Origin of the sequence: Cryobacterium sp. Sr8 (genome assembly GCF_004403225.1) — a bacterium.
Lineage (GTDB): Bacteria > Actinomycetota > Actinomycetes > Actinomycetales > Microbacteriaceae > Cryobacterium > Cryobacterium psychrotolerans.
Genome location: NZ_SOHO01000070.1, coordinates 114,311 through 170,332 on the forward strand (window position 1 = coordinate 114,311; position 56,022 = coordinate 170,332).

Sequence of the window (56,022 nt, forward strand, 5' to 3'; positions counted from 1 at the left end):
TCGCGTACGCCGACGCCCTGCGGATGGAACTGGGCACCCACGTGGGCGTCACCTGCGTGTACCCGTCGTCGGTGCGCAGCCCCATCCACAGCTCGACTACGGCGGCCGGGCTCTCGCTCGAGGGCATGAGCCGGTACGAGCCGCTCGACGGCGTCGTCGATGCGGTGATGCGCGCCGCCCTGAGCCGTCGTCCGCGGCGGGACCTGCCCACCTCAGCGCGGGGTGCGCTGGAGTTCTTCCTGGCGCGCCATGTGCCGGCCCTCACGGACCGCATCGTCGCCCGCACCCTCGCCGGCCGTGCCGGTTCGGGGGCCTTCGCCGGCGCCCCGCTGGCCGCCGGCGTCGTCGCCCGCCACGAGGCCGTCGTCTCCGGGGCAGCCCGATGAGCAGGGCCACCGGCAGCGCCGTGCAGACCAGCGACGGAGCCCCCCGGGCATCCGGCGACGGCGCCCCCACGACATCCGGCGACGGCACCCCCACCCAGCGCGCCCGCATGAGTGACCTGCTCGCCTACTCGAGCGGGTCCCTCGGCATGGGTGTGTGGGTCACCGTCCCCGGCCTGCTGCTGCTCTACTTCATGACCCACGTGCTCGGCGTCACCCCGTTGCTGGCCGGACTCACCCTGCTGCTGCCGAAGATCCTGGACGCCGTCGTGCATCCGCTGCTGGGCACCATCAGCGACCGGCACGCCCGCCGTTCGGGGCACCGCCGCGGACTGCTGTGGTGGGGCCTGCTGCTGGCCGTCGCCATGACGGCCATGTTCAGTGTGCCGGCCGGGCTCACCGGTGGCGGCGCCGCGCTGTGGATCGCCGGCTGGTACATCGCCGGAAACATGCTCTTCGCCTGCTTCCAGGTGCCCTACCTGACCACGCCGTCCGACCTGAAGATCGGCTACCACGAACGCACCCGCGTGTTCATGTTCCGGCTGCTGCTGCTCACCATCGGCCTGCTCGGCGCCGGCGTCGCGGCCCCCGCGCTGGTGGCATCCGGGGCTCGCGGCGACTACTCGCAGATGGCGCTCATTCTCTCGGGGGTGATGGTAGTCACCGGGTTCGTCGGCATCGTGGGCGTGCGCCGGCTCACCGAGCACAGCGGTTTCCGTGCCCCGGATGATCGCGAGCACACCTTCCTCGGCGACCTGAAGATCGCGTGGCGCGACCGCAACTTCCGCCTGCTGGTGCTCTCCTACCTGTTCACGGGCACCACCACGCACCTGTTCCTCGCGGCGGTGCCGTTCTACACGCAGTACGTGTTCGGCGCCCCCGGACTCACCTCCCTGTTCATGGGGGCGTTCCTGGCCCCGGCGGTCGTCGCTGGGCCGATGTGGCTCGCCGTTTCGCGCCGGCTCGGCAAGCAGCGCGGGCTGCTGTTGTCGCAGCTGATCTTCATCGTCGGGTCCCTCGCGCTCGCCGCCGGCGGGACCCTCGGGGTCGCGGTCACCGCCGCCGTCATCGTGCTGCTCGGCACGTCGTTCGCCGGCCTGCAACTGTTCGCGTTCTCGATGCTGCCGGATGCGGTGGCGGTCGCCGAGCGCGGCGGTACGTCCCGCGCGGGCGCGTACACGGGCGTGTGGACGGCGACGGAGGCGACCGGCACGGCGATCGGCCCGTACCTGTACTCGGCGGTGCTCGCGATCGGCGGCTTTGTGTCGACGACCGCGGGGCACGATGTGGTGCAGTCGGGGTTCGCTCAGACGGCGCTGGTCGTCGGCATCACCGTGGTGCCCGCGGCGCTCATGGTCGGGGCGATCGCGTTCCAGGCGCGCTGCCGACTGGACCGGGACAGCATCCTGATGCGCCGGGACCCTGTCTCCTGATGGACCTGGTTGTCGCGCTCTCGCTGGGCGGCATTGCGGTGGGCGCGCTTGTTCAGGCGGCCACGGGCATGGGATTCTCGCTCGTGGCCGCGCCGTTGCTCATCCTGGCGCTCGGCCCGCGGGAGGGTGTCGGCGCGGCGGTGGTGCTTGCGGCGTTGTCGCCGGTGGTGCCGCTGATCCGTGACGGGCGCCACGCCCAGCCGGGCGCGGTGGCGCGACTGCTGATCCCCACCCTCCTGTGCACGCCGGTCATCGCGTGGGCGCTGCAGGGCATCGACACCCGCTGGCTGGCTTTGGGCGCGGGGGCAGGGGTGATTCTGGCGGTGGGGATCCTGGCCAGTGGGGTGCGCTGGGGGTGGCTGGGGCATCCGCTGGGGGCGGTGGCGACGGGGGCGACCAGTGCACTGCTGAACGTGGTCGGGGGAGTGGGTGGGCCGCCGATCGGAATCTACGCGGCGAATGCCGGCTGGTCGCCGGTGGCCACGCGGGCCAATATGCACAGCTTCTTCATCATCCAGAACGTTGTGACCGCGCTCATCCTCGGGGTGGTGCTGCCGGGGTTGTGGCAGCTCTCCGCGCTCGCCGCGGGCACCATCTGCGGGCTTCTCCTGTCCGGGCGGATGTCGGCTCGGGTGCTCCGCACCGTCGTGTTGGTGATCTCGCTCGTCGGCGGCGTGAGTCTGGTCGCCGGGGCGGTCTCCTAGGCGCGGTCGCGCACGATCTCACCCCGCAGGTCGACCAGTCTGCCGCTCAGCCCGGCTGCTCCCGGAGCGTGAATCGCCCTGCATCGGTCGACGACGGTATCCACCGCTCAGAGAACATTGCGGGCGCTGAGAACCGTGCTTGCTCAGAGAACATTGATGGCGCTGGCCCGCCATCGACGGTCGAGGCCCTCCAGCCGGAGGGCCACCGCGCGCACCCGCACCCGGCTGTGCACGATCACGACGGCCTCGACGACACCGTCGCGCGGCTCGGAAATGATGACCCGCCCGATCGTGATGGTCGGCCTCTGGGCTCGCTGCCCTTTTACCGCGCGCGCACGCGCTGAGAGCACCACGCGCTTGCAGATAATTAGAATGGGTATATGTTCGTGAATATGTACTCGAAGGTAGCCATTTACGCCCGTCAATCAGAGGACGAAGAGGAAGGTATCGCTCGGCAACTTGCCATTTGTCACCGCGAGGTCGAGCGCCGAGGCTGGACTGTTGCAGCTGAGTACACAGACAATCGGACCTCCGCCACCAAAAGCCGAGGTAAGAACACCCAGTGGGCCAGGATGTTGGCCGACATACAGGCGGGTCGGGTAGATGTCGTTGTAGCCGTTGATCTTGACCGCCTCCTTCGCAGCCTCCGGGACCTACTTGCCCTCCTCGAACTCAAGGTTCCCGTGGTCACTGTCAACGGCGAGATCGACCTAACGACCGCAGATGGCGAACTTCGCGCAACGATGCTCGCAGCTATCGCCCGCTTTGAGGTCAGACGGAAATCCGAGCGCCAGATTCGAGCAAATGCGAGCCGCATCGAGCAGGGCAAGCCAATTGCTGGTGGCCGACGCCGCTTCGGGTTTGAGCCGGGTTTTGTGAAGCTACGCGAGGCGGAGGCCGCGTGGGTGCTGACCATTTACCAGTCGATCGCGGACGGGAAGAGCCTTCGCAGTATTGCGCGCAGTATGAACGAGGCCGGTGTTCAGTGCGTGACGAAGGGGCTGTGGAACGCGCCGCGAGTGTACAAAATCGCTGTCAACCCCGCTTACCGAGGCTATGTCATACACAACGGACAGGCATCGCCGTCAACGTATGTGCCGGTCGTGGTGCCAGCCAAGCTCGCAGCGAGGGTAGACGAAATCATGTCCAATCCCGCCCGCCGCAAGAGTCCCGGCTCCGAGCGTTCCGCCCTGATGGGTGGCCTTGGTCTCTGCGGGACTTGCGGAGCTCCCCTGATCAGTGCCGGGACCAAGTACCGCGGTGAGGCGATAGCAACTTACGCGTGCAGTGCGGTCAAGGGACAGCAGACGCAGACCAAGGGCCACCCCTCAATTCGACGAGCCATTCTCGACAATCGGGTGCGCCGCGAGGTTGCAAAAGCGTTCTTCTTCGGGGCACGCGAGATGCAGAGGACGCCGAGCGTGACCGGCCTCGGCCGGATAGACGGAGAGCTAGGACGGCTGGCGCGAGACAAGGCGGACCTGCTCTCATCGGTTGGAAGCGACACCGGCGTCACAGTCGCTGACATTCGACCACAACTCACGGCAATAAAGCGGAAGTCCGACATTCTCACCAGCGAGCGCGAGAAGTTAGAAGCCGAGTCAGCTCACGCTCGAATGGCTGCTAATGTGCGCAGCGCCCTCATGAAGCCGCGGGTATCATTCGGGGACGTGAACGCAGATCTGGAACGCTACGGGGAGCAGTTCGACGCGCTCGACCTCGACACCAAGCGCGTGCTGATTGAGGACCTTCTTGAAGTCAAGGTTCAACCAGGCCGAGGTCCGTCGCGTGTCCATATCGAACACAAAGTCGCAACCAGCCTAAACGACGACCCCAGCAGCGAATAGATTGCCGCTGGACGGCGGCTGCCAGCGAGAACACCTATCCGGGGCCACCACGACCAGCTCCAGAACATTTTGTTTGACTTGCTGGGGGCTAAGGGGCTGAGTCAAGAAAGACCGCTCCGGAGTCATCCTGGGCACCTGTGGTTTCCCTGTGAATTGCGGACAAACGATGCTCACAGGTTTATGAACTGCCTCTGTCATCGGTAGAGAAGGTGCGGGGAATGTGCACCCGTACGAAGTCCGCGTTCTCGGACCGGTAGAAGGGCACGATCATGCAACCATTTCTTAACGCCACCCGCCATCGTGCGTTGACCGCAGATGTAGACCGGGCACGCATCTAATGGCCAGGACGGGCCGACCTCCTGAGTACCCACTTTGGACTAACGCCGATGGCGTGAGCTTCGCCTTGACCCTTCACCCACAGTTTCAGCTCGTGCGATCGATCCAGCGCAGGCCGTTTGTTCTCGGTGATGACTTGGAAATGAGCCTCAGAGTTCCGATAGCGGAGGACTGGCAGGGGAAGACGGGCGCCTACAACTTCATCTTGTGGCTTGAGACCAACCTGCCGCGACCCGCGGGTAAGCCGCGGCTGATTCTCCTCATGGACGAGGAGGGGTTCATTCCCGGCAACGTTCTGTGGGGAGAGCCGCGCAGTCTCTCGTTCAAGTCGCGGAAGCGGCTCGAGCGCAAGGAGGGGGGTCGCGGACTCCCAGAAAGTCAGCCCCGTATCCCAGAAAGTCCAACCTGGCTTGCTCATCGACTCGCCACTCAGGACGACTGCCTCTGCATGCCGCTCACCTACTGGCCTGAGTGCTCGTGCGAGATAGCAGTGACGGCCCGATACGCTACCTAGCGGTTCGTCAACAGATTCCGTCTCTTTTGCGGAGTTGGCGACGCGAAATGCCGATACCAACAGTGTCTTTCGCGGGGTACTCATGAAGAGAGAGAGGGAGTCTTTGTGAGGCGATCCGCAACCACGCCGTACCCCTCCGCGCCTACCGTAGGCGGCTCCGGCTAGTTCTCGCCGCAGGGTCGAAGCATAACGGACCCTACCGACGCTCCAACGCCTCCTGCCGCAACAGGCTCGCGAGGTTGGCGAGGCGAAGGGCCGATGTCGTGAGTATGACCAAGGAGCCGAGCTGATGCCCCGCGAGTGCGGATGGTGTTCTGCCTCCGAGCGGGCGCAGTGGGAATCCCGCGTCGCTCAAGGCGACCCAGTGTCGGTCGTAGTGGTTGACACGCCATATTCGGCCTCAGCCGCCAGGAGGCACCTCCGCCTCCACCTCCGGCCCTCCCTGATTGCAGAGATGCACGGAGCCCAGTCAGGTCCGCACCTCTCGGACTTTGCCGATCGTCTTCTCGACTTAGTGGCGCAGGCAGCCACAGTGCGGGCCTACGCCCAATCGACCGGCAACGGGCGTCTCCTGCTCCAGGCCATCCAGAACGAGCGCGAGACGCTGGCGCTGCTGATGACGCGCCTCGGAATCGACAGTGATGAAGCCGTCGAGCTGTTCCACGAAGCGAAGACGCTGACCAAGGCTGTTGCTGCCGCCGTGAGATCGGGCGAGCACCCAGCGCTCGCGGCGGCTCTCACGCAGCGTCTCACCGATGACGGACTCGACCATCTTGCCGCGTCGCTCCGCGAGCTGGCATCCGACAGCCTGACCGAACCAATCGCAGCACCCGACAGAGAGGAAATTTGAGATGCAGCGTTACGTGAATATCGAAGGCTCGAAGCAGCCGGAGGCTGTGGAGTACATCGCAGCGCCCCCGCAGAGCGGCACCGTTGGGCTGTCCCACAGCATCGATTCGCAGTCCATTGTCCTGGAGGTGACCGACGAGTTCCGGGAGTCGCTCAAGGAAACGGACGGGTCGAGCGCTTTGGACCTCATCGACAACCCTGGCGAGCAGATCCGCAAGTATGGTCGAGTTGTCCTCCGCCGCTTGTCCAACTCGGAGGCCTGAGGGCATGCCGAATTCAACTGGCCAGGTCGAGCGAATCCACTTCCTCGGGGCCATCACGATTCCCATCGATAGCTACCACAGCTCGGTAATGAGCTGGGGCGCAGAGATCGACGTGACCGACGAGGTGCGGGAACTGTCAGTGGACCGCAACGGCAACTCCTGGCTCGACCTCCTCGGCGATGATGAGGCTCAAGTCAGGCGCTACGGCGAAGTGTTCTTTCGCCCTGGTCCGTGGCCGGCTAACCTCCCGAGACTCCGGCCCGGAAGCGATGCGTGGAAGGACGCCCGAGAAGCAGCTCGGCAGGCAGCACACCGCCTCTCCTACGAGCCAGACCGGAAGGTCGCGCTCGCAGAAGTCGAGCGGGAATTCGGGCCCGCCTTGGCGACGAACCAGACCCTGGCCACGATTAGAGGCGACGGAGAATGAGTAACCGAAGTGCGGCGTACCGTTTCCGGGTCGAGCTTGCCCTCTGGCTTCAGATTCACGGTTTCACGAACGTTCGTGAGCGCTCCATGCTCCGGCAGCTGTCGGAACTGGTTCTCGACCCCGAGCATGGCGACCTGACGGGTTTTCCTGATTGGACCCTCACCGTCCGCAACGACGTAACTATGGATCTATCGGGAGCGGCGGACACTGCGAGAGACGCGGCCCTGAGTGCAGGTACGAGTCTCTGGGCATCGATCCAGTCGCGAAGGGGTCATTCACTCTCCGAGAGCTACGTCACCATGCCGCTCACTGTGTTCGCCCTGGTCCTGGCAGGCGGCGCACCTCCACAGATTCGCGCCTCTTTGCCGACCGGAAGTCTCCAGTCAGAGGTGTGATGAGCTTCGGTCGCGGCTCAGTCTGGCTTGACTCCGCGACCGAAGCTCAACACGATCTGCCCTTGGGTTCCAAAATCCGAGGGCAGATCGCGGCTTAGCGCGCTCCAGGCGTGCCCAGGCCGGTGGTATCCAGGTTCCCCATGAAGCGAACGAAAGATTTCATCATTGGATCTGTGAAAGTCGAAAGGTTCTGGATGACCTCGCCACTTATTACGCGGTCAACTCCTTGGAGGATGCGACCGTAGTCTTCTTCTTTCAAATCTCTGAGTGGTCCGCTCAGCGCTGTCGAAGGCACAGATTCGCCAAGTGCAACAGAGACGGCGTCGCGAATATCTTCCATCGTGGCGTAGTCGCTTTCGAGGGTCGCCATCGCGTGCAGTATCCGTTTGCGGTATCTCTTCTGGCCTTGTGTCTCAATCGCGCTGTAGTAGCGGCTGGACATGCGAGCCTCATGCTGGTCGAGATATCTCGACACAGCCTTGGAGATGTCGCTCTCCAAGACTTCGTCCCTCGACTCCTCAAGGGCGGACTCGGCAGAATCCAGACAGAGCTCCTGAACGATGGTTGGGGCCCCGACAGATGCCCGAACTAAGCGGTCGGCGAGTTCATCCGCAATTCTTAACTTGAGCTTTTCAAAGCCCTGGTCGACGATTGTCCGGGCCTCATCGGCCGTCATGACGCTCACCCTCGTCTCCTGGATGTACCGATTGATTCCTTCGTCAGAGGCTACGAGAAGCTTGGCATCCAGGCTGGTTCCGATGAGCACCAGGTTGAATCCCTCTGCTCCCGCTCGAGTGGCCTTAATGAAGTTCACCAGTTCAGTTCGGAAGGAGTCTGTTGCACGATGCATTTCGTCGATGACGAGCACGAGTTTGGCCTCGCTGAGGACTGAGATGACTGCGGTGTCCGTTGGTGAAGAAATGACCAACCGACGCCGTCGTTCGTCCGTCAGCGTTCCACCGGCCTCCGCCTTGACGAACCCGAAGTTGACGCCCGCGTTGGCATCGACGCTCTGCGCTGAACTGGATTCGACCTCGACGGAATAGTTCAGATGGTCAAGACACACCTCGAAGACCCGGGCCATTGTCAAGGCCTCTGCGCTGGAGATGAATACGAGTCGACCGTCTTCCTTCACGTCCTGGAAATAGCGGAGCACGAGGGTGGTCTTGCCGACACCAAACTCGCCGAAGACGACCGGCACCCAATGCCTTTGAACGCAACGTAAGAGTGCTCCTTCCGCTGCTGGTCGCGGTACGTAAATGTTGTTCTTCGCCAATGGGACTCGACCAGGAGTGAAGACCTCGTGAGCCTCGGGACGCTTGCTGTGCAGGAAGGACATATCCAGAAGATATCGGTGGAATGGTGAAAGGCGAAGTTGTGTCCTTTAGCTTGCTTTTGAGACGCCTTCGAGTGAGACAACCCCCGAGCCCTCCCGCTCCCCTCCGGTGTGTCATTAGGTGTTGCAAAAGGCTTCTCATCAGCCATTTACTTTTGCCGACTTAGTAGACGCTCGGCAATCACTGGTCTAAAATTAGACATGAGCAACCCACAAATACTCGGCTACGCCAGAGTCTCGACCGCGCAGCAAACAATCGACCAGCAGACCGACGCCCTTCGCGCAGACGGGGCAGAGCGCATCTTCTCCGACGTGATGAGCGGTGCGAAGACCGACCGCCCCGGGCTCCAAGCACTCCTCGACCACGCTCGCGAGGGTGACGTGATCACCGTCATCGCGCTCGACAGGCTCGGTCGATCCATGAGCCACGTCATTCAAACCATCGAGGAACTTCAGGCACGAGGGATTGTCCTTCGCAGTCTCCGAGAGGGCGTCGACTTCTCTACATCGATGGGCGCGATGATCGCTGGCATTTTCGCCAGCCTCGCCCAGTACGAGCGCGCCCTTATCGCGGAGAGAGCGACCGCAGCCAGGGAAGCAGCCAAGCTCCGTGGCAAGCAGACCGGGCGCCCACGCGCCCTCACCAACACCCAAATTGCACAAGCCCGCACGCTTCGGGCTTCAGGCCACGGACCAACCGAGATCGCCGCAACGCTCGGGTGCTCCCGGGCCACGGTGTACCGCTACCTCGAATCTGTCACTGCCACCGCGTAACTAGCCCCAGCCCAAAGGAGAAAAAGCAATGCCCGCATCTACGAAGCACATTCAGACCAACCTCAGCCGCATCGAGGCTGCTAAGCATCCCCAACTCGTCCAGATGGTGAAGGACAGTATGCGCGAGGTCAAAGCGCAACTCAAGGAATCGGGCGTCAAAGCCAACGAGATTCACTCCGTCGAGCGCTGGTCGGCAGCAACCTGGGCGCTCGTGGTTGCCAGAGCCGCGGAAGCTGGACTCGCAACCGAGCTACCCGGCACCCGTGGCCAGGAAGCACGCCGCGCTGCGAAGATCGCCAACGGGCAGCCGGTACGCCGCACCAAAGCACAGAAGATGGCCGACGACGCTGCCAGGACTGCCCAGCTCAGCGCGCCAGAGTCCGACGCGGACGAGGTAGCTGGCAACGAGGAAGAGGACGTCCACTAATTCGGCACTCGCGCTGTGGGGTCGCCCGAGCGAGACCATAAGGCGCGGAGTCTGCCGCCCGCTGCGGTCGCGATAGATTGCGCTGCCTATACCTCTTCGGAGGGCTGGGCTGTGCGGTACAACGATGCCTCGCGCCTCACCATATGCTGAGGAAATGACCCCGCTCCCTCTTGTCGCGCACATGCAGTCGTTCGCCCGTCGCACGAACACTCGGACGGAAGCTGACATTCACATGGGGATCGCGGCGTTTCTCACGATTGCCCCACTTGGGCTCAGTGAAAGCCACGTGGTTCGGCTCGAGGAACAGACTCAGGACGGAACACGCAGGCGGATCGACATCGGGTACGGGCGGCTTGTTATCGAGGTGAAACGAAGTCTCACCTCTCCGGCCGTTGTTGTTGCAGCGGAGAAGCAGCTCGGTGATTACATGGCCACTCTCCGCGAAAGGGACGGGCACGACTATGCCGGTGTGTTGACTGACGGAGTCCTCTGGATTCTTTACACGCAGGCACCAGATGGCCCCGTGCAGCTCGACACACATGCCGTTGATGTCGACGGAGACCAAGAAGCGCCTGAGCGATTGCGCCTCTGGCTCGAAACGATTCTCCTGACCGGCGACAAGATCAAGCCGACGCCTCACCTTATTGAGGAACGGCTCGGCACCGCCTCACCTCGTTTCAAACTTGACCGTGCCCGCCTAGGCGAAATCTATTCGGCACAGGCGTCGAGCCCGGACGTCGAACTCAAACGACACCTCTGGGCCCGGCTCTTACGCACTGCACTCGGAACGAACTTCGGGGACGACCCTGATCTCTTCATAGACCACACACTCCTTGTGCTTGAAGCCGAAATCATTGCCCACCTAGTTGTCGGGATTGATCCCTCGTCGTTGACCGCCCGCGAGATTGTCGCCGGGGACACTTTTCGACTCGCAGGCATTTTCAACGTCGTCGAGTCGGACTTCTTTGATTGGCCAGCAGAAACCGACGAGGGTATCGACTTCGTCCATTCATTAGTGAGGGAGCTGGCCCAGTTTGACTGGGACGAGGTTTCGCACGATGTTCTGAAAGTTCTATACGAAGCTGTGATCGACAAGCGTGTCCGCAAGAACCTCGGCGAGTACTACACCCCCGACTGGCTCGCGAAGCGCATGATTGACGAGGTCATCACCGATCCCCTGAACCAGAAAGTAATGGACCCGGCGTGCGGCTCGGGGACGTTCCTCTTCCACGCCATCAGGCGATTTCTCGTCGCGGCTGATGAGTCCGGCGTGGAGAACCGGGAAGCGCTGAACCGGCTTCAGGACCGAGTGTTTGGCATGGACATTCACCCAGTTTCTGCCGTACTGGCAAGGGTGACCTACCTTCTCGCAATAGGCCGGGAAAGGCTGGCAGATCGCGAAACGCTGACTATTCCCGTTTACCTGGGGGACTCCATGCAGTGGGGCCGCGTCGCCGACACGCTCGCGTCGGGAAACATAGCAATAGAAGTCGATTCGCCCGACCTTGCCACCGTCAATTCGGAGTCCCACGCAGCACTCTGGGACTCCGGCGAGAAGCTGACCTTTCCCATTGACTCGATAGACAATCCCGGTCACTTCGACCGCCTTATCAATGACTTGGCCGAGATAGCTCAGAAATACACTGACTCGGCAGCCGAAGTGCCGAGTATCGCAGCGGTACTTGATACGCATGGGATCGCTGACGCAAGGCAGCGCGACACACTCACCGAGACTTTCGCGATTCTCTGCAGCCTGAACGCCCGCGAGCGAGACCATATCTGGGGCTACTTCGTTCGGAATCAGATCCGCCCGCTGTGGTTTTCGTCGCCCGAGCGACGAGTCGACGTGCTGATCGGGAACCCGCCATGGGTTGCGTACCGGTTCATGACGGCATCGATGCAGGCTCAATACAAGGCCCTGGCTATAACTCGCAACCAGTGGCACGGAGGCCAGCTCACGCCCACTCAGGACCTGGTATCCCTTTTCATCGCTCGTACGGTGGAACAGTTCCTGCAACCGGACGGCACATTCGCCTTCGTAAGCCCGCTTGCGGTCCTGTCGCGCATGCAGTTCGAGGGGTTTCGAAAGGGCCGTTGGGCGCAGGAGCTCAGCGATGGAGTCGATAACGTCTCACAGAACGTCAACGTTCAGTTCCACACGTCCTGGGACTTGAAGGGGGTGAGACCGAATATATTCCCTGCTCATGCTGCCGTTCTCTTCGGCCGTCGATCTCATCAAGCAAGCGCTTTGCCCGCCGAGACGATCAACTTGTCGGGCCGGGTGAACGCGTTGATCGAAAGTGAGGGCTCGACTGAAGCGTTGTCGCAGACCACCGGATTCGTGTCGCCTTACGGCAAGCGCGCGCTCCAAGGGCCGACAGTCGTTCCTCACTTCATGTTCTTCGCGAAGGAGCTGCCGCCCACCGCCATCGGACGACCGCATGGCACGACTGAAGTGGTGAGCGCGAGGTCGACGCAGGAAAAGGTCCCCTGGAAGTCCCTTCCCTCACATAGCGGGCCTATTGAAAAGACCTTCGTCAAAAAGGTCCATTCGGGGTCGACAATTGTTGCATTCAGGGCGCTCGACCCGAGCATTGCGATATTTCCGGTGGACGGCAACACACTTCTCACTGAATCGCAGATGGCGAGTTATCCGCTCCTGCGGCAGCGCTGGGACGCTCTTGCTCAGGTCTGGGATGCCAATAAGGGAAAGAGCAAGTTGTCCTTGATGGAGCGCCTGAATTACCAGCAGACATTCCAGAAGCAATTGCCTGTACCCACGCACCGAGTCGTCTACACAACGTCCGGAACACGCCTCGTTGCGGCAGTCCTTGACGACCCGGCCACGCTGATCAACAACCGGCTTTACTGGATCGCGACGGATTCCCGAGCAGAGGCGGGGTATCTCGTGACGATTCTGAACTCGGAGCCTTTCGCGACAAAAGTTGGACGACTTCAAGGATTGGGCTTGTACGGGCCGCGCGACTTCCACACGCTTCCCTGGAGGTTGAACATTCCGATGTTTGACGACGGCGACAATGCTCATCGAGCACTGTCTGCATTGCATGAGGAAGCGCAGGTCGTCGCTTGCGACATCAATCTCGACGGTGCCGAGTCCACCCGCGCAAGAAAGCTCGTTCGCGATGCGCTCGCCTCTTCGGGGCTTCAGGCCCGAATCGATGCGGCAGTTGTCGAGGCCATCCCGTCGTTGAGCTGAGGTCTCGCGGACCTAACCTCATTAGTGCAGGTCGTCATCAGCGACATATACCCGACTTGTGTTTCTGGTTGAGCAGGTGCCGGTAGACGTCGTCGGTGACCCAGCGCGCGAGCTGGTCGAGTTCCCGGGCGCCGGCGAGCACCTCGATGACACAGCGCGTGAGGTTGATCACAAGCGGTTCCGGATCGGGGAGCTGGTTGCGCGGACTGGGCTGGTGCCCGAAGAAGTCTTCCGACTGGAACCCGCTGCGTTCCTCTTCGGCGCTCGAGTCTTCTTCGGGGGTGAGAGGGGTGCTCATGGCTCCTCCGATGTGCGTGATTCCGATGGCGCGTCGACGGGTGCTTGGCGTTCGGGTGGATCACGGGGCCGCCCCTGTTCGGGGGGGGGGGGGGCCCGTGGCAGAGACTCAATCAGGGGACGGGCGGCCCTGTCTAGCGCTTATAGGGCCTGTGGATAACACGAGCGAACCCCGGCTGGGCCGACTAGTTTCGGGGTGTGCGGTGGGACAACCTGTTCGACGACCTCGAGGGGCAGCTCGAGCATGAACTCCAGGCCGAAGAAATCGACCTCCGCGCGGAGGAGGAACGGCTGCGCCTCGGTCGGCTGTCCCTGCGCAGTCGGCTCGTCAGCCTGACCAGGGCGCCGGCCCCGGTGGGGGCGGGAATCCTGAGGGTTGCGCTGGTAACCGGTGAGACGATCACCATCCGACCGACCACCTTCGGCCGGGACTGGCTGGCCGCCGACCTCCTCTCCGCCGACCACTTGTCCGCCGACCGCAGCGCCGCCGACCACCGAAACGGCGGCCGCCGAGCCGACGGCCACAGCGCCGCCGACGACCGGGACGCCGACCGCAGCGCCGCCGACCACCGGAACGGCGGCCGTTTCGGAGCCCAGTGCGTCCTTCCCCTCGCGGCGATAGCGGGCGTGATCCTGCACCACGACCAGGTGGCCGTCTCCCTCGCCGCCGAGTCCGAATCGGCGGCCAGGGTCGTCGACCGTATCGGGCTGCCCTTCGTGCTGCGCGACCTCTGCCGGCGCCGGAAGAGTCTCCTGCTCCACACCCCGGCCGGCCTGATCACCGGCACGATCGACCGGGTCGGCCGCGACCACATCGATGTTGCCGTGCACGAGGCCGGAACCCTACGACGCGCCAATGAGGTTCAGCACTACCGAATCGTCCCGCTCGCCCAGATCCAGCTGGTGCAGCTGGACTGATGGCTGACGGCGGACGGGTCCCGGAGCCTCGTGTTTCCCGCCGCCGCAGGGGCGTCTCACAAGTTGACTTGCGGACAAAGTCCCTTCAATTTCGCAACGAAGGTTGTTTCTCCGCAAGTCAGTTACTCCGCACGTCAATTGGGAGTGCCGTGCGCGTGCGTCAGCTCGGCGGGTGCTGGGCAGGCGGGCGCTGGGCGCGTCTTGTCTCAGGTCTCCGGGCGGATGATCGTGCTTCCGGAGATTTCGGGGATGTTCGCGAAGTCGGACTGCTGCCAGAGCGACATCCGCCGGGCTTCCTCGTAGCGCGCTTCGATATAGGACTCGAGTACGATCCGCTCGATCCGCCAGGCGCCGCGGGCGCCGATTTTGATGGCGGGAAGCTCACCGCCGCGAACGAGTTCGAGCGCCTCGGCGGCCGGGATGTTGAGGATCTCGGCCGTGTCGGCGAGGGTCAGGAATCGGCCTACGGAGTTGGAGGACACGGAATCCGTCATGCGTCGATTATCCGTCCTCGGCCCCGGCGCGGGGGCTGCCGGGCTGCGGCTGTGGATAACTTCCGCGCCCGGGCCGCCGGGGGACGACGATAGTGGGTCAGGGCTTTCACGGGCAGCGAGGTGGGCGGATGGCACGCACGGCGGCGAAAACACAGGACACCCCCACCCGAGGCACCCGGGCGCCTGGTTCCCGGCGCCGATTCAGATTCGATCCGCGGTTCGCGATCGGCGTGGCGCTCGTGGCGGCCTCCGTCGGGGGTGTGTCCGCGATCGTCACGAATGCGGACCGCACCACCGCCGTCTACACGGCCAGGGTCGCGCTGGCGGTCGGCGACCACATCGACGGATCCGACCTGCTGACGACCCAGGTCAGGCTCGGCTCCGCCGGCGACCTGTACGTCACGCCGGGCGGACTGCCGCCCGACGGGATGATTGTCACGCGCACCATCGCCGCAGGCGAACTGGTACCCGCCTCCGCCGTGGGCACGAGGGCCGGGCAGTCGGTGACGAACATCGTCGTCGAGCTCAGCGGCAAGCCGGCCGCTGCGATCGGGCCGGGATCGGTCGTGGATGTCTGGTCATCCCGGCAGACCGACCGCGGCGTCTTCGGCCCCCCGGCCGTGCTCGTCGGGCAGGCGGCGATTGTGCGACTCATCGAACCGGTCGGCTTCATGGCCTCCGACGGCGGGATGTCGGTGGAGATCCTCGTGCCCAAATCGAAGATCGCCGCCGTGCTCGAGTCCGTCGCCAACGGAGACGCGGTCGCCATCGTGCCGGTCAACACGGCGCTGGGGGAGTAGCCGTGGCCACGCTCGCGCTCGCCCTCGACCGGGACACCGAAGACCGGCTCCTGGCCGACATCGTGGAGTACGGGCACTCCATCGTCGCCCGGGTCGGCACCGCACGGGACCTCCTGGTCGCGCTGGACGTGCGCCCGCCGGAGGCCGTGGTGGTCGGTGCCGGCCGGGCGACGCTCACCGCTGAGCTGATCGCGGCGTGCGACGGGCGCGGCATCCGGTTGATCGCGCTCGCGGCATCCGACCTCGACCGGCGCCACGCGGCCTCGCTCGGCCTCTACGAGGTGGTGGATGCGGGAGCGGACTGGAGCGAGGTCGAGACCCTGCTCGTCGCCGGGATCGTCGTGCCGTTGCGGATCGGCGGCCGGGCGGGCGCCGGCGGCGCCCTGAGTGCAGGCTCGGTCATCGCCGTCTGGGGTCCCGCCGGGGCGCCGGGGCGCACGACCCTGGCGATCAATATCGCCGCCGAGATCGCGGCCGCCGGGCACACCGTCGTGCTGGCCGACGTCGACACCTACAGCGGGTCGGTCGCGCCGAGCCTGGGCATGCTCGACGAGGCCCCCGGGTTCGCTGCCGGATGCCGGCTGGCCGGGACGGACAGCCTCACCCAGTCCGAGCTCGAGCGGATCGCGCAACGGTACAACTCGCCGCAGGGCGCGTTCTGGGTGCTCACCGGCATCGGACGGCCCTCCCGCTGGCCCGAACTGTCTTCCGAGCGTGTGTCTCGCACGATCGACGCGCTGCGCCAGTGGGTGGACTACGTCGTGCTCGACACCGGCTTCAACCTGGAGAGCGACGAGGAAATCTCCAGCGACCTGTTCGCTCCCAGGCGCAACGCCGCGACGCTGACGGCGCTCCGGTCAGCCGACCGGGTTGTGGCCTGCGGCCTCGCCGACCCGGTCGGGATGGCCAGGTTCCTGCGCGCCTGGGTCGAACTGGCGGACCTGCTCACGACCGACCGGGTGAGCGTGGTGATGAACCGGGTGCGCGCGAGCGCGGTCGGGCTGGACCCCGCCGGCCAGGTCACCCAGGCGCTTCTGCGCTTCGGCGGCATCGAGTCGCCGATCCTCGTGCCGCACGACCAACAGGGGGTGGATGCGGCCGTGCTGACCGGGCGCACGCTCCGCGATGCCGCGCCGAAGTCACCGGCTCGGGCGAGCATCCGTCGTTTCGTGTGCACGGAGCTGCTGCCCGTCCCGGAACCCCGCGCCGGGTTCCGGTGGCGGAAGCTGATCCCCGGCTGACACACGCCCGGGCGGACGGCTCAGTCGGCCAGGGGAATCACGTCGATGCGGTTGCCCGGTCCGGTGACCACCAGCACGCGCTTGCCGGCCACGCCGGCCAAGGCAGCGGCGAGCTGCGCGGCGTCGGGCGCGGGGACCGGCCCTTCGCCGGTGTCCGCGCGGGGCCACACGGTCACCGAGGCGCCGGTGGCAGCCTCGATGGCCTGAGACTGCGGCTCTGGGTCCGCTCCGGTGACCAGGAAGACGCGGGAGATGCGTCGTTCACGGGCGGCCGGGGCCAGGGCTCCGACGACCGCACGGTCACGCCGCCAGACACTGAAGTGGTAGGCGGAGACCAGAGCGGTCGCAACGAGCAGCCCGAGCGGGGCGCGGATTTTCTCGACCAGGCTCCCGGCCGACGCCGATTCGAGGGCGAACTCGAAGATCCCGTTGCCGACCACCAGCAGGGCGACCAGCGCCACTATCGCGCTGAGGCCGAAGACCGCGATGAGGTACACCCGGCGGCCGGTGGAGGCCATCTCGGCCTCCGCGACCGGGGCGGCGGGCTTCCACACCAGCCACCAGACCGGGCCGCCGACCACCAGGGCGCTGATGCCGCCGAGCAGCAGCGTGCGGGTGTCCGCGCCCGCGAGCGGGCTGCTCAGGGTCGCCAGGAGGGAGTTCACGATGATGCCGATGCCGGTGGCTGCGGCCACCAGGCCGACCCCGGAGGTGACCAGGGTGCCGGCCTGCCGAGTGTCGTGCGGACGGCCCCGGGAGATGAGCGCGTGGTAGTACCAGACCAGTGCGCCGATGGCCGCCGAGGCGATCGCCTCGCCCAGCGGGTCCAGGAGGTCGCCGATCGGGTCGGCGCGGTCGAAGGCCAGTCGCAGAAGAACGAACAGGGTCGCGCCGATCCCGCCGAGGGTCAGGACGCCCGCACCGAGGATTCCGATGACGACGAGCGCCACGTTGGCGAACCCGGTCTTCAACCGGCGGGCATCGTCGTGGATCCAGTGCCACCACCAGATCGCCGCGCCCACAACGGCCCAGAGCAGAGCCTGCAGCGGGGACTCCCACCAGGGTTCGCCCACCGACGCCTGGTCGGATGCGCGGATGGCGGTGTCGAGGAGTGAGCCGAGGGCGTTCACGGCGCCGCCGACTCCGATCACCAGGCCGTAGAGGGCCCCGAGGACGATCGGCAGGGTGGCCAGGCGCACCGGTCGCTTGGCCGCGTGTCGCCACATCCACCGGTGCCAGGCCCAGACGCCGGCCCAGACCAGGCCGGTGGAGAAGTCGGAGGGCTGCCAGGTGCCGTCGATGAGTTGCAGCGCAGCCCCCAGCAGGGCGGAGGCGGAAAGCATGAGGGCCACCGTGTACATGCCGGCCAGATACAGGCCCCACGCGAGGGAAGACCGCTCGGCCGGGTCGGCGAGCCTCCGCCAGACCGCCCACCAGAGGAGCGCCGCGAGCGGTCCGCCGATCAGGGTGAAGGCCAGCGAGCGCGCCAGGCCGGCGACGTCGTCGGACGCCAGCGCCGTTCCCGCCTCGAGGAGTCGCGAGAGCAGGCCGCTCAGGCCGGTGGCGCCGATCGCCACCAGGGCGAACAGCAGCACGTAGACGATCAGGCGACGCACGGTGCGCTGGGCGCCGCCCGCGGTCGGGGCCTGGGGTGTGGCTGCGTCGCTCATCACTTCACCGCCGTGTTCGTGCAGACGGTGAGTGACCACGGGGTCTGGTCGATCAGCCATTTTCCGTCAGACTTCACGAGGTCGAAGACCTCCTCGGTCTCGAACTCCGAGGAGTCGAACGGGCCTCCGCCCTCATAGGAGGTGACGAGGGAGACCTTCACGTCGGCCGAGTCCTCCCGTTCGGTCGTCGAGACCAGGGTGACCCTGACGTTGTCGGTGGATGCGTTCTCGAACCTCTCGCACGCCTCCCGCGCCTCGGGGGTGAGGTACTCGACGGCAGCGGACTCATCGCCGGCGATGACCGCCGCGGAATACCGCTGCACGACACCCGCCGGAGTCGACTCGTCGAGGAGCCTGGGTTCGCCGCGCGAGAACACGACCGCCAGGGCGACAATCACCAGGACGCCGATGACGGACAGGATGATCAGGAGGGTGCGGTCGGGTCGGACCGATTCCGATGCGTTCATAGTGCACATCATGGCGGATTCCGCCCCTGCCGCCTATGATTCCGGCCGAGCGCGTCGTCGGCCGTAGGCTATGACGGTGTCGACGCTCAGTGATCTCGTACTTGCCCAGGGCCGCAGCAGCGCGGAGGATGTGGACTGGCTCCACATGCTCGTCGCTGACGGCCAGCTCCTCGCCGACCTCGCCTTCGCCGACCTGGTCGCCTGGGTGCCCACGACGACCGGCAGCTTCGTGGCGGTCGCCCACCAGCGGCCGTCGAGCGCCGCGACCCTGTTCTACCGCGACTTCGTCGGCCAGGAGATCAAGGGGGAGTGGCGCAAACAGGTGACGGAGGCGTTCGAGACGGCCAGGATCATCGACACCACGGCCCCCGACTGGTACGAGGAGACCCCCACCCGGGTCCGGGCCATCCCGGTCATGCGGCGGCTCAGCTCGACCGGTTCCCAGGTCACCGACACGCCGATCGCCGTGCTCACCCGGCACACCAACCTGAGCGAGGCGCGCAGCCCCAGCCGCCAGGAGCTCACCTTCAACGACTGTGCCAACGACCTCTTCGCCATGATCGCCTCCGGGGACTTCCCCGACCTCGGTGCGCCGACGGGCCCGCGCCGCGGGGCCCCGCGTGCCTCGGACGGGCTGATCAGGCTCGACGTGGACGGGATGACCACCTTCGCCAGCCCCAACGCACTGTCCGCCTTCAACCGGATGGGCTTCGACGACGAGCTGGAAGGCGAGTCCCTCGCCGAAGTGACGGCCCGCCTGCTCACGGGAACGGCCGTCGTCGACGAGTCGCTGCCGCTGGTTGTGACCGGGCGGGCGCCGTGGCGCACCGACGTCGAGGCGCGCGGGGTCACGGTCTCGCTTCGCGCCATACCGATCCGCAACCGCGGAGAGCGGATCGGCGCCATGGTTCTCTGCCGAGACGTGACGGAGCTGCGGCACCAGGAGCGCGAGCTGATCACGAAGGATGCCACCATCCGGGAGATCCACCACCGGGTGAAGAACAACCTGCAGACGGTGGCTTCCCTGCTGCGCATCCAGGCCCGCCGGACCCACTCGGACACGGCCCGCGAGGCGCTCAACCAGGCGATGCGCCGCGTTGCGGCCATCGCCGTCGTGCACGACACCCTGTCGGAAGGGCTGAACCAGATCGTCGACTTCGACGCGGTGTTCGACCGGGTGCTGCTGCTCATCGCGGAGGTCGCCTCCGCGCACAACACGACGGCGCATCCGAAATCATCCGGGAGTTTCGGCACCCTGCCGAGTGCCTACGCGACACCGCTGGCCCTGGCCCTGACCGAACTGGTCACGAACGCGGTCGAGCACGGCCTCGCCGGGCGCGAGGGTGAGGTGTCCATCCAGGCGGAGCGGAGCGAGGAGACCCTCACCGTGACCGTGCGCGACAATGGCGCCGGAATGCCGGAGGGCAAGGTCGGCTCCGGGCTGGGAACGCAGATTGTGCGCACCCTGATCCAGGGGGAACTCAGCGGCACCATCGACTGGCACACCATGATGGGCAGCGGAACCGAAGTGACGATCGAGATTCCGCTGCGCTTCATGAAAGAAAGCCAGGACCGCTCCTGAGGAGCGGTCCCGGCTTTCTGTGCCGAAGCGCGGCGCTTAGGAAGCGCGGCGGGCGCGAGCGGCGCGGCGCTTGAGGGCGCGGCGCTCGTCTTCGCTGAGGCCACCCCAGACTCCGGAGTCCTGACCGGTCTCCAGTGCGTACTGGAGGCACACCTCGGTGACGGTGCAACGGCCGCAGACGGCCTTCGCCTTCTCGATCTGGTCCACGGCGGGGCCAGTGTTGCCAACGGGGAAGAAAAGTTCCGGGTCGGCGGTGAGGCAGGCAGCTTTGTCGCGCCAGTCCATAGGGGTGCTCCTTTATTGCAGATGGGGATGCCTGGCCAGATCGGCCGAAGATGCAGGGCCCGATCGCAGGAAAAGTACGGATCTACGCATAGAGATCGGCTCACCGCCCTGTGAGCGTCAACCGGGCCTCAAATATGGTCGCATAATGGTGGAGTCAAATCAATAGTTTTGTATGGGATAGTCCTGTGAACGAGCACGCAGATCAGAGCCGGGAGGGCGCGAGCGAGCCTTCGGGGACCCGGCGACCGCCCTCCCTGCTGGCCCTCACGGCCCTCCTGGCGGCCGAAGCGCTGCTTCTCTGGGTGGCCGCCGGATGGCTCGTGTTCGAGCTGCTCACGGAGACGCCGGCGTCCGCGGCCAGCGCCGTCGCCATCCTCGTGCTCGTCCTGATCGCTGCGCTCTGGGTGAGCGCGATCGCCCGGGGCGCGCTGCGGGGGCGGCCGTGGATCCGCGGCGCAGCCCTCACCTGGCAGCTGTTGCAGGTCTTCGTCGCCATCGGCTGCTTCCAGGGCCTCTATGCCCGCCCTGACCTCGGCTGGGCGCTGCTGCTGCCCTCGATCGCCGTGATCGTGCTGCTCTTCACCCCGCGCGTGCTGGCGGCGACGAGGCCCGTCTAGCCCGGCCGAGCGGATGCGCCGTCGCGGCGGTCTAGGCGTCCAGGCCGAGCTTCTTCCGCAGGCCGGCGACGTGGCCGGTCGCCTTCACGTTGTAGAGCGCCAGCTGGATCAGGCCCGACTCGTCGATCACGAACGTCGACCGGAGCACGCCCGTGACGGTCTTGCCGTACAGGTTCTTCTCTCCCCAGGCGCCGTAGGCCTTGTGCACGTCGAGGCTCTCATCGCTCAGCAGCGGGAAGTTCACGGCGTCGTGCTCCTGGAAGGTCTTGAGCCTGGCCGGGGCATCCTTCGACAGGCCCAGCACCTGGTAGCCGGCCGCCGCGAGCGAGCCGAGGTTGTCGCGGAAGTCGCAGGCCTGGGTGGTGCAGCCCGGCGTCATGGCGGCCGGGTAGAAGTAGACGACGACCTTGCGCCCGGCGTAGTCGGCGAGCGAGACGGCTTTGCCGTCCTGGTCGGTCAGGGTGAACTGCGGGGCGGTGTCGCCCGCGGAGAGGCGCGTGGAATCGGTCATCCCCTCACGCTAGCGGCTCCCCGCCCCGCCCGACCCCGGTCAGTGGGAGGGGGCGGCGGCGAACGTGGCGAGCAGGCGCTGCAGCGAGTCAAGTCGCGCCTTGCCGGTGTCGCCGAGTTTGCCGGCCTCGACCGTCTCGATGATCGCGCAATCGGGGGAGTCCGGCAGGTGCGTGCAGCCCCTCGGGCATTTCTCCGCCACGGTGGCGAGGTCGGTGAACGCCTTGAGGATGTTGTCGGTGTTGATGTGCCCGAGGCCGAACGAGCGCACGCCGGGGGTGTCGATGACCCAGCCCCGCCCGGCGTCCGTTTCCAGCCGGAGCGAGATCGTCGACGACGACGTGTGCCGGCCTCGGCCGGTCACCAGGTTGACGACGCCGACGGCGCGTTTCGCGTCGGGCACCAGCGCATTGACCAGGGTGGACTTGCCGACGCCGGAGTGCCCCACAAAGACCGTGTCGTGCCCGACCAGGGCCTCGGAGATCGCTTCGAGCGGCATCGCGTCGTCGCGGCTCTGGAAGACGGGCAGGTCGAGGCCGGCGAAGTTGCTGAGGAACACGGCGGGGTCGGCCAGGTCGGTTTTGGTGATGCAGAGGATGGGCGAGACGCCGGCGTCGTAGGCGGCCACGAGGTACCGGTCGACCAGGCGGATCCGGGGTTCCGGGTTGGCCGCCGCCACCACGATGAGCATCTGGTCGGCGTTGGCGACGATCACGCGCTCCACCGCGTCCGTGTCGTCGGCGCTGCGGCGCAGCAGGGTCGTGCGCGGCACGATCCGCACGATCCGGGCCAGGCTGCCCTCGGCGCCGGTCGTGTCGCCGACGATGTCGACCCGGTCGCCGGTGACGACGGCGTGTTTGCGCAGCTCGCTCGCCCGGGCCGCGGTCACCCGGCGCTCGGTGGGCAGGTTCTCATCGAGCATGACGGTGTACCGGCCGCGGTCGACCGAGAGGATGCGCCCCGTCAGGGCATCCTCGTGGCCCGGCCGTGTCTTGGTGCGGGGCTTGTTCCCCTTGCGGTTCGGGCGCACGCGCACGCTGGATTCGTCGAACTCCGGTTCGTCGTCCTCGGGGGTCGACCACCAGGTGGTCATCTAGTGCGCTGCCCCGGCGAGGAGGCCGTGCCACAGCTCGGGGAACTGGGGGAGCGTCTTGGCGGTCGTGCCGATGTTCTCGATTTCGACGCCGGGCACGGCGAGGCCGATGATGGCGCCGGCGGTGGCCATCCGGTGGTCCTCGTAGCTCTTCCACGGGCCCCCGTGCAGCGGCCGCGGGTCGACGCGCAGTCCGTCCTCGAGTTCCGTGGCGGCGCCGCCGAGGCCGTTGATCTCGGCGGCGAGGGCGGCGAGGCGGTCCGTCTCGTGGTGGCGGATGTGGCCGATCCCGATGAACGTGCTCGGCGAATCTGCGAGCGCGGCCAGGGCGACGAGGGCCGGGACGAGCTCACCGCCGGTCGACAGGTCGAGGTCTACGCCGTGGATGCCCTCGCCGGCCGTGACGGTGAGGCGGTCGCCGTCGCGGCTGACGGTCGCCCCGAACAGCGGCAGAAGCTCGGCCAGGTGCGCGCCGACCTGGGTGGTCTGCGCCGGCCAGCCGGTGATGGTCACGCTGCCGCCGGCCACCAGCGCGGCGCAGAGGAACGGGGCGGCGTTGGACAGGTCGGGTTCGATGTCGGCGTCGGCGCCCCCGATCGGCCCGGGGCGGACGACCCATTCGCCCACGGCCGGGCTCTCGACGCGCACGCCGCGACCGGCGAGGGTCGCGATCGTCATCTCGATGTGCGGCAGGCTCGGCAGGCGCTCGCCGGAGTGGCGAAGGTGCAGCCCGTGCTCGAAGCGCGGCGCGGCCAGGAGCAGCCCGGAGACGAACTGGCTCGAGGTCGACGCGTCGATGGTGATCTCCCCGCCGGCGAGGCTGCCCGTGCCGTGCACGGTGAAGGGCAGCGCGAGGCGGCCGTCATCGTTGATGTCGGCGCCGAGGGCACGCAGCGAGGTGATCGTGGTCGCCATCGGCCGGCGCCGGGCGCCGGCGTCGCCGTCGAATGTCGTCGGGCCGAGCGCGAGGGCGGCGACCGGCGGGAGGAACCGCATCACGGTGCCGGCCAGGCCGCAGTCGATCGTGGTCGAGCCGAGCAGCTCGCCCGGGGTCACCCTGAGGTCGGTTCCGTAGTCCCCGCCGCCGTCGACGGACTCGATCGTGGTGCCCAGCTGGCGGAGCGCTGCGACCATCAGGTCGCTGTCGCGGGAGTGCAGCGGAGAGCGCAGGAGAGAGGGCGAATCGGCCAGCGCGGACAACACCAGCTCGCGGTTGGTGAGCGATTTCGAGCCCGGAAGCGACAGCGTGGCGGCGAGCGGACCGGTCGCGGTGGGGGCGGGCCACGCGCCTTCAGCGTCCGCCGGCGCGGTGTCGCCGTACGGATCGAACTCCGGCTTGGAATATCTCGAGATCAGCATCGGTTATCAGAATAGTCGGTACGAAGTCGAGGGAGGTCCGAGTGGCAGGCGCAGCGCTGATGACCCGGCCGGTGACGACCCGACCGGTCAACCCAGAGGTCCACGGCTTAGGATTGCCGGTGATGACAACAGATGCGACAGCCGGTGCTGAGAAGCGGGACCTTTTCGAAGAGCAGGCCCTGCCGTTCATCGACCAGCTTTACGCGGCGGCGATGCGGATGACCCGCAACCCGTCCGACGCACAGGACCTGGTCCAGGAAACGTTCGTGAAGGCGTTCGCGGCCTTCAAGCAATTCGAGCAGGGCACCAACCTCAAGGCCTGGCTGTACCGCATCCTGACCAATACCTTCATCAATACCTACCGCAAGAAGCAGCGCGAGCCCTACCAGGGAACCATCGACGAACTCGAGGACTGGCAGCTCGGCGGCGCGGAATCGACGACCGCAATGTCGAGCAGGTCGGCCGAGGCCGAGGCCATCGACCACCTGCCGGACAGCGCCGTCAAAGACGCGTTGCAGTCCATCCCGGAGGATTTCCGGCTGGCCGTCTACTTCGCCGACGTCGAGGGGTTCTCCTACCAGGAGATCGCCGACATCATGAAAACACCGATTGGCACCGTCATGAGTCGCCTGCACCGTGGCAGGCGACTTCTCCGTGAGCTCCTGACCGGCTATGCGATCGAGCAGGGTCTCGACGCCGGCCAGGCCGCGCAGCAAACCGTGACAGGGAGCCGGAAGGAATCCGGGAGCATCAAATGACCGACTGTGGATGCGAGAAGGCCAAGGCCGAACTCGAGGAATACCTGCACAACGAACTCTGCGGGGAAGACGCGACAGATATTCGCGACCATCTCGCCGCCTGCGATGACTGCAGCTACGAGCACCTGGTGGGCAAGACGCTCACCGAGGCCGTGCAGCGCGCCTGCACGGAAACCGCGCCAGAGGATCTCCGCGACCAGGTGCTCCTCCGGCTCCGCACGATCCAGTCCGGCCACTGACCGTTCCGCAGCGATTCGCAGCGACCGTTTCAACCTTTTGGACGACGAGGAGCGGGCAACGGGGTCGATAATCTCGGTACCGTGACCAAAACTGCTGCGACTGCGCCCCTGAAAGACCCCAGCCGGAAGACGGACTCCGGAGTGCCCACCTGGTTGCGCGTCCTCATCCCGGTTGCGCTCATCCTGGTCTGGTTCGGGCTGTTCGGCGCTGGGGGCGCCTCCTTCGGCAAGATCAGCGAGGTCGCCACAAACGACCAGGCGCAGCAGTTGCCGGCCAGCGCGGATGCCACCCGGGTGCAGGCGCTGCAATCGGAGTTCCGCGGCGGCGACACCCTGCCCGGCGTGCTCGTGTACCAGAGCGACGGCGCCCTCACCGAGGCGGACCTGGCCGACATCGAGGCCCAGGTCGCAGAGCTCGCCACCATCGACGGGGTGGTGCCGGGTTCCGTCTCCCCGGTCATCGTCTCTGACGACGGTCAGGCCGCGGAGGTCTTCCTGCCCCTCGACACCGCGGTGAAGCCGGCCGAATCCGTTGGCGAAATCCGCGACTACCTCGCCGCCCACCCGATCGACGGGGTCGACGTGTACGCCACCGGTCCGGCCGGGCTGATCGCGGACCTGTCCGGCGCCTTCGCCGGCATCGACGGCATCCTGCTGCTCACCGCGCTCGCCGCCGTGCTGCTGATCCTGATCATTGTGTACCGGTCGCCGTTGTTGCCGCTGATCGTGCTCGGCACGAGCCTCGCCGCGCTCTGCGCGTCGGTGCTCGTCGTCGTGGCGCTCGCCGGGGCGGACGTGCTGATCCTGACCGGGCAGACCCAGGGCATCCTGTTCATCCTGGTGATCGGCGCGGCGACCGACTACTCCCTGCTCTACGTGTCGCGGTATCGCGAGGCGCTGCGCGACCACGAGCGCAAGTGGGACGCGACGCTGGTGGCGCTGCGCGGATCGCTCGAGCCCGTGCTCGCCTCCGGCGGGACCGTGATCGCAGGGCTGCTCTGCCTCCTGCTCAGCGACCTGAACTCCAACAAGGCCCTCGGCCCGGTCTCCGCGATCGGGATCGCCTTCGCCGTGCTCGCGGCGCTGACCCTGCTGCCCGCGCTGCTCCTCTGGGCCGGGCGCACCGCGTTCTGGCCCCTCCGTCCGGCCGTCGGCTCGGCCCACCCGAACCTCGCCGGCGCGGGCCGCGGGCTCTGGCCCGCGGTCGCCCGCCTGGTCAGCCGGCGCACCCGCCTCGTCTGGGTCGCCTCCACCCTGCTGCTCGCGGTGGCGTCGATCGGCGTGCTCCAGTTCAAGGCCGACGGCGTGCCGCAAAGCGACTTCGTGCTCGGAGCGTCGGAGGCCCGCGACGGGCAGGCCGTGCTCGCCGAACACTTCCCCGGCGGGTCCGGAACGCCGACGATCGTGATCGGGCCGGAGGGCGAGCTGCAGAACCTGGCCGACGTCATCCTGGGCACGGCGGGGGTCGACTCGGTCGCCGTTGTCTCAGCGGATTCGGTGAGCGGCTCGCTGCCGGTCACGACGGAGGGGCTGGCGCCGGTCGGGCCGCCCGGAACCCCCGTCGGCGAGCCGACCGTCATCGACGGCCGCGTGATGCTCCAGGCGACGCTCGACGACGTCGGGGATTCCGCGGCGGCCGAGTCCACCGTGCGCGAACTGCGCACGGCCCTGGCCGACGTCGACGCCGGCGTGCTCGTCGGCGGGACGACGGCGATCGCGGTGGACACGAACGACACCGCGATCCACGACCGCACGCTGATCATCCCGGTCATCCTCGGAGTGATCCTGCTCATCCTGATGATGCTGCTGCGTTCGATCCTGGCGCCGGTGCTGCTCGTCCTCACGGTCGTGCTCTCATTCGGGGCGGCGCTCGGTGTGTCGGCCTGGGTGTTCAACGACCTGTTGGGTTTCCCCGGGGCCGATCCGTCGGTGCCGCTGTTCGGGTTCGTCTTCCTGGTGGCGCTCGGAATCGACTACAACATCTTCCTGATGACGCGGGTGCGGGAGGAGTCCATCCTGCACGGCACCAGGCCGGGCATCCTGCGCGGGCTCGTGGCCACCGGCGGGGTGATCACCTCGGCCGGGATCGTGCTCGCGGCGACGTTCGCGGCCCTGGGGGTGCTGCCGATCCTCTTCCTCGCCCAGATCTCGTTCATCGTGGCGTTCGGGGTGCTGCTCGACACGTTCCTGGTGCGGTCGCTGCTCGTGCCGGCGCTCGCCTACGACATCGGCCCGGCGATCTGGTGGCCCGGCAAGCTGGCTCGGCGCCCGTAGCGCAGCGCCGCCGCCCGGGCCCACGGATGCGCCGAGTTGGCCTGTTCCGGTCGAGGTTGCCCCGCGCACGGGGCAAACTCGGCCGCAACCGTCAATCTCGGCGCTCACCCACCGCCCGCAGCCGTCGACAATCGCCGAAACTGCCGAGAACCGCCGTTCCAGTGGCGACTCTCGGCAGGAACGGCGACTCTCGGCGAGAAGCGGTTAGAGCGTCAGCGCCTGGCGCAGCAGCTCGGCCTGTTCGGCGGCGTGGCGCTTGGCCGACCCGGCCGCGGGTGACGCGGATGCCGCCCGGGAGAAGAGCCGCATGGCCCGCGGGCCGAGCTTGTTCGTCTCGAGGTAGAAGAACGGCCACGCGCCCTGGTTCTCCGGCTCGTCCTGCACCCACGCCAGCTCGGCATTCGGGTACAACTCGGCCACGTGCTTGAGTTCGACGGAGGGCAGGGGGTAGAACTGCTCCAGCCGCACCAGTGCGATCTCGGGGTTGGGGTTCTTCTCCAGCTCGTTCAACAGGTCGTAGTAGAGCTTGCCCGCCATGAAGAGCACCCGTTTGACCGCGTTGCGGTCGGTGATGCGCGCATCGTCGATGACCGGTTCGAACTTGCCGTTGGTGAAGTCGGCCACGCCGCTGGTGGCGCCGCGCAGTCGCAGCATCGACTTGGGCGTGAACACGATCAGCGGGCGGCGCGGACGCATATACGCCTGGCGGCGCAGCAGGTGGAAGTACGACGCCGGGGTCGACGGCCGGGCCACGGTCATGTTGTTCTCCGCGCACAGCTGCAGGAAACGCTCGATCCGCGCCGAGGAGTGGTCGGGTCCCTGGCCCTCGTAGCCGTGCGGAAGCAGGAGCACGACGGAGGAACGCTGTCCCCACTTCTGCTCGGCCGACGAGATGAACTCGTCGATGATCGTCTGGGCGCCGTTGGCGAAGTCGCCGAACTGGGCCTCCCAGAGCACGAGGGCGTCCGCGCGCTCGACCGAGTAGCCGTATTCGAAGCCCATGGTCGCGTATTCGCTGAGCAGGGAGTCGTAGATCCAGAACTGTCCCTGGTTCTCGCTCAGGTTGGCCAGCGGCAGCCACTCCTGGCCGTTGACCCGGTCGTGCAGCACCGCGTGGCGCTGGACGAACGTGCCTCGGCGGGCATCCTGGCCGGCGAAGCGCACCGGGGTGCCCTCGAGCAGCAGGGAGCCGAGGGCGAGCAGCTCGCCGAAGCTCCAGTCGATGTTGCCGCTGCGGCTCATGTCGAGGCGCTTCTGCAGCAGCTGCTGCAGTTTGTTGTGCACCGTGAAGCCGGCGGGCTTGTTGTTGAACGCGTCACCGATCAGGTGCACGACGCCCTCGGGGACCCCGGTCTTCTCCGGCTCTCCGGCCGAGTCGTCCGGCACGCCGAGCACGCCGGCAGCCGAGCCACCGGGGAGGATGGGCGTCGAGGACGTCTGGGCGGCGTGCGTTTCCATGAACGCGCGCTCGAGCCGGTCCTGGAAGTCGCGGTGCGCGGCCTCGTACTCCTCCTGGGTGATGTCGCCACGGCCGACGAGGCCCTCCGTGTACAGCTTCCGGACCGAGCGCTTGGCCTCGATCAGGTTGTACATCAGCGGCTGGGTCATCGACGGGTCGTCGCCCTCGTTGTGGCCGCGTCGGCGGTAGCAGACCAGGTCGATGATGACGTCGCGCTTGAATTCCTGGCGGTAATCGAAGGCGAGCTCCGCGACCCGGACCACGGCCTCCGGGTCATCCCCGTTGACGTGGAAGATCGGCGCCTGGATGGTCTTGGCGACGTCCGTCGAGTACACCGAGGTGCGTCCCTCGCCGGGAGGCGTGGTGAAGCCGACCTGGTTGTTGACGACGAGGTGGATCGTGCCGCCGGTGCGGTATCCGCGCAGCTGCGACATCTGGAGGGTTTCCAGCACGACACCCTGGCCGGCCATCGCGGCGTCGCCGTGGATGAGGACCGGGAGCGTGGAGAACGTGCCGATGGGCTTGCGGTCCTGCTTGGCCCGCACAATGCCCTCGAGCACGCCGTCGACGGCCTCGAGGTGCGACGGGTTCGCGGCCAGGTAGACCGAGATCTCCTCGCCGTCCGCGCCGCGGAACACACCCTCGGTGCCCAGGTGGTACTTCACGTCGCCGGAGCCCTGGACGGTGCGGGGGTCCTGGGTGCCCTCGAACTCGCGGAAGATCTCGCCGTAGGTCTTGCCGGCGATGTTGGTCAGCACGTTCAGCCGGCCGCGGTGGGCCATGCCGATCGCGACCTCGTCGAGCTTGTGGTCGGCCGCACCCTGCAGGATCGAGTCGAGCAGCGCGATGGTCGATTCACCGCCCTCGAGGCTGAACCGCTTCTGGCCGACGTACTTCGTCTGGAGGAAGGTCTCGAAGGCCTCTGCCTCGTTGAGCTTGCCCAGGATGCGCATCTGCTCGTCGTGGGTGGGCTTGACGTAGGACTTCTCCATCTTCTCCTGGACCCACTTGCGCTGGCCGGGATCCTGGATGTGCATGTACTCGATGCCGGTCGTGCGGCAGTAGGAGTCGCGGAGCACGCCGAGGATGTCGCGGAGGAGCATCAGGCGCTTGTCACCGAAACCGCCGGTGACGAATTCGCGGTCCAGGTCCCAGAAGGTGAGCCCGTGGTTGGCGATGTCCAGGTCGGGGTGGCTGCGCTGCTTGTACTCCAGCGGGTCGATGTCGGCCATCAGGTGGCCGCGGACCCGGTAGGCGTTGATGAGTTCCTGCACCCGGGCGGTCTTGTCGACGGCGCTGGCCAGGTCGACGCTGATGTCCGGGGCCCAATGGATCGGGTCGTACGGGATGCGCAGCGCCGAGAAGATGTCCTCGTAGAAGTTGTGCTGGCCGGTCAGGAGCTCGTGCACGATCTTGAGGAACTCGCCGGAGCCGGCACCCTGGATGACCCGGTGGTCGTAGGTGCTGGTCAGCGTGATGGTCTTGGAGATGGCCAGGCCGGTGAGGGTCTTGACGCTCGCGCCCTGGAACTCCGCCGGGTAGTCGAGGGCGCCGGCCCCGATGATGCAGCCCTGGCCCTTCATCAGGCGGGGCACGGAGTGCACGGTGCCGATACCGCCCGGGTTGGTGAGCGACACGGTGGCGCCGGAGAAGTCGTCGGCGGTCAGCTTGCCCTTGCGGGCCCGGGTGACGAGGTCCTCGTAGGCGGAGAGGTACTCGCCGAAGGTCATCGTGTCCGCACGCTTGACCGCGGGGACCATCAGTGACCGGGTGCCGTCGGGCTTCGGCAGGTCGATGGCGATGCCGAGGCCGACGTGGGCCGGGGCGACGACCGACGGCTTGCCGTCGACCTCGTCGTAAAACACGTTCTGGCTCGGGAACATCTTGAGCGCCCGGATCAGGGCCCAGCCGATGAGGTGGGTGAAGGAGACCTTGCCGCCGCGGGCTCGCTTCATGTGGTTGTTCATGACGATGCGGTTGTCGATCAGAAGCTTGGCGGGAATGGTGCGCACGCTCGTCGCCGTCGGCACGGTGAGGCTGGTGGCCATGTTCGCGGCCAGGCTCTTCGACATGCCGCGGAGGGGCGTGACGACGTCCTTGGCTTCCGCCGCTTCACCGTCGGTGATGATGGCCTGAGGGCTCGTGATCGGCGCGTCGGCGGGGACCGGGAGCGGCTTGGCGGCGAGGGATGTGGTGCGCGCCTGAGGCTGCGAGCCGGGAGCGGCGGCGGGCGGGGCGCTCTCCGCGGCCCGTGCCGGTGCCGCTGCAGCGGGTGTCTCGGCCGCGGGCTCGGCCGTCACGGGCTCGGCCGCGGTCTGCGCACCTGCGCCGGTCGCGGTCTGGTGGTAGCTCTCCAGGACCGGCCACCACGACTCGTCGACGAGGGACTTGTCGACGAGGTACCTTTCGTACAGCTCGTCCACGAGCCACTCATTCGCTCCGAATTCACCCGACGTAGTCTCGTCGGATCCACCACCGGTCAACTGGCTAGACAAGCCGATCGCCCACTCTCTTCGTTGATTCTGAATGCCCCCGCACGATCACAAAATCGCCGGGTCAAGCTGTCTGTCCAGCCTAATCCCCTCGGGAGCGGCTGCGTTCATCGGCGTGGAGGGCTAGCTTTATTTCCATGCAGTTCTATGGAGCGTTTCCGAGCAACGACCTGACCTACTCCGATGTCTTCCTCGTGCCGAGCCAATCGGAGGTCAGGAGTCGCCTCGACGTCTCCCTCGCTCCGGGAGACGGGACGGGCGCCACCCTGCCCATCGTCGCCGCGAACATGAACTCCGTCACCGGACCGCGCCTGGCCGCCACGCTCGCTCGCCGCGGCGGGCTCGGGGTGCTGCCCCAGGACATGCCCCTGCAGGACCTCGATGCCGCCATCCGCTGGGTCAAGGCGCAGTCGGTGCGGTTCGACACACCCTTCGTTTTCGCCCCGGAAGACACCGTGGCGATGGCGCTGCGCCAGGTGCCGCCGGCGGACGGGCAGGGAATCCTGATCCACGACGCGCAGGGCGGCTACGTCGGCTGCATCGTCGCTTCCCGGCTGGCGACCGCGTTGCCGGATGCGCGCCTCGGCGACCTCCTGCACGGTGCGCTGGCCTCCCTCGACGCCGACGACCTCGACGGCCCGCGGGGCGCGTTCGACCTGATGACGGCCGCCGACCTCGACTTCGCGCCCGTGCTGCATCACGGTGAGATCGTCGGCACGCTCAGCCGCAAGAGTGCACTGCGCGCCACCCTCTACGAGCCCGCTGTCGACGCCCAGGGCCGCCTGCGGGTGGCCGCCGCGCTCGGCCTCAACGGCGACATCGCGGCCAAGGCCCGTGCGCTCGCCGCGGCCGGCGTCGACGTGATCGTGATCGACACCGCGCACGGCCACCAGGCCGGGATGGTCACGGCCATCCGGACCGTCGCGGACCTTGATCTCGGCATTCCGATCGTGGCGGGCAATGTCGTCACCGCCGAAGGCGTGGCCGTCCTGGTCAAGGCCGGCGCCAGCATCGTCAAGGTGGGTGTCGGTCCCGGAGCCATGTGCACGACGCGCATGATGACGGCGGTCGGCCGCCCGCAGTTCTCCGCGGTGCTCGAGACCGCCGCCGCCGCGCGGGAGCTCGGCGCCCACGTCTGGGCGGACGGCGGGGTGCGCTATCCCCGCGATGTCGCCCTGGCGCTGGCGGCCGGGGCGGCATCCGTCATGATCGGTTCCTGGTTCGCCGGCACGATCGAGGCGCCCGGCACCCTGTCCGCGGATGCCACGGGAGCCCTGTTCAAGGAAAGCTGGGGCATGGCCTCCACCAAGGCCGTCCGCCAGCGCTTCGACCGCCTCGACGCCTATGAGCTGGCCCGCAAGACTCTGTTCGCCGAGGGGATCTCCAGCTCGAAGATCTACCTCGACCCGCTCCGCCCATCGGTCGAGGACCTGCTCGACATGATCACCTCCGGCGTGCGCAGCTCGTTCACCTACGCGGGGGCGACGACGATCGAGGAGTTCCACGAACGGGCCCGCGTCGGGGTGCAGTCGGCGGCCGGTTACGAGGAGGGCAAGGCTCTGCACGTGTCGTGGTGAGCGCGCCGACCTCCGCTCGTGCCCGGCCGGTATAGTTGAAAGATAATGGACGACCCCCACCCTGCAGCTTCGCCCAGCCCCTGTCCGTTACCCCCTCACCCCGCGCGTTCGCGGACCGGGCTTTCCCACCTGACGTGCGGTGGAAGCCATGTTTGAGTGGCTGATGCTCGGCGTCGGCCTGCTCCTGACCGTCGGCACCGGCCTGTTCGTGGCCAGCGAGTTCGCCCTGGTCAACCTCGACCGCTCCGAGCTCGAGGCGAGGCGCGACCGCGGCGAGACGCGTCTGGGCCTGACCATCTCGGCGCTCAAGATCACGTCGACCCACCTCTCCAGCGCTCAGCTGGGCATCACGCTCACCACGCTGCTGACCGGTTTCACCATGGAACCCGCCCTCAGCTCGCTGCTCACCCCGCCGCTGACCGGCCTGGGCTTCGCCGAGGCCACCGTGCCCGTCATCGCGACGACCATCGCGATCGTCATCGCCACCCTGGTCTCGATGATCATCGGTGAGCTCGTTCCGAAGAACTTCGCCCTGGCCCTGCCGATCCACACCGCGAAGCTGGTGATTCCGTTCCAGACGGTGTTCACGACCGTGTTCAAGCCGGCCGTGGTCCTTCTCAACGGCAGCGCGAACGGCCTGCTGCGGATGGTCGGCATCGAACCCAAGGAGGAGCTCTCCGGGGCGCGCACGGCGGAGGAACTGTCCTCGCTGCTGCGCCGTTCGGCCAGCGCCGGGCTGCTGAAGAAGGACACGGCGACCCTGCTGCACCGCACCCTGCTCTTCTCGAGCCACACGGCCTCCGACGTGATGACCCCGAGGCCGCGGGTCGCCAGCATCCAGCGGACCGCATCGGCCCAGGCCGTCATCGACCTGACGAAGCAGACCGGCTACTCCCGCTTCCCGGTCGTCGACGAGAGCGTCGATGACGTGATCGGCATCGTTCACGTCAAGCAGGCCGTGGCCGTGCCCAGGCGACGCCGGGCGGATGTCCCCGTCTCCGCGCTGCAGTCGGATGCCCTCCGCGTGCCCGAGACGATGAAACTCGACGGGCTCCTCGCCGAGTTGCGGGGCCGCGGCTACCAGATGGCGGTCGTGGTCGACGAATACGGCGGCACCGCCGGCGTCGCCACGCTCGAAGACCTGGTCGAAGAACTCATCGGCGAGGTGGCGGACGAGCACGACCGCACCCGCGCCGGGGTGGTCAGGTCGCCGGATTCGCTCACCTTCCCCGGCATGCTCCGCCCGGACGAACTGGTCGAGCGCACCGCCATCGTCGTGCCCGAGGACGGGCCGTACGAAACCGTCGCCGGCTTCGTGATGAGCGAACTCGGCCGGCTGCCCGTGGTCGGCGACACCGTGCTGATCCCAGGGGGAGAGTTGACCGTGGAACGCCTCGACGGGCGCCGAATAGACCGGCTCCGGTTCACACCGGACGGCCGGGCACCAACCGAGACCGAGCGCGCGGGGGGCAAGGCATGAGCGACTGGGCAGGAATCGTCTGGCTGGTGGTGCTCCTCGCCGCCAACGCCTTCTTCGTCGCGGCCGAGTTCGCCGTGATCTCCGCGCGCCGATCCCAGATCGAACCGCTCGCCGAAGCCGGGAAACGGAGCGCCAAGACCGCGCTCTGGGCGATGGAGAATGCCACCCTGATGCTGGCCACCACGCAGCTGGGAATCACGATCTGCTCGCTGCTGATCCTGAACGTCTCCGAGCCGGCGATCCACCACCTGCTCGAGGGCCCGCTTGCCCTGACCGGGCTGCCGGAGGAGGCCATCGGGGTGATCGCCTTCGCGATCACGCTCCTGGTGGTCTCGTACCTGCACGTCGTGCTGGGCGAGATGGTGCCGAAGAACCTGTCGTTCTCGGTACCGGACCGTGCCGTGCTCATCTTCGCCCCGCCGCTCGTGCTGTTCGGGCGGCTCGTGAAGCCCGTGATCGTCGCGCTCAACTGGGCCGCGAACGGGGTGCTGCGACTGTTCGGCGTGCAGCCCAAGGACGAGGCGACCAGCACCTACACGCTGGACGAGGTCGCCACCATCGTCAGCCAGTCGACCAGGGAAGGCCTCCTGTTCGACGGCAGCGGCGCGCTCAGCGCCGCATTCGAATTCACCAACCGCACGGTGAAGGATGTCGCGGTGCCGCTGGCCAAGCTGGTCAGCCTGCCGGAACCGGTCAGCCCCGCCGACGTGGAGAGGGCGGTCTCCAAGCACGGGTTCTCCCGGTACGTCCTGGTCAACCCGAGCCGGGAGCTCACCGGGTACATCCACCTCAAGGACGTCATCGACCTCGACGGCGACGCCTCCGCCGGCGCCGGCCAGGGAACCTACGCCGAACCGATCCCGGCCAAGCGCGTCCGGCAGCTGGCCTCGATCTTCGAGGGCACCGAACTCGAGGACGCGCTGGCGACCATGCGTCGCACCGGGGCGCACGTGGCCAGGACGTTCACCTCGGCCGGCGAGACGACCGGGGTGCTCTTCCTCGAGGACATCATCGAGGAGCTCGTCGGCGAAGTCCAGGATGCCACCCGCCGAGAGTAACGGGCCCCTCGCGCCGGGCGCGACCCCGGCGTAGCCTGTGCGCTGGGGTTGAAGAAGGAGGCAAATCATGCTGAAAAATTCTGAGCTCATCGCGGTGCTCCCGGCCAAGGACCTGGGACGCGCCAGGGAGTACTACCGCGACAAGCTGGGACTGGAGGTTGCGGAGGAGACTCCCGGCGGCCTCGTCTACCGGATGGCGTCCGGGGCCGCGTTCCTGCTCTACGAAACGAGTAACGCCGGCACGGCCAGGAACACCCAGATGTGCTGGACAACTGCCGATATCGAGGCCGAGATGGCGGAGTTGCGCGGTCGCGGAGTCGTCTTCGAGGAGTACGACCTGCCCGGGCTGAAGACGGAGAACGGGGTCGCGACGATGGACGGCGAGCGCGGCTCCTGGTTCATCGACAGTGAGGGCAACACCCTCTGCCTCACGCAGCAGACGTAGCCCGGTCCTCCGGTTCCGGCCACTGGGCGCGAAGGTACTGCGGCGGCCAGTAGTCGAGGGTGACGCCGAGTTCGTGCGCGGCCCGCAGGGGGAAGTGCGGGTCGCGCATCAGCTCGCGGCCGAGCATCACCGCGTCGGCCTGGCCCGACGCCACGATCAGTTCGGCCTGGGCCGCGGTCGTGATGAGTCCGACCGCGCTGACCCTGGCATCCGCCTCGGCCTTGACGGATGCTGCAAGCGGCACCTGGTAGCCGGGCGAGAGCGGGATGCGCACGCCCGAGACGTTGCCTCCCGAGGAGATGTCGAAGAAGTCCGCCCCGGCCGCGGCCGCCCAGCCGGCCACCGTGGCGGTCTGCCGCTCGTCCCATCCGCCCGGCGCGTAGTCGGTCGCGGAGAACCGCACCAGCAGGGGAACGGTGTCCGCGATCGCGGAGCGCACCGCCTCGACCACGCTGAGGAGCAGCCGGGCGCGGTTCTCCAGCGACCCGCCGAACTCGTCGGTGCGGTGGTTGCTCAGGGGGGAGAGGAACTGGTGCAGCAGGTAGCCGTGCGCGGCATGGATCTCGACGACGTCGAAGCCGGCGCCCACCGCTCGACGGGCGGCGGCAGCGAAATCGCCGATGACGGCGTCGATCCCGGCCGCGTCCAGGGCAACCGGGGCGTCGTATCCGGGGAACGGCACAGCCGAGGCCGACACGGTCTGCCAGCCGCCGTCCTCCTCCGCCATCGTCCCGTGCCGATCCGCGCCCCACGCGGGCCAGACCGATGCCTTACGGCCGGCGTGGGCGAGCTGAATGCCCGCTGCCGCTCCCTGCGAGTGGATGAAGCGCACGATCCGGGTCCAGGCCTCGGCCTGCGCGTCGTTCCAGAGGCCGGTGTCGACGTCGGAGATGCGACCCTCGGGGCTGACCGCGCTCGCCTCCGCAATGACGAGGCCGGCGCCGCCGGCGGCCATCGAGCCGAGGTGCACCAGGTGCCAGTCTCCGGGGACGCCGTCCTTCTTGGCAATCGCGTACTGGCACATCGGGGCGACCCACAGGCGATTTCGGAAGGTGACTCCGCGCACGCTCAGCGGTTCGAACAGGGCGGCAGTGGTCACTGGGATCCTTGGGGGGCGCGGGTGACGGTCGGGCGCAGGGCGCGACTGACCAATCGATCTCGAAACAACCTATCGTGGGGGCATGGTAAAACGGCGGGGATGGCTGGAATGGGAAGCCGAGCAGGCTCGGGACTGGATCGCCGTGCCGGGGCGCACCGACGACAAGTACTCCCGCGGGGTCCTGGGGATTCACACGGGCTCCGATGACTACCCGGGCGCGGCGGTCCTCGGCGTCGAGGCGGCGCTGCGCACCGGCGTCGGCCTCGTGCGCTACCTCGGCCCCGAACGCGCATCGACCCTCGTGCTCCAGCGTCGGCCGGAGGTCGTCACCGTCCCGGGCCGGGTTCAGGCCTGGCTGCTGGGCTCCGGCATGAACCCCAGGGAGCGCGGTGCCGGGGCCACTGCGGCGCTCGAGCGCGCCCTCGCCGAGGGGCTGCCCACCGTCTGCGACGCCGGGGCCCTGGGCCTGGCCGGCCGGGCGACCGGGCCGACGGTGATCACCCCGCACTTCCGCGAACTGGCCGGCCTGCTCACCGCGGGCGGAAGCCCGGTGACCGCCGCCGAGATCGCGGCCGCCCCCGGCGAGTGGGCCATCCGCGCGGCTGAGGCGCTGCGGGTGACGGTGCTGCTCAAGGGCGCCGTGACCCACGTCGCCTCGCCCTCCGGCGCGCTCCTGACCGTCTCGACCGCGCCGGCCTGGCTGGCGACGGCCGGATCCGGCGACGTGCTCGGGGGCATCCTCGGAGCCCTGCTCGCGACCCACTCCGACCGGATCGCGGCTGATGCCGAATCGATCGCCGCGCTGGCCGCGACCGCAGCGCTGATCCAGGCGCTGGCCGCCGACCGGGCCTCGGCCGGCGGGCCGATCGCCGCCCTCGATGTGGCCGAGGCGGTGCCCGGGGCGATCGCGGAGCTGCTGGGCGCGCGCGGGGGAGAGTGAACGTGACCGCCCCGGACGCCCCGGCCGCCGTCGTTCGCGGCCGGCCCTTCGGCGCGAGGCGGACCGCGCTCTGGAGCGCATTCGGGCTCGTGCACGCGCTGCTGATCCTGCTCTGTTTCGTCAGCCCGGGCTGGCCGCTCGGTGACGTGGAGCAGGTGTACCGGTCCTGGGCCGAAGGGGCCGCGTCGGGGCGCTTCCAGGTCGGTATCGACACGCCCTTCGTCTACCCGATCCTGGCGTTCGGGCCGATCATCCTCGCTCTCGCCTTCGGACCGGCGCTGTACGCGGCCACCTGGCTCGGTATCGTCACGCTGCTGGATGCCGCCGCCTTCGCGCTGCTGCTCCGTCGCCCGGGGGAGGCCGCGACCCGTGCGGCCTGGTGGTGGCTCGGCTTCCTGCTCCTGCTCGGGCCCGTCGCCCTGGCCCGGATCGACTCGGTCACCGTGCCGATCGTGATCGTGGCCCTGCTCCTGCTCGAATCGCGCCCGCTCTGGGGGGCGGCGCTGCTCACGATCGCAACCTGGGTGAAGGTGTGGCCGTTCGCGGCGGTCGCCGCCCTGGTCGTCGCGTCGAGGGACCGCGGCCGGGTGCTGGCAACCGCCGCCGGAACGAGCGCCGTGATCGTGCTGATCGCCCTCATCCTCGGCAGCGGCCTCACCGCGTTCAGCTTCGTCACCGAGCAGACCGGTCGCGGCATCCAGATCGAATCATCGGTGGGGCTCGCCTGGATGTGGCAGGCTGCTGCCGGGCTGCCGGGCAGTTTCCTCTACTACGACCACGAGATCCTGACCTACCAGGTGACCGGGCCCGGCATCGATCTCGCCATCGCGCTGATGACGCCCCTCCTGGCGCTCGCCGTCGTCGCCGTGCTGCTGCTCGGCTGGCGCGCCATGCGGGACGGCGCCGGTTTCGACCGCCTGTATCCGCCGCTGCTGCTGGCCCTCGTGCTGACCCTGATCGTCTTCAACAAGGTGGGGTCGCCGCAGTTCATGGGCTGGCTGGTCGCCCCCGTCATTTTCGGGCTGCTGGTGCGCCCCGGCGCCTGGCGGACGCCCGCTGTGCTGGTCGCCGTCCTGGCCGGCCTGACCCAGCTGATCTACCCGCACCTCTACGACTGGCTGCTTCTGGCGCACCCCGCCATGGTCCTGCTGCTCACGCTGCGGAACCTGCTCGAGGTCGTCCTGCTCGGCTGGGCGATCCGGGAGATCTGGCGATCCCCACGTCCCGACTACCGGACCGGCGCACGCCGGCTCACCCCCGATCCGAAGGAGTAACCATGTTGGTCGCATTCTCAGTAGCCCCGTCCGGTGCCAACGACGCGGAGGGATCGGTGCACAACGCCGTCGCCGCGGCGGTGCGCGTGGTGCGCGAATCCGGCCTGCCCAACCACACCGACTCGATGTTCACGACGATCGAGGGGGAGTGGGACGAGGTGTTCGCGGTGGTCAAGGCCGCGACCGAGGCCGTCGCAGCCTGGGGGCCGAGGGTGTCCCTCGTGCTCAAGGCGGACATCCGAACCGGCCGACCCGGCGAGCTGACCGGCAAGGTCGAGCGCCTGGAAGCCGCGCTCAGGGAAGGCCGGGACACCACGCCGTAGGCTGGAGGCATGCCCCCCTCCACCCACGGGCCGACGCAGCTGTCGCCGGCCCGTATTCGTCTTGCCCTCTTCGCCCTGGCCCTGGGCGGCTTCGCGATCGGCTCGACCGAGTTCGTGGCCATGGGCCTGCTGCCCAACCTCGCCGCGGACCTGCTGCCGGGGCTTTACGCGGCGCAGCCGGATGTCGCCAACGCGCAGGCGGGCTGGCTCATCTCCGCTTACGCGCTGGGCGTCGTCGTCGGGGCGCCGACCATCGCCGCGGCCGCGACCCGCTGGCCGCGGAAGAAACTGCTGCTCGCCCTGCTCGTCGCTTTCACGCTCGGGACCATCGCCTCCGCCCTGCTGCCGAGCTTCGGGCTGGTGCTCGCGGCCCGGTTCGTCGCGGCGCTCCCGCACGGCGCCTACTTCGGTATCGCCTCCCTCGTCGCGGCCGACCTGATGGGGCCGGGCAAACGGGCCAGGGGCATCGCCGTGGTGCTCTCCGGCCTGACCATCGCCAACGTGATCGGCGTCCCCGCGATCACCTGGCTGGGCCAGGTCGCCGGATGGCGCGTGGCGTACCTCGCCGTGGCGGGCATCTTCGCGCTCACCTTCCTGGCCGTCGCCCTGGTCGTCCCCTTCCAGCCAGGGAACCCGCACAGCAGCATCCGGAGGGAACTGCGCGCGCTCGGCCGGCGGCAGGTGTGGCTGGCGCTCCTGATCGGCGCCATCGGTTTCGGCGGCCTCTTCGCCGTGTACACCTACGTCTCCCCGCTGGTGATGGACGTCACCGGCCTGGCCGCGTGGGCCGTGCCGATCGTGCTCGTCGTCATCGGCGCCGGCATGACCATCGGCAACCTGGTCGGCGGCGTGCTCGCGGACCGCAGCGTGCGGCGCACGATGTACGGCGCCTTCGGCGTCCTGCTGGTCGCGCTCTCCGCGCTGGCGCTCTCGGCGCAATTCCTGGCCGGGCTGCTGGCGGGCGTGTTCCTGGTCGGCGCGGCGGCTGCGGCCCTGGGGCCGACGATCCAGACCCGGCTGATGGATGTCGCGCACGACAGCCAGTCGATCGCCGCGGCACTGCACCACTCGGCGCTCAACGTCGGAAACGCCCTCGGCGCCTACCTCGGCGGCGTCGCCATTGCGGCCGGCCTGGGTTACGTCGCCCCGGTGTGGATCGGGCTGGGGCTCAGCGGGCTCGGCATCCTGCTCGCGGTCGTGACCTTCGCCATCGACCGTTCGCGCCGGCGGTTGGGCGTGCACGTGCCCTACGGAACCGCGGCGATCATGGTCGTGCCGGCCACCTAGCGATACCCCTGGCCAACGTGGGCCGCGCCGCCGTCCCTGACAGCGGCGAAGTTGTCAGTTGCCCGGCTATTTGGTTCTAAAGAGTATCTGTTAGAATCACGAATAATAACAATATTTTGTAAGTACCGATAAGCCGGGGAGTTCCTATCAAGAACCCATATCGTCCCGGAGCGGCGAACACGCCGCTCTTTCTTGCGGGGCGCGAAAGTCAGGAACGAATCCTGCGGGCGATACTCAGGGGAGCACCCGAGATCCCGGCCAACTATCGCATTACCGGGCTCCGCGGCGTGGGGAAGACCGTGTTGCTCAAGCACTTCGAAGAGGTCACGAAGGGGGAGCTCAACTGGGCCGTCGCCAGGCTGCAATTAGAGCCTCGACACAATCGCGAAGACGCCATCGTCGGAGTGCTTCACGATCTTCTCCTGGACGTACAGGCCCAAGTATCGCGGGCCGAGAGCCTTCGCCAAAAGACGGAGGCCGTCATCACTGGTGCGCGATCGGTGGCAACCATGACATTTGAAGATGTCACCGTATCCCTGGGCGGCTCGGCAAATTCGAAGGAATCCAACCTGGCAGCCGACCTTCTGGAAACGGTTCGGATCGCGGTGAAATCCGGAAGGGCCGGACTTGTCCTGATGCTCGACGAGGCGCAGGTACTCGTGGATGACAAGGACCGCGACGGGCAGCATCCGCTGTCGCTGCTCGTCGCCGCAATCAACACGCTCCAGGAACAGCAGGTGCCGATCGCACTCGTGTTGTGCGGATTGCCTACCCTGATCGCGAACCTCCTCAAGGCTCGAACTTACAGCGAGCGTATGTTCCGGGGAGAAGAGGTAGGCCGCCTGACGCGGGACCAGACACGTGAAGCGTTCCTTCGCCCACTGGATGGCACCGGTAGAGAGGCCAGCGAAGACCTCGTCACTGCGGTAATGGACGACGTGGAAGGCTATCCGTACTTCGTGCAACTGTGGGGTGCCGAACTCTGGGACGAGGCCGTCGACACATCATCGAATGTCTTGACCGCGGACCTGCTGAAGGGTCTCCGCGAGACGATCTTCAAACGGTTGGACCACGATTTCTACTCACCCCGGATCGACTCCCTGACGCCTGCCGAGCAGGACCTTCTCCTGCTCACCGGCGACTGCGATTATCCGCCGCTGCGGACGGCTGACATACACAAGGTCACTTCCCGCAAACAGGGCAACGTCAACGTCCTGATGGGTAGGCTAGCGGACCAGGGCGTGGTTTACCGGCTGCAAAAGGGACTCTACGAATACACGGCGCCCAAGTTTCACGAGTACCTGATTCGGCGCAAATCACGAACTATGTGGACGTAGTCGCGGGCGTTCCCGTCTACAGATCGATCGGTCGTGTATTGCGTTGCCGGCATGTGCACCAAGTGCCGGCTCAAGCAGCGATGCGGCGTCCTGGACCCAGCAGGGGCTAGTGCAGGATGAGTTCTCGAAACCATTCCGAGTCGAAGTTGTCCAGGGCAACGTCCAACACCTCAGGAGTTGGGTCGATCCCGAATGCGGCGTGTCCACGAGCACGAAGCCCGCTGACGGCCGATCCGTGCCCACAGCCGATATCGAGCTCCGTCGAACCCCGGCGAGCGAGCATGTCGACGAATCGGGCGTCGACCTCAAGATCCGTCCCGTCGATGATGTGCTGTCGCATCTTGGCCGCATACGCCACAAGCTGAGGGTCCGATTTCACATTCCGAGCCTTCCACACTGGGCACCCAGCGCCGATGGGGCTGCGAGTCGCTCGTCACACACCGACCGGAGTGGACGCCGGAAGCCGAACACTTTGCGGGTCTGGCTCGCGAGCCTCGCAGCTAAAATCACATCATGACCACCCACGGCGAATTCCCGATTGCTGAGTTCGGATTCCCGGGCCCGCTTCGGGATCGGCTGGTCGCCGCCATCCTGGTGGGTACGAAGACCTCCACAAGCTCGACGCTCGTGGAGTACTCAATAGAGGACGAACCGCTGCCGGTCATCGGGAACAAACAGACGGTCGTGGATTCCAACAATTGAGGCGCTCGGCCGGGCAGTCCTGTAGTCCTCGTCTCGGCAGCCGAACCTTTGCCGGGACAACCATGGGTCGCCAAACGCTGCCGCGTAAAGGGCTCGCGTTCGTAGCGAGAAATAGGCGCCCCCCTCTGGCCCGGATCGCAGTGAGCGCGTCCTCAAGGTGCGTCCCGCTGTTACGTGCCTGATGTGGCGGAGCGTCCGCCGTAACTCACGACTGCGGCCGGGTAACCGCACGCGCCGGAGCGACGGCGGCATTCAGGATCGTGCGGCCGGCAAGTGGCTGCTCGAGGTCGACGGTGAACGGTGTTGGCGGATTCGACACGCAAGTCCCGCCCGTGCTCGGTTGAACTCCGATGACGAGTTCCACGGTGGTCTTAGTCTCGATGAGCTCGATGAGCTCGATCCGATCGATCGCCAGCTGGCCCGAGTTGCACTCCCGCTCAGTGACGAGCAAGGCGATCCGTTCGTCGCCACTCTGAGGCAGTGCATCCGGGTCGAGCGTCACTCCAGCCTCGGTGAACGAACCGAGATCAATCGTCGGCGTGCAAAGCGTTGATCGATGAAGACCCCATGGCGCCTCGAGTGGAATTGCCTGCTCTGCGGCGGCGGCGATCGTGATCAGGGCGTATGAACGGATGTCCCCTGCACCCAGATCGACGGGCTCGTCGAGTTCGTGCATGATGGTCACGAGTTCTGCGCTCTCGTGTGCGATCAGCCATTCGGAGAGTGGCTCTTCGATGCCAAGCGCGGGGTCATCGAGCACGGACAGGACCTCGGCCGGCAGCTCGGTGGCCGGCCTTGGTGTGGTCAGCGCCTGTGTTGGCACGGGGGTGCCTTGGCACATGAGCATCTCGTCGGGTTTGCTGCTGAGTGCCGACTCCTCCATCGGGCTGGGTTCCGCACCCGGTGGCGAAACGGTCGCAGCACACGCAGCGAGCAGGAGGACGCTGAGAGCAGCCGGTATTGCGAACGCGACGACGGCCGAGCGATGCCGTGCCTCTTTAGGAGATGCTCGCCGCTCTGACTGTCGTCCCATATCGTGATCCTACCCAGCGCCACGGGCAGCCGGTAGTAGCTCGTCCCAACCCCTTTGCCAGGGGCGTCTCAGTCGCGCTCTGCGTCGTTGCGCGATGCCACCTGAACAGGCGAGCGACCAGCGGGTCGTCAAGCTGCGCGCCCGAAAGACGTCCGCAAGCGGGAGGCGCAACGGGCACAGAATCCGCCGCCAGGCCTTCGAACCTCCATAGAGCGGTGGGGGTCTCGCTTGGGAACCCCTGACGGGCGGTTAATCGGTCTGGAGCAGGATTCCGTCGCGGATGGCGCGCTTGCGCAGGGCGACCTTCGTGCCGACGTCGTGGCCGGCCAGGCGGTACTTCTCCCGGATGCGCTTGAGGTACGACTTGGCCGTTTCCTCGGAGATGCCCAGCTGGTAGGCCACGGCCTTCACGGGCTCACCGGCGCCGTAGAGAGCCATCACGCGGCGCTCCTGCGCGCTCAGGCGGGGGGAGTCCCCGTCTGAGCCGGCGTTGAGGGCGAGGTCGAGTTCGGCCGAGATGTACGATTCGCCGTTGTAGGCCGCGCGGATCGCCTCGACGATCATGCCGGCCTCTTCGCTCTTGACGAGGTAGCCGAGCGCGCCGGCGGCGAGCGCCTCCCGCACCAGGGCCGGCTCGGAGTAGGTGCTCATGAGCACGGTCTTGACGCCCGTCGTCTTCAGCGTCGAGATCTTCAGCGACACGGGAATGTTGTCTTTGAGGTCGAGGTCGAGCAGCACGACATCGACCGGGAACTCGGGGTGGGTGAGCAGCTCCGGCCAGGTCGTCACGGCGGCCACCATGTCGATGTCGTCGGCGGCGCCGCGGATCCACTCGGTGAGGGCACCCAGGAGCATTCGGTGGTCGTCGACCAGGGCCAAGCGGATGGGACCGTTGCTGTGCGTCACTGCTTCCTCCAACTGCCTCTGGCCCCGGTAGGCCACCTGGGAATCCTAGGCGTCCGCGGGATTGTCGACACTGCATTCGATATCCACGCGAAGACTTCCGTCCCGAATGGTATCGACGTGAGGGCCGACTATTCGGATAGCTTGCCACGTCTCGGGGTCTACTCGGCGGCGTGGCACACCTGTCGTCACCAATTCGATCGGGAATCGGACCTTCTTGCGAGAAACCGCGCCATGGGTGGGCGATATCGGCCCCAGGGTGAGCGAAACCGTCGACGCGGTCCGGGCGGTGTCGCTGATCAACAGCCAGATCGTGAGCAGGAGGGCATCGCGCTGGCTCGGCGCCAGCAGCCCGGCGAGCCCGGATGGGTCCTGCACTGTCACGGACGGGCCGAGGAACTCCGATTCGGTGACGGCGTGGTGCAGCCAGGTCTCGGTGCGGCCGTTGATGAGGTGGAGCCGCAGCTGCGTCGCGAGGGAAGCCGCAGTGGAGGAGGTCTCCGGTGCCAGCGGCAGGGGAGTGCGCCCCTGCGCGACGTCGTCGAGGAGCGTCTCGGCGTCGAGGTCGAGCCGGGCCAGCTCCTCCGAGGCGAGCATGCCGACGGCGTAGCGGGGCTGGGAGACGGTGCTCTGCACCAGGACCAGGTCCAGTTCCAGCTCCACCATCCGACGGAACGACCGCACGATGATCACACCGAGCACCGGCGGGACGATGCCGAGGGCGATGCTGAGGATCTCGGGGGCCAGGGTGAGCAGGCTGGCGCGGTCCTCGATGAGTGCCGCACCGGCCGTCAGCACGCCGAGCACCCACGTTGCCGCCAGCACATCGCGGGGCTCGCGCAGGGTGACCAGGCCGGTGAGCATCGCCCCGACGGCCGGGGCAGCGGTGGGGTAGACGTCGGCGTAGGACTGGCCGGCCGACCCGGCCAGGTCGAGGATGACGACAACCGCGCCGGTGATGAGCGCGAACGCGAACAGCCAGGGCGGCATCCGCGTGGACGATCTCTGCACGACCGCGACCGTGAAGACCGTGGCGATGAGCAGGATCAGCCAGGCGGCCAGGCTTGGCAGCGGGCTCGGCGTGCTGGGCAGTTGAACCACGAAGCGCCAGAACAGGAAGACGGCGATCGATCCGCCGCTGAAGACCAGTCCGACACCCAGGTGCCGGCCGCCGAGGCCGTTCGGGTCGGCGCGGGCGGCCTTGACGATGCGGCCCGTCCGGCGCAGGCTCCGGCGCGCGTCCGGGCGTGTGGTGCCGGGACTCGCGGGGGCCTGGCCTGCGGCGCCGGCGGTCAGGGAGGCACGGCTCACCGCGCCCGGAATGGCCGCGCCCGGTTCCACGGTCGGGCGGCTCACTTGGGCACCTCGAGCACAACCGTCGTGCCCGACCCGGGCGACGAGAACAGGCGGGCGTTGCCGCCGACGTCCCGGAGCCTGGCCACGACCGACTCGGTGAAGCCCAGACGTTCGCTGCCGACTCCGTCGAGGTCGAAGCCGACCCCGGCGTCGGTGACCATCGCGCGGACGGTGGTGTCGTCATCCGTGATCGTCACATCGGCGCGTTTGACGCCGGAGTGGCGACGCACGTTCTCCAGGCACTCGCCGAGGGCGAGCAGGAAGGAATCGAGGACCGTGCTGGGCAGCAGGACCTGCCCGCTGCCGTGCCAGTCCACCTCCAGCCCCATCCGGCCGAAGCGCTGTTTGACCGACTCGAGCGTGTTGCCGAGGGTGGATTCGCTCGCCGGTTCCAGTGTGTACACGCCCGAACGCCGCGGCGTGGGCAGCCCGCCCAGGCGCAGCTGCCGCAGCAGCCGGGCGTCGTCCCCGGCCTGTTCCCGCAGAGCGTCGGGGCTGACCCCGACGCCGGAGTGTGCGAGCAGGGTGAGGGTGGCCAGGACGGTGTCGTGCAGGAGTCGCGCGTCCTGCCGGCGTTGCGCTTCGAGCTCGCTCGCATGGCGTTCGGCGCGGTGGGCGCGCCCGATCGCGGCGATGCGCTGCATCGCACGAGGGATGCTTTGGCCCATCCACCACCCGCCGAGAGTGGTGGCGAACCATCCGGAGATCGTCAGGGCCAAGGGAACGATGGTGCCGTTCGAGGTGACCGTGGCGGCGACGACGCTGGCCACGGTGAAGCCGAGCACGGATCCCAGGGTCACCAGCCGGGACAGGCTCACCACGAGGACGATCGCCACGGAGCTCATCGCCCCGGCAGCGACGGCCGCGATGACGGATTCCTCGACGAGGTTCATCCGGGGTTCGGGCGGCCGTCCGAAGCCGATCAGCAGGATGACGGCCATGCCGGTGAGCACGGTCATCACCACCCAGCGGATCGCGCCGGTGCGGCCGAGCAGGTACTGCCAACCGGCCATTGTCAGCACGAGCAGCACGCAGCCGAGAAGAATATCGGGGGCCAGGCCGCCCGGGACGAGCATGCACAGCAGCGCCGTGATGGAACCGGCCAGGCCGGTCGCGCGGGCCGCTCGACGCAGCAGGCGGTCGCGCTCTTTCAATAAGCGGTCGCGCTCTGTGAAGGTGCGTTGCATGGTCGCCTGTCGTCTGACGCGTGAGATGCGTTACACAGCACCATATCGGGCCGGAGGTGCCGACGTCGCCCGGCGCGAGGCTGCGCGGAGCATCCGGACCAGAACCAGCCCGGTGACGACGGCCATGCTCACGGCCATCAGGGCGCCGGCGCACACTCCGATCACCAGGGTGAGCCACAGCGCCTGGCCCGGCTGCCAGAGCGGGGTCGCCACCGCGAAGAACACCGACAGCCCCACGCACCAGGCCGCAGCCGTGCCGGCCACCCACCAGCCGCTCCCGGCCAGGTGGCGGCGCAGTTCCAGCCACTGGGCGAAGCCGATCGAACAGAGGAGCACCGCCGCGGCGAGGGCGCCCACGGCGATCTGCGCGCCGAGCGGCCAGGCCGGCCAGGCCTCGGGGTCGCTCCACAGCAGCAGCCCGATGAACCAGGCGATCGCGCCGCCGCGACCGCGGTGCCGGCAATCCACCGGGCCGCCGAGAGAGCGGGGAGCCGGCGGGTCAGCACGTGCGCCTGGGACCAGCCGAGCAGCGCCCCTTCGGCGGCGCCCGCCGCCACCAGGGCCGCCGTGACCATCGACGGGTTCAGCAGGGTTGCCGCCACCTGCGCGAGCGCCGGCGCCAGGAACCCCACGGCCTCTCCCGCGCTCACCCAGGCGACCCAGGTCAGGAGGAGGCGGGAGTCCGCACGCGCCGGAAGTGACGCTCCCCTGGGCATCAGGCCGTGCTGGGCGCCACGGCCTCGTTTCGCCTGGCGGCGGCCGGATCAGTGCCGCCCAGGTCGAGGCGGAAGGGCGGATACTCGTCCCGCATGAGGGCGGTGTACACGATCACCCGGTACGACCACCGGTTCAGCCCCAGGATCAGGTCGAACAGCGCCCGCCGGTAGCGCCCGGTGAACAGCAGGATGACGGCGGCGACCAGGACCAGCACCCCGAGCAGCGACAGGCCGGCGTTCGGGACGAAATCGGTCCGGCCCTCGGCGTAGCTGTACGTCATGACGCCGGTCGTGACATCGTCCGAGGGCGCGCGCCAGGCCCAACCGCCGACGGTGAACGCGGCCACGATCAGGAGGTGCGGGATGGCGAGCAGCCACGATTTGACCAGCACCAGCCCCCGGGAAAGCCGCTCCGGGTAGTCGACCTCGAGTTCGGCGGGCTAATCAGCCGGCGAGAGCGTGAACGGCGGATATCGATCGGTTCCGAGGGCCGAATACGAGTAGAAGGCCACCCGCCAGCTCCAGCGGAGCACTCCGACGTTGAACGTGAAAATGGATTCGGGGTACCGGCCGGTGAAGAGGATGGCGAACCAGGCGATGATCGAGCTGAACACGAACGCTATCCAGAGGAACACCAGCACGAAGATGTGCGGGATCACGAGGAACCACTTGACCAGCCACATCCAGTTGGAGAGCTGGGGGTCCAGTTCGCCGTACAACCGCGCGGGGGTAGGCCCACGACTCGGGCTCGCCGGCCGGAACGGCGGCCATCGCGGCGGCGCCACCGCCGGCGGCGCCCGCGCTCGCCGGTCCCGGAGCCGGTCCCGCTCCGACGGCCGGACCCGCTCCGACGGCCTGGCCCGGGCCGGGAGGGGTGCGCGACCGCCCGAGGCCGATCGCGCCGGCCACGACGAGCATGATGCCGATCAGCAGGAGGAGGCCGCCGCCGATCAGCAGCCCGACGGCCAGTGGCCCGAGCAGATCGGACCGCGCTCCCGCCTGTAGGGACACGTCCACGCCGGGGCTCGCGTCCGCGTTCATCACGACGACGGCCCAGTTTCCGGACTGGATGTCCCACTCGAGTTGCTGTTCGCCCGAACCGGAGACCGATTCCGTCCACCAGGTCTGCTCGTCCGGCGGCTCCGGCTCGTTGGGTCCGGCCACGTCGTCGTACTCGGCCCGGAACGGGGCGAAGGTCATCTGCCTGAGCACGGTGTGGTTCACGCCGGCCAGGTACTGGTCGACGTCGGCCTGGGGTGCAATCCCGATGAAGATCTCCCCGTCCTGCCCGACCGACGTGGCCCGGAGCCTGATCGTTCCGACGTCGAAGGGGAGTCCGGTGGACACGCCCATGTCGGCGTCGGAGTGAGGCGAGGTGAGGGCGTAGGTGTCGACCGAGAACGTACGGGCGGGGGTTTCGAGGAAACCGCCCGACCGTTGCTCGGAATTGGCCCAGGCCGCGACGATCCCGCCGCTGACCACACCCATCCCCAGCAGGGCGAGGAGCATTCCGATCACGAGCATGACCACGGATCCTGGCTTCATGGCTGACGTCCTCTCGGCAAGCGCGCCGTCCCCTGATCCCCTTCAGGTTTTACCCGAATCCGGCGGCTGTCAACCCCGGCGGACGGACCTCGTCAGCGGAGGAGCCGGGCCAGCTGGGAGCCGACGGCATCGTGTTCGATCAGGAACCCGTCATGCCCGTAGGGAGACTGGAGCACGACCGGGTCGCTGCCGTCGATGTTGTTCGGAAGATGGGCGGCGATGGTCCGCTGGCCGTCGACAGGGAAGAGCCGGTCGCTGTCGATCCCAAGGACGAGGGTCCTGGCGGTGATCCGGGCGAGCGCGGAAGGCACGCCGCCGCGCCCTCGACCGATGTCGTGGGAGTTCATGGCCAGGGCGAGGACGATGTAGCTGTTGGCATCGAATCGGCGGGTGAACTTGTTGCCGTGGAAGTCGAGGTACGACTCCACCGCGAAACGGCCGCCGGCGCCGAGGGGGCTGATGTCGCTTTGCCAGCCGCGCTCGAAGCGCAGATTGAGCTCGGACGGGCTGCGGTAGTTGAGCAGCGCCATCCGCCGGGCCAGGGAGAGGCCCCTGGTCGGGCCGTCGCCGTCCGCGGCGTCGTAGTAGTCGCCGGCGCGGAAGAGCGGGTCGGTGCGAATGGCCTCGATCTGCACCGAGTTGTGCGCGATCTGGTCGGCGGTCGACACCGGGGGCGCGGCGAGGATGGCGAGGCGTTCGACCCGGGCCGGCTTCTCCACCGCCCACTCCAGCGCGTGCATCCCGCCCATCGAGCCGCCGATGACGGCCGCCCAGCGGTCGATCCCGAGCCGGTCGGCGAACGCGACCTGCGCGGCGACCTGGTCGCGGATGGTCAGGTAGGGGAAACGGGTGCCCCATTCCGCGGCGTCGGGCGCCAGCGAGGACGGGCCGGTGCTGCCCTGGCAGCCGCCGAGCATGTTCGGAGCGACGACGAACCACCGGTCGGTGTCGATAGCCAGGCCCGGACCGACGATCCCGCCCCACCACCCGGCGGTGTGGTGCCCCGGTCCGGATGGTCCGACCACGTGGCTGTCGCCGGTGAGGGCGTGCAGCACGAGCACGGCGTTGTCGCCCGTGGGCGAGAGCGTGCCCCAGGTCTCGTAGGCGATCCGCACGGCGCCCAGGCTGCTCCCGGCCTCGAAGTGCAACGGGCCGACATCCAGGAACCGCCGGTGACCGACCGGGTCGCCGTCACGCCAGGCACCCGTGGCCGGAGGCTTGCCGAGCAGCGAGCGCGCCTGGGCCTCGGTGATGAAGCTCGACGGGACCGTGTCAGCGGCGGATTGCCATTCCATAGGCCTCCATTCTGCCGCGCGATTCAGTTCCCGGCCCGTTTGTGACGCCGGACCGGCGAATTCGACGGAGGTCCCTTCGCCGCGGGACCGAAATCGGCCCGCAACGCCCGGTGAGGGGGGAATCTCCGTCGAATTGCCGGCGGCGCGGCCGGCGGTCGTTCGGCTAGGCGTTGGCGCGGGAGGCGGCCACGACCGCGCGAGCCGCGGCGAAGCCGATCTCGAGGTCCGCCTTGAGGTCGGCGATGTTCTCGATGCCGACCGACAGGCGCACCAGCCCGGGGGTGACGCCGGCGGTGAGCTGCTGCTCGGGGGTGAGCTGCGCGTGCGTCGTCGACGCCGGGTGGATGACCAGCGACCGCACGTCACCGATGTTCGCCAGGTGGCTGAACAGCTCGAGGTTGTCAACCAGCTCGCGGCCGGCATCCACCCCGCCCTTGAGTTCGAACGACAGCACGGCTCCGACGCCCAGGGGGGCGTATTTGTTGGCCGCCGCGTACCAGGGGCTCGACGGCAGGCCCGCGTAGTTGACCGAGGCGATGTCGGCGTGGTTCTCGAGCCACTCGGCGATCTCCTGGGCGTTCTGCGTGTGGCGCTCGACCCGGAGGCTGAGGGTCTCGATGCCCTGGATGAGCTGCCAGGCGCTGGCCGGCGCGATCGCGGCGCCGAGGTCGCGCAGCAGCTGCACGCGCGCCTTGATGATGTACGCGATCCCGTCGCCGACCGCGCCCGTGTAGCTGGCGCCGTGGTACGACGGGTCGGGCTCGGTGAGTCCGGGGAACTTCTCCACGTTCTTCGACCAGGCGAACTTTCCGCCGTCGACGACGATGCCGCCGATGACCGCGCCGTGCCCGCCGAGGAACTTCGTGGCGGAGTGCACGATGATGTCCGCGCCATGCTCGAACGGGCGGATCAGGTACGGGGTGGCGATCGTGTTGTCGACGATCAGCGGCACGCCCGATTCGTGGGCGACATCGGCCACGAGGGAGATGTCGAGCACGTTGATCTTCGGGTTGCCGATGGTCTCCGCGAAGAAGAGCTTGGTGTTGGGGCGAACCGCGCGGCGCCACTCGTCGGCGTCGTCCTGGTTCTCCACGAACGTCGTCTCGATGCCGAGCTTGGCGAGCGTGTACTTGAAGAGGTTGTAGGTGCCGCCGTAGATCGAGCTGGACGACACGATGTGGTCGCCGGCCTGGGCGATGTTGAGCACCGCGAACGTCGTCGCCGACTGGCCGGACGCCAGCAGCAGCGCAGCGGTGCCGCCCTCGAGGGCCGCGACGCGCTCTTCGACGACCGCCTGCGTGGGGTTCTGGATGCGCGTGTAAATGTTGCCGAACTCGGCCAGCGCGAACAGGTTCTGGGCGTGCTGCGCGGAGTTGAACACGTACGAGGTGGTCTGGTAGATCGGCGTGGCCCGCGCGTTGGTGACCGGGTCGGGGCTGGCGCCGGAGTGTACCTGCTTGGTTTCGAACTTCCAGGCTGAAGTGTTATCGCTCATGAGGTGGGTCTCCCTTGGGTCCGGGGCGGGCGTGGACCGTCCATCGCTCTGCAGCGAGCCTAAACACGCAGGTCCACACCGGCAACGGTGCCCGAAACACGACGTCACATCTGCGCCGGACCGACCGATTTGCCGGGGCGGACGCCGCTGTGATCAGCGCGGTTCGCCCGGGGGGAGCACGATTGTCCCGGTGAGGGTGGCCGGTTCCCTGCGGAACAGCCAGCGCGCACGCGGTTCGACGAGCGGCCGGAACACCCTCCGCACGACGCCCTGCGAGAGCAGGACCGAGATCCCCACGCTGAGCAGCATCATGGCGGGGAGCACCCAGGCCGGCTGCGGGCCGTCCAGCACGCCCGACTCGCGGAACGGGAACAAGACGAAGCTGTGCAGCAGGTAAATGTACATGGTGGCGGCGCCCAGCTTGCTGAACCAGGTGAGGCGTCGGGGCACGAGCACCAGGAACGCCACGATCAGGCCGAAGGCGAGCAGCATGAGGCAGAGACGGATGACGCCGGCCCAGACCTGGTCGTACCCGATCGTGCCGTACGACTCGTCATAGAGCAGGAAGCGGCGAACCTTCAGCTCGCGCAGCCGGTCGATGCTGAGCACGATGACGACCGCCAGGGCGGTGAACAGGGCCAGGGCGCCCGCGCGCCAGCGCCACACCACCCCCGGGCCGAGGGCCAGCCAGCGGCCGGTGAGCTGGCGCTGGCGCAGGTGCCAGCCGAAGACGAAGAAGGGCAGCAGGCCCAGGGTTCGGGTGAGGGCGAAGGTCGCGTCGAGCGACTCGATGTAGCCCGCGCCGACGGAGATGAGGATGCTGATCAGCAGCGGATAGCGGAGCAACACCAGGTAGGGCAGCGAGATCCGCCAGATCGCGATCGCGATCAGGAACCACAGCGTCCAGGAGGCAGAGGCGTAATCGAGCCAGAAGTTGCCGCCGAGCAGCCAGCGCACGAGCGTCCAGATCGTTTCGAAGATCAGGTACGGGAAGGCGATGTCGGTCAGCAGCCGGTGCAACTGCCGGGTACCGGGCGGCCCCGACTTGGCGAAATACCCGCTGACGGCCACGAACAGGGGCACGTGGAACGCGTAGATGAACAGGTACACCTCGTAGGCGACATCCGACTCGGAAATGAGTTTGAGGATGGCGTGACCCATCACCATGAGGGTGATCGCGATCCAGCGGGCGTTGTCCCAGATCGGGACCCGCCTTTTCTGGGCTGTCGTTGCGGCTGCGCCTGTGGTGCTCATTAGCCCCATTCTCCCTGCAGAATAGAGGAATGGGTACACGCAGAGTGGTCGTAACCGGTGCGAGTTCGGGAATCGGGGCTGCCAGCGTGCGCCTGTTCCGGCTTCGAGGGTGGGACGTCGTCGGGGTCGCGCGGCGTGCCGACCGTCTCGCGGCGCTCGCCGAGGAGACCGGCGCACAGGTCTTCACGGCCGACCTGACCCGGCAGGCCGACGTCGACGCGCTGCGCGACTTCCTGGCCGCGACCGGCCCGGTGCACGCCCTGGTCAACAACGCCGGCGGCGCCCTGGGCCTGGACACCGTCGAGAACTCGAAGATCGAGGACTGGGCCTGGATGTTCGAGATCAACGTGCTCGCCGTGAAACGGGTGACCAGCGCCCTGCTGCCCCTCCTGCGTGCTGGAATCTCGTCGGGCGGCGGCTCGGCCGACGTCGTGACCATCACCTCGATCGCCGGCCACGTCAATTACCTCGGCGGCGGCGGCTACAACGCGGCAAAGTCCGCCGCGCACGCGATGACGGAGGTGCTTCGCCTGGAACTCAACGGCGAACCCATCCGGGTGATCGAGATCGCCCCCGGCATGGTCAAGACCGACGAATTCGGCCTCGTGCGCTTCGGCGGCGATGTGGAGAAGGCGGTCGCGGCGTACGAGAACATTCCGAACCCGCTCACCGCGGAGGACATCGCCGAGACGATCGTCTCGAGCGTGGAGCGCCCGGCACACGTCAACCTCGACCTGATCACGATCAAGCCGGTCGCCCAGGCTGCGCCGACGAGGATCGCCCGGGGCGAACTGCGGATGCGGGACTGACCGACCCCGGATCCGGGCTCAGTCAGCAATGTTCCAGACCCGGAGCGTTCCGTCGGAGGAGCCGGAGACGGCGAAGCGGCCGTCAGGGGTGACTGCAACGGCCTGGACAGCGGTGAGGTGGCCCTCCAGTGTGTGGAGTAGGCGCCCGGAGGGCAGATCCCACACCCGCACGGTCTTGTCGGAGGACCCGGACACAACCCTTTGCCCGTCGGGAGTCACAGCGAGCGCCCAGATCGGACCTGCGTGACCCTTCAGGGTTTGCACCGTCGCCCCGGAGGCCAGCTCAAGAACCCGCACTGTCCTGTCGGTGCAGCCGGAGAGAACCAGGCACCCGTCGGGGCTCACGGCGACGCCCCCAACAAAGCGGTTGCCCGGCAAGGTGCTCACCGCCGCCCCCGATGCCAGATCCCAGACTCGAAGCGTCCAATCCTCGGAGCCGGAAACAGCCCAGCGCCCGTCGGGAGTCACAACCACCGTGCGCACTGGCTTCTTGTGGCCCGCCAGGGTGTGAAGCAGGCGCCCGGACGTCAGATCCGACACCCGCACCGTCGTGTCGCGGGATCCTGACACAAGGGATTGTCCATCGGGTGTCACCGCGACCGCCATGGTGTTCCCGTCAAGCGTCTGAAGCGGGCGCCCCGTGGCCAGGTCCCAGACCGTGGTTGGCCCGTTGACTTCGCCGCCAAGGGCGCACGCCCCGTCGGGCGTCACAGCCACCGAGTACGAGCCACCGGGAGCAAGAGTGCGTAGCAGCCTCGTCGATGCCTCAACCGGGGGCGGTTGACCGGTCCGTGTCCCCGAGGCCACCATATTCAAGCCAAAGGCGGTGGGTCCCACGCCGAGCACAAACAGTGCCAACAACAAGGACGTCGTGGTGTTCGCGAAGTCGGTTCCCTCGGGATTCCAGCCGCTCGTGAAGTGCCTGACGAGGTAGAGGGAGCAGTACCCGATCACGGCGAGACCGAGGAAGGTCAGCACGATCCCGGCGAGACTCCACGCCACGGCACTGGTGGCCTTCCTGGCGCGCCGACCGCTCATCATCGCCACCTCCCGCCCCGTTGGCCCGGAGTCCTCGCCCCTGCGTGACCGGCATGTGCCTCTCAACAGGTTCAACCTAGTCCTCGCACCGACACAGGACCATGTCGTGGGACCCAGCTCACCCTCGCGGAGGGTGGACGAAGGCCGGGGGCGAACTGCGGATGCGGGACTGACCGACCCAGGACTGCTGTCAGCTGCCTTCGCCGGCGCCGTGGACGGCCCGTTGCAGGTCGTCGAGCACGGTCGGATCCTCGATGGTCGGCGGAACCGTGTACGGCTCGCCGTCCACGATCTGCCGGATCGTCTTGCGCAGGATCTTGCCTGAGCGGGTCTTCGGCAGCCGTTCCAGGATGGTCACGTCGCGGAAGGCCGCGACCGGGCCGACGTGCTCCCTGACCAGCCCGATGAG

56 protein-coding genes (2 of these 56 only partly in view) are annotated in these 56,022 nt (G+C 67.7%); 31 read left to right on the plus strand and 25 right to left on the minus strand.

Features of this window, described 5'->3' with window-relative positions; genetic code table 11:
• The 3 genes in view from E3T54_RS14985 to E3T54_RS14995 are tightly spaced (each overlapping or abutting the next) and all read left to right on the plus strand, a layout consistent with a single transcriptional unit that may run on beyond the window.
• Positions 1-386, plus strand: partial view of an SDR family NAD(P)-dependent oxidoreductase gene (locus E3T54_RS14985; RefSeq protein WP_134476384.1) — the final stretch only. The gene continues 1,831 nt to the left of window position 1, outside the view; the window shows 386 of its 2,217 coding nt (coding positions 1,832-2,217); its start codon lies off the left edge, out of view; it ends in the stop codon at positions 384-386.
• Positions 383-1,816, plus strand: a complete 1,434-nt coding sequence (locus tag E3T54_RS14990) for an MFS transporter (protein WP_241977252.1) — start codon at positions 383-385, stop codon at positions 1,814-1,816. Before E3T54_RS14985 ends, E3T54_RS14990 begins: the two co-directional genes overlap by 4 nt.
• Complete coding sequence (locus tag E3T54_RS14995; RefSeq protein ID WP_092323063.1) at positions 1,816-2,520, plus strand: TSUP family transporter; 705 nt, start codon at positions 1,816-1,818, stop codon at positions 2,518-2,520. The genes E3T54_RS14990 and E3T54_RS14995 overlap by 1 nt, the downstream gene beginning before the upstream one ends.
• Before the next feature lie 143 nt (positions 2,521-2,663).
• On the opposite strand, the gene E3T54_RS15000 is transcribed toward E3T54_RS14995, so the two are convergent.
• On the minus strand, positions 2,664-2,873 hold the full coding sequence (locus tag E3T54_RS15000; RefSeq protein ID WP_134476385.1) for an Rv3235 family protein: 210 nt from the start codon (positions 2,871-2,873) through the stop codon (positions 2,664-2,666).
• Between the two features lie 27 nt (positions 2,874-2,900).
• Between E3T54_RS15000 and E3T54_RS15005 the strand changes: the two genes are divergently transcribed.
• The 4 genes from E3T54_RS15005 to E3T54_RS15020 all read left to right on the plus strand — a co-directional run bounded on the left by E3T54_RS15005 (position 2,901) and on the right by E3T54_RS15020 (position 6,756).
• Positions 2,901-4,367, plus strand: coding sequence for a recombinase family protein (locus E3T54_RS15005; protein WP_134476386.1), 1,467 nt, complete (start codon positions 2,901-2,903; stop codon positions 4,365-4,367).
• Between the two features lie 1,304 nt (positions 4,368-5,671).
• Positions 5,672-6,067 (plus strand): hypothetical protein, encoded by a 396-nt coding sequence (locus tag E3T54_RS15010; RefSeq protein ID WP_134476387.1) that lies wholly within the window; start codon positions 5,672-5,674, stop codon positions 6,065-6,067.
• A gap of 1 nt (position 6,068) precedes the next feature.
• On the plus strand, positions 6,069-6,329 hold the full coding sequence (locus E3T54_RS15015; RefSeq protein ID WP_134476388.1) for a hypothetical protein: 261 nt from the start codon (positions 6,069-6,071) through the stop codon (positions 6,327-6,329).
• A 4-nt stretch (positions 6,330-6,333) separates the two neighbouring features.
• Positions 6,334-6,756 carry a hypothetical protein gene (locus E3T54_RS15020; protein ID WP_134476389.1) on the plus strand — a complete coding sequence of 141 codons (423 nt, stop codon included), beginning with the start codon at positions 6,334-6,336 and terminating at the stop codon, positions 6,754-6,756.
• 489 nt (positions 6,757-7,245) lie between these two features.
• Here the strand turns inward: E3T54_RS15020 and E3T54_RS15025 are convergent, their stop codons facing one another.
• Entirely contained in the window at positions 7,246-8,352 is a 1,107-nt protein-coding gene (locus E3T54_RS15025; RefSeq protein ID WP_166804938.1) for an ATP-binding protein, read from the minus strand.
• Between the two features lie 336 nt (positions 8,353-8,688).
• Between E3T54_RS15025 and E3T54_RS15030 the strand changes: the two genes are divergently transcribed.
• The 3 genes from E3T54_RS15030 to E3T54_RS15040 all read left to right on the plus strand — a co-directional run bounded on the left by E3T54_RS15030 (position 8,689) and on the right by E3T54_RS15040 (position 12,905).
• A complete protein-coding gene (locus tag E3T54_RS15030) occupies positions 8,689-9,261 on the plus strand; it encodes a recombinase family protein (protein WP_134476391.1) in 573 nt (190 codons plus the stop codon).
• A gap of 28 nt (positions 9,262-9,289) precedes the next feature.
• On the plus strand, positions 9,290-9,688 hold the full coding sequence (locus E3T54_RS15035) for a hypothetical protein (protein ID WP_134476392.1): 399 nt from the start codon (positions 9,290-9,292) through the stop codon (positions 9,686-9,688).
• Between the two features lie 154 nt (positions 9,689-9,842).
• Complete coding sequence (locus tag E3T54_RS15040) at positions 9,843-12,905, plus strand: N-6 DNA methylase (protein WP_166804939.1); 3,063 nt, start codon at positions 9,843-9,845, stop codon at positions 12,903-12,905.
• Between the two features lie 37 nt (positions 12,906-12,942).
• Here E3T54_RS15040 and E3T54_RS17130 read toward each other — a convergent pair whose 3' ends face one another.
• Positions 12,943-13,203, minus strand: a complete 261-nt coding sequence (locus tag E3T54_RS17130) for an Rv3235 family protein (protein ID WP_198414502.1) — start codon at positions 13,201-13,203, stop codon at positions 12,943-12,945.
• Between the two features lie 197 nt (positions 13,204-13,400).
• Here E3T54_RS17130 and E3T54_RS16910 point away from each other — a divergent pair, with 197 nt between their 5' ends.
• The gene (locus E3T54_RS16910) at positions 13,401-14,120 is read left to right on the plus strand and encodes a hypothetical protein (RefSeq protein ID WP_166804940.1); all 720 of its coding nucleotides are present in this window, start codon (positions 13,401-13,403) and stop codon (positions 14,118-14,120) included.
• A gap of 206 nt (positions 14,121-14,326) precedes the next feature.
• Here the strand turns inward: E3T54_RS16910 and E3T54_RS15060 are convergent, their stop codons facing one another.
• Entirely contained in the window at positions 14,327-14,614 is a 288-nt protein-coding gene (locus tag E3T54_RS15060) for a helix-turn-helix domain-containing protein (RefSeq protein ID WP_092323060.1), read from the minus strand.
• Between the two features lie 128 nt (positions 14,615-14,742).
• Between E3T54_RS15060 and E3T54_RS15065 the strand changes: the two genes are divergently transcribed.
• Both E3T54_RS15065 and E3T54_RS15070 read left to right on the plus strand, forming a co-directional pair.
• Complete coding sequence (locus E3T54_RS15065) at positions 14,743-15,414, plus strand: hypothetical protein (RefSeq protein ID WP_092323058.1); 672 nt, start codon at positions 14,743-14,745, stop codon at positions 15,412-15,414.
• Between the two features lie 2 nt (positions 15,415-15,416).
• Positions 15,417-16,655, plus strand: coding sequence for a regulator (locus E3T54_RS15070; protein WP_134476395.1), 1,239 nt, complete (start codon positions 15,417-15,419; stop codon positions 16,653-16,655).
• 20 nt (positions 16,656-16,675) lie between these two features.
• On the opposite strand, the gene E3T54_RS15075 is transcribed toward E3T54_RS15070, so the two are convergent.
• A complete protein-coding gene (locus tag E3T54_RS15075; RefSeq protein WP_241977253.1) occupies positions 16,676-18,385 on the minus strand; it encodes a DUF5671 domain-containing protein in 1,710 nt (569 codons plus the stop codon).
• A complete protein-coding gene (locus E3T54_RS15080) occupies positions 18,325-18,792 on the minus strand; it encodes a hypothetical protein (RefSeq protein WP_092323054.1) in 468 nt (155 codons plus the stop codon). Before E3T54_RS15080 ends, E3T54_RS15075 begins: the two co-directional genes overlap by 61 nt.
• Before the next feature lie 76 nt (positions 18,793-18,868).
• On the opposite strand from E3T54_RS15080, the gene E3T54_RS15085 reads away from it, so the two are divergent.
• A complete protein-coding gene (locus tag E3T54_RS15085) occupies positions 18,869-20,374 on the plus strand; it encodes a sensor histidine kinase (RefSeq protein WP_092323053.1) in 1,506 nt (501 codons plus the stop codon).
• 36 nt (positions 20,375-20,410) lie between these two features.
• On the opposite strand, the gene E3T54_RS15090 is transcribed toward E3T54_RS15085, so the two are convergent.
• The gene (locus E3T54_RS15090; RefSeq protein WP_092323051.1) at positions 20,411-20,659 is read right to left on the minus strand and encodes a WhiB family transcriptional regulator; all 249 of its coding nucleotides are present in this window, start codon (positions 20,657-20,659) and stop codon (positions 20,411-20,413) included.
• A gap of 185 nt (positions 20,660-20,844) precedes the next feature.
• On the opposite strand from E3T54_RS15090, the gene E3T54_RS15095 reads away from it, so the two are divergent.
• On the plus strand, positions 20,845-21,276 hold the full coding sequence (locus E3T54_RS15095; protein WP_134476397.1) for a hypothetical protein: 432 nt from the start codon (positions 20,845-20,847) through the stop codon (positions 21,274-21,276).
• A 31-nt stretch (positions 21,277-21,307) separates the two neighbouring features.
• Here E3T54_RS15095 and bcp read toward each other — a convergent pair whose 3' ends face one another.
• From bcp to aroA, 3 genes are read right to left on the minus strand one after another with little or no spacing between them, the layout of a single operon-like run.
• A complete protein-coding gene (gene bcp / locus E3T54_RS15100; RefSeq protein WP_134476398.1) occupies positions 21,308-21,787 on the minus strand; it encodes a thioredoxin-dependent thiol peroxidase in 480 nt (159 codons plus the stop codon).
• A gap of 39 nt (positions 21,788-21,826) precedes the next feature.
• A complete protein-coding gene (gene rsgA, locus E3T54_RS15105) occupies positions 21,827-22,879 on the minus strand; it encodes a ribosome small subunit-dependent GTPase A (RefSeq protein WP_092323047.1) in 1,053 nt (350 codons plus the stop codon).
• Positions 22,880-24,238, minus strand: a complete 1,359-nt coding sequence (gene aroA, locus E3T54_RS15110) for a 3-phosphoshikimate 1-carboxyvinyltransferase (protein WP_134476399.1) — start codon at positions 24,236-24,238, stop codon at positions 22,880-22,882. It abuts the gene before it with no gap.
• Between the two features lie 122 nt (positions 24,239-24,360).
• Here aroA and E3T54_RS15115 point away from each other — a divergent pair, with 122 nt between their 5' ends.
• From E3T54_RS15115 to E3T54_RS15125, 3 genes are all read left to right on the plus strand, one after another.
• Positions 24,361-24,996, plus strand: coding sequence for a sigma-70 family RNA polymerase sigma factor (locus tag E3T54_RS15115; protein ID WP_241977271.1), 636 nt, complete (start codon positions 24,361-24,363; stop codon positions 24,994-24,996).
• Positions 24,993-25,235 carry a zf-HC2 domain-containing protein gene (locus E3T54_RS15120; RefSeq protein WP_134476400.1) on the plus strand — a complete coding sequence of 81 codons (243 nt, stop codon included), beginning with the start codon at positions 24,993-24,995 and terminating at the stop codon, positions 25,233-25,235. Before E3T54_RS15115 ends, E3T54_RS15120 begins: the two co-directional genes overlap by 4 nt.
• A gap of 81 nt (positions 25,236-25,316) precedes the next feature.
• The gene (locus tag E3T54_RS15125; protein ID WP_370255607.1) at positions 25,317-27,509 is read left to right on the plus strand and encodes an MMPL family transporter; all 2,193 of its coding nucleotides are present in this window, start codon (positions 25,317-25,319) and stop codon (positions 27,507-27,509) included.
• A 204-nt stretch (positions 27,510-27,713) separates the two neighbouring features.
• Here E3T54_RS15125 and E3T54_RS15130 read toward each other — a convergent pair whose 3' ends face one another.
• On the minus strand, positions 27,714-31,463 hold the full coding sequence (locus E3T54_RS15130; RefSeq protein WP_134476401.1) for a multifunctional oxoglutarate decarboxylase/oxoglutarate dehydrogenase thiamine pyrophosphate-binding subunit/dihydrolipoyllysine-residue succinyltransferase subunit: 3,750 nt from the start codon (positions 31,461-31,463) through the stop codon (positions 27,714-27,716).
• Positions 31,464-31,597: 134 nt separating this feature from the next.
• Here E3T54_RS15130 and E3T54_RS15135 point away from each other — a divergent pair, with 134 nt between their 5' ends.
• From E3T54_RS15135 to E3T54_RS15150, 4 genes are all read left to right on the plus strand, one after another.
• On the plus strand, positions 31,598-33,037 hold the full coding sequence (locus E3T54_RS15135) for a GuaB1 family IMP dehydrogenase-related protein (RefSeq protein WP_134476402.1): 1,440 nt from the start codon (positions 31,598-31,600) through the stop codon (positions 33,035-33,037).
• A gap of 148 nt (positions 33,038-33,185) precedes the next feature.
• Complete coding sequence (locus E3T54_RS15140) at positions 33,186-34,517, plus strand: hemolysin family protein (protein WP_092323037.1); 1,332 nt, start codon at positions 33,186-33,188, stop codon at positions 34,515-34,517.
• On the plus strand, positions 34,514-35,575 hold the full coding sequence (locus tag E3T54_RS15145; protein ID WP_134476403.1) for a hemolysin family protein: 1,062 nt from the start codon (positions 34,514-34,516) through the stop codon (positions 35,573-35,575). Before E3T54_RS15140 ends, E3T54_RS15145 begins: the two co-directional genes overlap by 4 nt.
• A gap of 67 nt (positions 35,576-35,642) precedes the next feature.
• Positions 35,643-36,020 (plus strand): VOC family protein, encoded by a 378-nt coding sequence (locus E3T54_RS15150; protein ID WP_092323034.1) that lies wholly within the window; start codon positions 35,643-35,645, stop codon positions 36,018-36,020.
• On the opposite strand, the gene E3T54_RS15155 is transcribed toward E3T54_RS15150, so the two are convergent.
• Entirely contained in the window at positions 36,004-37,119 is a 1,116-nt protein-coding gene (locus E3T54_RS15155; RefSeq protein ID WP_134476404.1) for an NADH:flavin oxidoreductase/NADH oxidase, read from the minus strand. The genes E3T54_RS15150 and E3T54_RS15155 overlap by 17 nt on opposite strands.
• An 82-nt stretch (positions 37,120-37,201) precedes the next feature.
• On the opposite strand from E3T54_RS15155, the gene E3T54_RS15160 reads away from it, so the two are divergent.
• The 5 genes from E3T54_RS15160 (at position 37,202) to E3T54_RS15180 (ending at position 42,280) form a co-directional block, all read left to right on the plus strand.
• Complete coding sequence (locus tag E3T54_RS15160; protein WP_134476405.1) at positions 37,202-38,059, plus strand: ADP/ATP-dependent (S)-NAD(P)H-hydrate dehydratase; 858 nt, start codon at positions 37,202-37,204, stop codon at positions 38,057-38,059.
• A 2-nt stretch (positions 38,060-38,061) separates the two neighbouring features.
• Positions 38,062-39,333: a glycosyltransferase 87 family protein gene (locus tag E3T54_RS15165; protein ID WP_134476406.1), complete on the plus strand. Its 1,272-nt coding sequence runs from the start codon at positions 38,062-38,064 to the stop codon at positions 39,331-39,333.
• Between the two features lie 2 nt (positions 39,334-39,335).
• Entirely contained in the window at positions 39,336-39,656 is a 321-nt protein-coding gene (locus tag E3T54_RS15170) for a thiamine-binding protein (protein ID WP_134476407.1), read from the plus strand.
• A 9-nt stretch (positions 39,657-39,665) separates the two neighbouring features.
• Entirely contained in the window at positions 39,666-40,943 is a 1,278-nt protein-coding gene (locus tag E3T54_RS15175) for an MFS transporter (protein WP_134476408.1), read from the plus strand.
• 146 nt (positions 40,944-41,089) lie between these two features.
• Complete coding sequence (locus E3T54_RS15180; protein WP_255452898.1) at positions 41,090-42,280, plus strand: ATP-binding protein; 1,191 nt, start codon at positions 41,090-41,092, stop codon at positions 42,278-42,280.
• Positions 42,281-42,386: 106 nt separating this feature from the next.
• Here E3T54_RS15180 and E3T54_RS15185 read toward each other — a convergent pair whose 3' ends face one another.
• Complete coding sequence (locus E3T54_RS15185; protein WP_241977254.1) at positions 42,387-42,659, minus strand: methyltransferase domain-containing protein; 273 nt, start codon at positions 42,657-42,659, stop codon at positions 42,387-42,389.
• A gap of 134 nt (positions 42,660-42,793) precedes the next feature.
• On the opposite strand from E3T54_RS15185, the gene E3T54_RS15190 reads away from it, so the two are divergent.
• Positions 42,794-42,982, plus strand: coding sequence for a hypothetical protein (locus E3T54_RS15190; protein WP_174844436.1), 189 nt, complete (start codon positions 42,794-42,796; stop codon positions 42,980-42,982).
• A gap of 205 nt (positions 42,983-43,187) precedes the next feature.
• Here the strand turns inward: E3T54_RS15190 and E3T54_RS15195 are convergent, their stop codons facing one another.
• From E3T54_RS15195 to E3T54_RS17465, 7 genes are all read right to left on the minus strand, one after another.
• Positions 43,188-43,805 carry a hypothetical protein gene (locus E3T54_RS15195; protein WP_134476410.1) on the minus strand — a complete coding sequence of 206 codons (618 nt, stop codon included), beginning with the start codon at positions 43,803-43,805 and terminating at the stop codon, positions 43,188-43,190.
• A gap of 459 nt (positions 43,806-44,264) precedes the next feature.
• Positions 44,265-44,921, minus strand: a complete 657-nt coding sequence (locus E3T54_RS15200; protein WP_092323027.1) for a response regulator transcription factor — start codon at positions 44,919-44,921, stop codon at positions 44,265-44,267.
• A gap of 45 nt (positions 44,922-44,966) precedes the next feature.
• Positions 44,967-46,274, minus strand: a complete 1,308-nt coding sequence (locus E3T54_RS15205) for a hypothetical protein (protein ID WP_134476411.1) — start codon at positions 46,272-46,274, stop codon at positions 44,967-44,969.
• On the minus strand, positions 46,271-47,461 hold the full coding sequence (locus tag E3T54_RS15210) for a sensor histidine kinase (protein ID WP_134476412.1): 1,191 nt from the start codon (positions 47,459-47,461) through the stop codon (positions 46,271-46,273). Before E3T54_RS15210 ends, E3T54_RS15205 begins: the two co-directional genes overlap by 4 nt.
• Positions 47,462-47,491: 30 nt before the next feature.
• Complete coding sequence (locus tag E3T54_RS17455) at positions 47,492-47,929, minus strand: hypothetical protein (RefSeq protein WP_241977255.1); 438 nt, start codon at positions 47,927-47,929, stop codon at positions 47,492-47,494.
• A gap of 247 nt (positions 47,930-48,176) precedes the next feature.
• The gene (locus E3T54_RS17460) at positions 48,177-48,569 is read right to left on the minus strand and encodes a DUF4389 domain-containing protein (RefSeq protein ID WP_241977256.1); all 393 of its coding nucleotides are present in this window, start codon (positions 48,567-48,569) and stop codon (positions 48,177-48,179) included.
• A gap of 48 nt (positions 48,570-48,617) precedes the next feature.
• Positions 48,618-48,860, minus strand: a complete 243-nt coding sequence (locus tag E3T54_RS17465; RefSeq protein WP_241977257.1) for a DUF4389 domain-containing protein — start codon at positions 48,858-48,860, stop codon at positions 48,618-48,620.
• Here E3T54_RS17465 and E3T54_RS17470 point away from each other — a divergent pair.
• Both E3T54_RS17470 and E3T54_RS17475 read left to right on the plus strand, forming a co-directional pair.
• Positions 48,847-49,182: a hypothetical protein gene (locus E3T54_RS17470; RefSeq protein WP_166804941.1), complete on the plus strand. Its 336-nt coding sequence runs from the start codon at positions 48,847-48,849 to the stop codon at positions 49,180-49,182. The two genes, E3T54_RS17465 and E3T54_RS17470, sit on opposite strands and share 14 nt — an antisense overlap.
• A gap of 64 nt (positions 49,183-49,246) precedes the next feature.
• Positions 49,247-49,546, plus strand: a complete 300-nt coding sequence (locus tag E3T54_RS17475) for a hypothetical protein (protein ID WP_166804942.1) — start codon at positions 49,247-49,249, stop codon at positions 49,544-49,546.
• 268 nt (positions 49,547-49,814) lie between these two features.
• Here E3T54_RS17475 and E3T54_RS15225 read toward each other — a convergent pair whose 3' ends face one another.
• The 3 genes from E3T54_RS15225 to E3T54_RS15235 form a co-directional block, all read right to left on the minus strand.
• On the minus strand, positions 49,815-51,017 hold the full coding sequence (locus tag E3T54_RS15225; RefSeq protein WP_134476413.1) for a homoserine O-acetyltransferase: 1,203 nt from the start codon (positions 51,015-51,017) through the stop codon (positions 49,815-49,817).
• Positions 51,018-51,180: 163 nt separating this feature from the next.
• On the minus strand, positions 51,181-52,512 hold the full coding sequence (locus E3T54_RS15230; protein ID WP_134476414.1) for a bifunctional o-acetylhomoserine/o-acetylserine sulfhydrylase: 1,332 nt from the start codon (positions 52,510-52,512) through the stop codon (positions 51,181-51,183).
• Between the two features lie 153 nt (positions 52,513-52,665).
• Positions 52,666-53,766, minus strand: a complete 1,101-nt coding sequence (locus tag E3T54_RS15235) for an acyltransferase family protein (RefSeq protein ID WP_241977258.1) — start codon at positions 53,764-53,766, stop codon at positions 52,666-52,668.
• 29 nt (positions 53,767-53,795) lie between these two features.
• Here E3T54_RS15235 and E3T54_RS15240 point away from each other — a divergent pair, with 29 nt between their 5' ends.
• Positions 53,796-54,575: an SDR family NAD(P)-dependent oxidoreductase gene (locus E3T54_RS15240; protein WP_174844437.1), complete on the plus strand. Its 780-nt coding sequence runs from the start codon at positions 53,796-53,798 to the stop codon at positions 54,573-54,575.
• Positions 54,576-54,593: 18 nt separating this feature from the next.
• Here E3T54_RS15240 and E3T54_RS15245 read toward each other — a convergent pair whose 3' ends face one another.
• Together E3T54_RS15245 and E3T54_RS15250 are read right to left on the minus strand one after the other, a co-directional pair.
• On the minus strand, positions 54,594-55,616 hold the full coding sequence (locus E3T54_RS15245; protein ID WP_241977274.1) for a WD40 repeat domain-containing protein: 1,023 nt from the start codon (positions 55,614-55,616) through the stop codon (positions 54,594-54,596).
• A 187-nt stretch (positions 55,617-55,803) separates the two neighbouring features.
• A protein-coding gene (locus E3T54_RS15250; protein ID WP_134476417.1) for an acetate--CoA ligase crosses the window boundary here: on the minus strand, positions 55,804-56,022 show its 3' end. 1,707 nt of this gene lie beyond the right edge of the window; only the last 219 of its 1,926 coding nucleotides appear in the window; the start codon falls outside the window, past its right edge; the stop codon is at positions 55,804-55,806.

What these genes read in the sequence shown, in the direction of transcription:
- E3T54_RS15135 (WP_134476402.1), top strand. Translation starts at nt 31,598, where the DNA reads ATGCAGTTCTATGGAGCGTTTCCGAGCAACGACCTGACCTACTCCGAT.
- E3T54_RS14995 (WP_092323063.1), top strand. Translation starts at nt 1,816, where the DNA reads ATGGACCTGGTTGTCGCGCTCTCGCTGGGCGGCATTGCGGTGGGCGCG.
- E3T54_RS15145 (WP_134476403.1), top strand. Translation starts at nt 34,514, where the DNA reads ATGAGCGACTGGGCAGGAATCGTCTGGCTGGTGGTGCTCCTCGCCGCC.
- E3T54_RS15175 (WP_134476408.1), top strand. Translation starts at nt 39,666, where the DNA reads ATGCCCCCCTCCACCCACGGGCCGACGCAGCTGTCGCCGGCCCGTATT.
- E3T54_RS15090 (WP_092323051.1), bottom strand. Translation starts at nt 20,659, where the DNA reads ATGGACTGGCGCGACAAAGCTGCCTGCCTCACCGCCGACCCGGAACTT.
- E3T54_RS15075 (WP_241977253.1), bottom strand. Translation starts at nt 18,385, where the DNA reads ATGGCTGATCGACCAGACCCCGTGGTCACTCACCGTCTGCACGAACAC.
- E3T54_RS15230 (WP_134476414.1), bottom strand. Translation starts at nt 52,512, where the DNA reads ATGAGCGATAACACTTCAGCCTGGAAGTTCGAAACCAAGCAGGTACAC.
- E3T54_RS15240 (WP_174844437.1), top strand. Translation starts at nt 53,796, where the DNA reads ATGGGTACACGCAGAGTGGTCGTAACCGGTGCGAGTTCGGGAATCGGG.
- E3T54_RS14990 (WP_241977252.1), top strand. Translation starts at nt 383, where the DNA reads ATGAGCAGGGCCACCGGCAGCGCCGTGCAGACCAGCGACGGAGCCCCC.
- E3T54_RS15140 (WP_092323037.1), top strand. Translation starts at nt 33,186, where the DNA reads ATGTTTGAGTGGCTGATGCTCGGCGTCGGCCTGCTCCTGACCGTCGGC.
- bcp (WP_134476398.1), bottom strand. Translation starts at nt 21,787, where the DNA reads ATGACCGATTCCACGCGCCTCTCCGCGGGCGACACCGCCCCGCAGTTC.
- E3T54_RS15030 (WP_134476391.1), top strand. Translation starts at nt 8,689, where the DNA reads ATGAGCAACCCACAAATACTCGGCTACGCCAGAGTCTCGACCGCGCAG.
- E3T54_RS15080 (WP_092323054.1), bottom strand. Translation starts at nt 18,792, where the DNA reads ATGAACGCATCGGAATCGGTCCGACCCGACCGCACCCTCCTGATCATC.
- E3T54_RS15060 (WP_092323060.1), bottom strand. Translation starts at nt 14,614, where the DNA reads ATGACGGATTCCGTGTCCTCCAACTCCGTAGGCCGATTCCTGACCCTC.
- E3T54_RS15190 (WP_174844436.1), top strand. Translation starts at nt 42,794, where the DNA reads ATGACCACCCACGGCGAATTCCCGATTGCTGAGTTCGGATTCCCGGGC.
- E3T54_RS15245 (WP_241977274.1), bottom strand. Translation starts at nt 55,616, where the DNA reads ATGATGAGCGGTCGGCGCGCCAGGAAGGCCACCAGTGCCGTGGCGTGG.
- E3T54_RS15170 (WP_134476407.1), top strand. Translation starts at nt 39,336, where the DNA reads ATGTTGGTCGCATTCTCAGTAGCCCCGTCCGGTGCCAACGACGCGGAG.
- E3T54_RS15065 (WP_092323058.1), top strand. Translation starts at nt 14,743, where the DNA reads ATGGCACGCACGGCGGCGAAAACACAGGACACCCCCACCCGAGGCACC.
- E3T54_RS15035 (WP_134476392.1), top strand. Translation starts at nt 9,290, where the DNA reads ATGCCCGCATCTACGAAGCACATTCAGACCAACCTCAGCCGCATCGAG.
- E3T54_RS15005 (WP_134476386.1), top strand. Translation starts at nt 2,901, where the DNA reads ATGTTCGTGAATATGTACTCGAAGGTAGCCATTTACGCCCGTCAATCA.
- E3T54_RS15020 (WP_134476389.1), top strand. Translation starts at nt 6,334, where the DNA reads ATGCCGAATTCAACTGGCCAGGTCGAGCGAATCCACTTCCTCGGGGCC.
- E3T54_RS15235 (WP_241977258.1), bottom strand. Translation starts at nt 53,766, where the DNA reads ATGAGCACCACAGGCGCAGCCGCAACGACAGCCCAGAAAAGGCGGGTC.
- aroA (WP_134476399.1), bottom strand. Translation starts at nt 24,238, where the DNA reads ATGCTGATCTCGAGATATTCCAAGCCGGAGTTCGATCCGTACGGCGAC.
- E3T54_RS15120 (WP_134476400.1), top strand. Translation starts at nt 24,993, where the DNA reads ATGACCGACTGTGGATGCGAGAAGGCCAAGGCCGAACTCGAGGAATAC.
- E3T54_RS15010 (WP_134476387.1), top strand. Translation starts at nt 5,672, where the DNA reads ATGCACGGAGCCCAGTCAGGTCCGCACCTCTCGGACTTTGCCGATCGT.
- E3T54_RS17130 (WP_198414502.1), bottom strand. Translation starts at nt 13,203, where the DNA reads ATGAGCACCCCTCTCACCCCCGAAGAAGACTCGAGCGCCGAAGAGGAA.
- E3T54_RS15225 (WP_134476413.1), bottom strand. Translation starts at nt 51,017, where the DNA reads ATGGAATGGCAATCCGCCGCTGACACGGTCCCGTCGAGCTTCATCACC.
- E3T54_RS15150 (WP_092323034.1), top strand. Translation starts at nt 35,643, where the DNA reads ATGCTGAAAAATTCTGAGCTCATCGCGGTGCTCCCGGCCAAGGACCTG.
- E3T54_RS15115 (WP_241977271.1), top strand. Translation starts at nt 24,361, where the DNA reads ATGACAACAGATGCGACAGCCGGTGCTGAGAAGCGGGACCTTTTCGAA.
- E3T54_RS17465 (WP_241977257.1), bottom strand. Translation starts at nt 48,860, where the DNA reads ATGTGGCTGGTCAAGTGGTTCCTCGTGATCCCGCACATCTTCGTGCTG.
- E3T54_RS17475 (WP_166804942.1), top strand. Translation starts at nt 49,247, where the DNA reads ATGTCCCACTCGAGTTGCTGTTCGCCCGAACCGGAGACCGATTCCGTC.
- E3T54_RS15040 (WP_166804939.1), top strand. Translation starts at nt 9,843, where the DNA reads ATGACCCCGCTCCCTCTTGTCGCGCACATGCAGTCGTTCGCCCGTCGC.
- E3T54_RS15160 (WP_134476405.1), top strand. Translation starts at nt 37,202, where the DNA reads ATGGTAAAACGGCGGGGATGGCTGGAATGGGAAGCCGAGCAGGCTCGG.
- E3T54_RS15210 (WP_134476412.1), bottom strand. Translation starts at nt 47,461, where the DNA reads ATGCAACGCACCTTCACAGAGCGCGACCGCTTATTGAAAGAGCGCGAC.
- rsgA (WP_092323047.1), bottom strand. Translation starts at nt 22,879, where the DNA reads ATGACCACCTGGTGGTCGACCCCCGAGGACGACGAACCGGAGTTCGAC.
- E3T54_RS15015 (WP_134476388.1), top strand. Translation starts at nt 6,069, where the DNA reads ATGCAGCGTTACGTGAATATCGAAGGCTCGAAGCAGCCGGAGGCTGTG.